The organism is Actinomadura luzonensis, assembly GCF_022664455.2.
GTDB classification, from domain to species: domain Bacteria; phylum Actinomycetota; class Actinomycetes; order Streptosporangiales; family Streptosporangiaceae; genus Nonomuraea; species Nonomuraea luzonensis.
Window position 1 is genome coordinate 2,931,900 of record NZ_JAKRKC020000002.1, and the last position, 54,932, is coordinate 2,986,831.

At 74.4% G+C, this 54,932-nt stretch carries 55 protein-coding genes (2 of these 55 cut by a window edge); 36 read left to right on the top strand and 19 right to left on the bottom strand.

The annotated features are described in order from the left end of the window. On the bottom strand, positions 1–1,707 hold the 5' portion of the coding sequence (locus MF672_RS43965) for an AMP-dependent synthetase/ligase (protein WP_242381392.1). 42 nt of this gene lie to the left of the window's left edge; 1,707 of the gene's 1,749 nt are visible here — the first part of the coding sequence; its start codon is at positions 1,705–1,707; the stop codon falls past the left edge of the window. Positions 1,708–1,846: 139 nt separating this feature from the next. Here MF672_RS43965 and MF672_RS43970 point away from each other — a divergent pair, with 139 nt between their 5' ends. Genes MF672_RS43970 through MF672_RS44000 form a run of 7 tightly spaced genes read left to right on the top strand, consistent with a single transcriptional unit; the run spans position 1,847 to position 7,706 of the window. Continuing rightward, complete coding sequence (locus tag MF672_RS43970; protein WP_242381391.1) at positions 1,847–2,614, top strand: metallophosphoesterase family protein; 768 nt, start codon at positions 1,847–1,849, stop codon at positions 2,612–2,614. Positions 2,615–2,635: 21 nt separating this feature from the next. Then, positions 2,636–3,073, top strand: coding sequence for an SRPBCC family protein (locus MF672_RS43975; protein WP_242381390.1), 438 nt, complete (start codon positions 2,636–2,638; stop codon positions 3,071–3,073). Between the two features lies 1 nt (position 3,074). Then, the gene (locus tag MF672_RS43980; protein ID WP_242381389.1) at positions 3,075–4,235 is read left to right on the top strand and encodes an ArsA family ATPase; all 1,161 of its coding nucleotides are present in this window, start codon (positions 3,075–3,077) and stop codon (positions 4,233–4,235) included. A 57-nt stretch (positions 4,236–4,292) separates the two neighbouring features. Further along, positions 4,293–4,793, top strand: coding sequence for a DUF5304 family protein (locus MF672_RS43985; protein ID WP_242381388.1), 501 nt, complete (start codon positions 4,293–4,295; stop codon positions 4,791–4,793). 14 nt (positions 4,794–4,807) lie between these two features. Then, the gene (locus tag MF672_RS43990; RefSeq protein WP_242381387.1) at positions 4,808–5,740 is read left to right on the top strand and encodes an ROK family glucokinase; all 933 of its coding nucleotides are present in this window, start codon (positions 4,808–4,810) and stop codon (positions 5,738–5,740) included. A gap of 7 nt (positions 5,741–5,747) precedes the next feature. Next, positions 5,748–6,569 carry an endonuclease/exonuclease/phosphatase family protein gene (locus MF672_RS43995; protein WP_242381386.1) on the top strand — a complete coding sequence of 274 codons (822 nt, stop codon included), beginning with the start codon at positions 5,748–5,750 and terminating at the stop codon, positions 6,567–6,569. 9 nt (positions 6,570–6,578) lie between these two features. Then, positions 6,579–7,706, top strand: a complete 1,128-nt coding sequence (locus MF672_RS44000; protein WP_242381385.1) for a hypothetical protein — start codon at positions 6,579–6,581, stop codon at positions 7,704–7,706. Between the two features lie 48 nt (positions 7,707–7,754). Here the strand turns inward: MF672_RS44000 and MF672_RS44005 are convergent, their stop codons facing one another. Both MF672_RS44005 and MF672_RS44010 read right to left on the bottom strand, forming a co-directional pair. Next, complete coding sequence (locus MF672_RS44005; protein WP_242381384.1) at positions 7,755–8,225, bottom strand: hypothetical protein; 471 nt, start codon at positions 8,223–8,225, stop codon at positions 7,755–7,757. 46 nt (positions 8,226–8,271) lie between these two features. After that, positions 8,272–9,030 (bottom strand): alpha/beta hydrolase, encoded by a 759-nt coding sequence (locus tag MF672_RS44010; RefSeq protein WP_242381383.1) that lies wholly within the window; start codon positions 9,028–9,030, stop codon positions 8,272–8,274. Positions 9,031–9,191: 161 nt separating this feature from the next. Between MF672_RS44010 and MF672_RS44015 the strand changes: the two genes are divergently transcribed. Continuing rightward, complete coding sequence (locus MF672_RS44015) at positions 9,192–9,899, top strand: lysophospholipid acyltransferase family protein (protein ID WP_242381382.1); 708 nt, start codon at positions 9,192–9,194, stop codon at positions 9,897–9,899. Between the two features lie 76 nt (positions 9,900–9,975). On the opposite strand, the gene MF672_RS44020 is transcribed toward MF672_RS44015, so the two are convergent. Further along, positions 9,976–10,437, bottom strand: a complete 462-nt coding sequence (locus MF672_RS44020; protein ID WP_242381381.1) for a MarR family winged helix-turn-helix transcriptional regulator — start codon at positions 10,435–10,437, stop codon at positions 9,976–9,978. A gap of 78 nt (positions 10,438–10,515) precedes the next feature. On the opposite strand from MF672_RS44020, the gene MF672_RS44025 reads away from it, so the two are divergent. Then, positions 10,516–10,941 (top strand): DoxX family protein, encoded by a 426-nt coding sequence (locus tag MF672_RS44025; RefSeq protein WP_242381380.1) that lies wholly within the window; start codon positions 10,516–10,518, stop codon positions 10,939–10,941. Positions 10,942–11,097: 156 nt separating this feature from the next. Here the strand turns inward: MF672_RS44025 and MF672_RS44030 are convergent, their stop codons facing one another. Then, positions 11,098–12,024, bottom strand: a complete 927-nt coding sequence (locus tag MF672_RS44030; protein WP_242381258.1) for a LysR family transcriptional regulator — start codon at positions 12,022–12,024, stop codon at positions 11,098–11,100. Positions 12,025–12,139: 115 nt separating this feature from the next. Here MF672_RS44030 and MF672_RS44035 point away from each other — a divergent pair, with 115 nt between their 5' ends. Further along, positions 12,140–13,495: an MFS transporter gene (locus MF672_RS44035; RefSeq protein WP_242381259.1), complete on the top strand. Its 1,356-nt coding sequence runs from the start codon at positions 12,140–12,142 to the stop codon at positions 13,493–13,495. On the opposite strand, the gene mmuM is transcribed toward MF672_RS44035, so the two are convergent. Both mmuM and MF672_RS44045 read right to left on the bottom strand, forming a co-directional pair. Further along, positions 13,467–14,333 carry a homocysteine S-methyltransferase gene (gene mmuM / locus MF672_RS44040; RefSeq protein WP_242381260.1) on the bottom strand — a complete coding sequence of 289 codons (867 nt, stop codon included), beginning with the start codon at positions 14,331–14,333 and terminating at the stop codon, positions 13,467–13,469. The two genes, MF672_RS44035 and mmuM, sit on opposite strands and share 29 nt — an antisense overlap. Positions 14,334–15,001: 668 nt before the next feature. Beyond that, positions 15,002–15,655 carry a Crp/Fnr family transcriptional regulator gene (locus tag MF672_RS44045; protein ID WP_242381261.1) on the bottom strand — a complete coding sequence of 218 codons (654 nt, stop codon included), beginning with the start codon at positions 15,653–15,655 and terminating at the stop codon, positions 15,002–15,004. 74 nt (positions 15,656–15,729) lie between these two features. On the opposite strand from MF672_RS44045, the gene MF672_RS44050 reads away from it, so the two are divergent. Next, a complete protein-coding gene (locus MF672_RS44050; RefSeq protein ID WP_242381262.1) occupies positions 15,730–15,996 on the top strand; it encodes a YciI family protein in 267 nt (88 codons plus the stop codon). Positions 15,997–16,274: 278 nt separating this feature from the next. On the opposite strand, the gene MF672_RS44055 is transcribed toward MF672_RS44050, so the two are convergent. Together MF672_RS44055 and MF672_RS44060 are read right to left on the bottom strand one after the other, a co-directional pair. Further along, the gene (locus MF672_RS44055) at positions 16,275–18,752 is read right to left on the bottom strand and encodes a VIT domain-containing protein (protein ID WP_242381263.1); all 2,478 of its coding nucleotides are present in this window, start codon (positions 18,750–18,752) and stop codon (positions 16,275–16,277) included. Continuing rightward, on the bottom strand, positions 18,749–19,957 hold the full coding sequence (locus MF672_RS44060) for a helix-turn-helix domain-containing protein (RefSeq protein WP_242381264.1): 1,209 nt from the start codon (positions 19,955–19,957) through the stop codon (positions 18,749–18,751). Before MF672_RS44060 ends, MF672_RS44055 begins: the two co-directional genes overlap by 4 nt. A 127-nt stretch (positions 19,958–20,084) precedes the next feature. Here MF672_RS44060 and MF672_RS44065 point away from each other — a divergent pair, with 127 nt between their 5' ends. The 4 genes from MF672_RS44065 (at position 20,085) to MF672_RS44080 (ending at position 23,316) form a co-directional block, all read left to right on the top strand. After that, positions 20,085–20,552 carry a Dps family protein gene (locus tag MF672_RS44065; protein WP_242381265.1) on the top strand — a complete coding sequence of 156 codons (468 nt, stop codon included), beginning with the start codon at positions 20,085–20,087 and terminating at the stop codon, positions 20,550–20,552. A gap of 165 nt (positions 20,553–20,717) precedes the next feature. Further along, a complete protein-coding gene (locus MF672_RS44070) occupies positions 20,718–21,551 on the top strand; it encodes a TIGR04282 family arsenosugar biosynthesis glycosyltransferase (protein ID WP_242381266.1) in 834 nt (277 codons plus the stop codon). Beyond that, positions 21,548–22,159: a class I SAM-dependent methyltransferase gene (locus MF672_RS44075; RefSeq protein ID WP_242381267.1), complete on the top strand. Its 612-nt coding sequence runs from the start codon at positions 21,548–21,550 to the stop codon at positions 22,157–22,159. Before MF672_RS44070 ends, MF672_RS44075 begins: the two co-directional genes overlap by 4 nt. Before the next feature lie 134 nt (positions 22,160–22,293). Continuing rightward, entirely contained in the window at positions 22,294–23,316 is a 1,023-nt protein-coding gene (locus MF672_RS44080; RefSeq protein WP_242381268.1) for an alkaline phosphatase PhoX, read from the top strand. A 15-nt stretch (positions 23,317–23,331) separates the two neighbouring features. Here MF672_RS44080 and MF672_RS44085 read toward each other — a convergent pair whose 3' ends face one another. Next, complete coding sequence (locus MF672_RS44085; protein WP_242381269.1) at positions 23,332–23,925, bottom strand: TetR/AcrR family transcriptional regulator; 594 nt, start codon at positions 23,923–23,925, stop codon at positions 23,332–23,334. 97 nt (positions 23,926–24,022) lie between these two features. On the opposite strand from MF672_RS44085, the gene MF672_RS44090 reads away from it, so the two are divergent. Further along, entirely contained in the window at positions 24,023–26,188 is a 2,166-nt protein-coding gene (locus MF672_RS44090) for an MMPL family transporter (RefSeq protein ID WP_242381270.1), read from the top strand. Here the strand turns inward: MF672_RS44090 and MF672_RS44095 are convergent. Further along, positions 26,157–27,071, bottom strand: a complete 915-nt coding sequence (locus tag MF672_RS44095; RefSeq protein ID WP_242381271.1) for a bifunctional helix-turn-helix transcriptional regulator/GNAT family N-acetyltransferase — start codon at positions 27,069–27,071, stop codon at positions 26,157–26,159. The genes MF672_RS44090 and MF672_RS44095 overlap by 32 nt on opposite strands. Positions 27,072–27,093: 22 nt before the next feature. Here MF672_RS44095 and MF672_RS44100 point away from each other — a divergent pair, with 22 nt between their 5' ends. Then, positions 27,094–28,014: a lactonase family protein gene (locus MF672_RS44100; RefSeq protein WP_242381272.1), complete on the top strand. Its 921-nt coding sequence runs from the start codon at positions 27,094–27,096 to the stop codon at positions 28,012–28,014. Here MF672_RS44100 and glpK read toward each other — a convergent pair. Continuing rightward, on the bottom strand, positions 28,007–29,494 hold the full coding sequence (gene glpK / locus MF672_RS44105; protein WP_302893380.1) for a glycerol kinase GlpK: 1,488 nt from the start codon (positions 29,492–29,494) through the stop codon (positions 28,007–28,009). The genes MF672_RS44100 and glpK overlap by 8 nt on opposite strands. Positions 29,495–29,626: 132 nt before the next feature. Between glpK and MF672_RS44110 the strand changes: the two genes are divergently transcribed. Beyond that, the gene (locus tag MF672_RS44110) at positions 29,627–30,652 is read left to right on the top strand and encodes a 6-phosphofructokinase (RefSeq protein ID WP_242381274.1); all 1,026 of its coding nucleotides are present in this window, start codon (positions 29,627–29,629) and stop codon (positions 30,650–30,652) included. Between the two features lie 161 nt (positions 30,653–30,813). Here the strand turns inward: MF672_RS44110 and MF672_RS44115 are convergent, their stop codons facing one another. Further along, the gene (locus MF672_RS44115) at positions 30,814–31,596 is read right to left on the bottom strand and encodes an MHYT domain-containing protein (protein WP_242381275.1); all 783 of its coding nucleotides are present in this window, start codon (positions 31,594–31,596) and stop codon (positions 30,814–30,816) included. A 94-nt stretch (positions 31,597–31,690) separates the two neighbouring features. Beyond that, complete coding sequence (locus tag MF672_RS44120) at positions 31,691–32,566, bottom strand: MHYT domain-containing protein (RefSeq protein ID WP_242381276.1); 876 nt, start codon at positions 32,564–32,566, stop codon at positions 31,691–31,693. Between the two features lie 125 nt (positions 32,567–32,691). Here MF672_RS44120 and macS point away from each other — a divergent pair, with 125 nt between their 5' ends. The 3 genes from macS (at position 32,692) to thiI (ending at position 35,796) form a co-directional block, all read left to right on the top strand. After that, the gene (macS, locus tag MF672_RS44125) at positions 32,692–33,816 is read left to right on the top strand and encodes a MacS family sensor histidine kinase (RefSeq protein WP_242381277.1); all 1,125 of its coding nucleotides are present in this window, start codon (positions 32,692–32,694) and stop codon (positions 33,814–33,816) included. A 53-nt stretch (positions 33,817–33,869) separates the two neighbouring features. After that, positions 33,870–34,535, top strand: coding sequence for a response regulator (locus MF672_RS44130; RefSeq protein WP_242381282.1), 666 nt, complete (start codon positions 33,870–33,872; stop codon positions 34,533–34,535). 64 nt (positions 34,536–34,599) lie between these two features. Beyond that, complete coding sequence (gene thiI / locus MF672_RS44135) at positions 34,600–35,796, top strand: tRNA uracil 4-sulfurtransferase ThiI (protein ID WP_242381278.1); 1,197 nt, start codon at positions 34,600–34,602, stop codon at positions 35,794–35,796. Positions 35,797–35,818: 22 nt separating this feature from the next. Here the strand turns inward: thiI and MF672_RS44140 are convergent, their stop codons facing one another. Then, positions 35,819–36,106 carry a YiaA/YiaB family inner membrane protein gene (locus MF672_RS44140; RefSeq protein WP_242381279.1) on the bottom strand — a complete coding sequence of 96 codons (288 nt, stop codon included), beginning with the start codon at positions 36,104–36,106 and terminating at the stop codon, positions 35,819–35,821. A gap of 97 nt (positions 36,107–36,203) precedes the next feature. Further along, entirely contained in the window at positions 36,204–37,235 is a 1,032-nt protein-coding gene (gene aroF / locus MF672_RS44145) for a 3-deoxy-7-phosphoheptulonate synthase (RefSeq protein WP_242381280.1), read from the bottom strand. 238 nt (positions 37,236–37,473) lie between these two features. Between aroF and MF672_RS44150 the strand changes: the two genes are divergently transcribed. The 5 genes from MF672_RS44150 (at position 37,474) to MF672_RS44170 (ending at position 42,171) form a co-directional block, all read left to right on the top strand. Next, positions 37,474–38,070, top strand: a complete 597-nt coding sequence (locus MF672_RS44150; protein ID WP_242381281.1) for a molybdopterin-dependent oxidoreductase — start codon at positions 37,474–37,476, stop codon at positions 38,068–38,070. 54 nt (positions 38,071–38,124) lie between these two features. Further along, positions 38,125–39,381, top strand: a complete 1,257-nt coding sequence (locus MF672_RS44155) for a sensor histidine kinase (RefSeq protein WP_247815744.1) — start codon at positions 38,125–38,127, stop codon at positions 39,379–39,381. Between the two features lie 65 nt (positions 39,382–39,446). Beyond that, positions 39,447–40,187 carry a LytR/AlgR family response regulator transcription factor gene (locus MF672_RS44160; RefSeq protein ID WP_242384147.1) on the top strand — a complete coding sequence of 247 codons (741 nt, stop codon included), beginning with the start codon at positions 39,447–39,449 and terminating at the stop codon, positions 40,185–40,187. 205 nt (positions 40,188–40,392) lie between these two features. After that, positions 40,393–40,593, top strand: coding sequence for a hypothetical protein (locus tag MF672_RS44165; RefSeq protein WP_247815745.1), 201 nt, complete (start codon positions 40,393–40,395; stop codon positions 40,591–40,593). A 93-nt stretch (positions 40,594–40,686) separates the two neighbouring features. After that, complete coding sequence (locus MF672_RS44170; protein ID WP_242381470.1) at positions 40,687–42,171, top strand: sodium:solute symporter family transporter; 1,485 nt, start codon at positions 40,687–40,689, stop codon at positions 42,169–42,171. Positions 42,172–42,561: 390 nt separating this feature from the next. Here MF672_RS44170 and MF672_RS44175 read toward each other — a convergent pair whose 3' ends face one another. Continuing rightward, complete coding sequence (locus MF672_RS44175; protein ID WP_242381471.1) at positions 42,562–43,404, bottom strand: deoxyribonuclease IV; 843 nt, start codon at positions 43,402–43,404, stop codon at positions 42,562–42,564. Between the two features lie 166 nt (positions 43,405–43,570). Between MF672_RS44175 and uraD the strand changes: the two genes are divergently transcribed. Genes uraD through MF672_RS44210 form a run of 7 tightly spaced genes read left to right on the top strand, consistent with a single transcriptional unit; the run spans position 43,571 to position 48,206 of the window. Continuing rightward, positions 43,571–44,080, top strand: a complete 510-nt coding sequence (gene uraD / locus MF672_RS44180; protein ID WP_242381472.1) for a 2-oxo-4-hydroxy-4-carboxy-5-ureidoimidazoline decarboxylase — start codon at positions 43,571–43,573, stop codon at positions 44,078–44,080. Further along, positions 44,077–44,382, top strand: coding sequence for a hydroxyisourate hydrolase (gene uraH / locus MF672_RS44185; RefSeq protein WP_242381473.1), 306 nt, complete (start codon positions 44,077–44,079; stop codon positions 44,380–44,382). Before uraD ends, uraH begins: the two co-directional genes overlap by 4 nt. Then, a complete protein-coding gene (gene pucL / locus MF672_RS44190) occupies positions 44,382–45,242 on the top strand; it encodes a factor-independent urate hydroxylase (RefSeq protein WP_242381474.1) in 861 nt (286 codons plus the stop codon). Before uraH ends, pucL begins: the two co-directional genes overlap by 1 nt. Positions 45,243–45,257: 15 nt before the next feature. Beyond that, on the top strand, positions 45,258–46,121 hold the full coding sequence (locus tag MF672_RS44195; protein WP_242381495.1) for an FAD binding domain-containing protein: 864 nt from the start codon (positions 45,258–45,260) through the stop codon (positions 46,119–46,121). Continuing rightward, positions 46,121–46,594 carry a (2Fe-2S)-binding protein gene (locus tag MF672_RS44200; protein WP_242381475.1) on the top strand — a complete coding sequence of 158 codons (474 nt, stop codon included), beginning with the start codon at positions 46,121–46,123 and terminating at the stop codon, positions 46,592–46,594. The genes MF672_RS44195 and MF672_RS44200 overlap by 1 nt, the downstream gene beginning before the upstream one ends. Next, complete coding sequence (locus MF672_RS44205) at positions 46,591–47,943, top strand: 8-oxoguanine deaminase (RefSeq protein WP_242381476.1); 1,353 nt, start codon at positions 46,591–46,593, stop codon at positions 47,941–47,943. The genes MF672_RS44200 and MF672_RS44205 overlap by 4 nt, the downstream gene beginning before the upstream one ends. Before the next feature lie 50 nt (positions 47,944–47,993). Continuing rightward, positions 47,994–48,206, top strand: a complete 213-nt coding sequence (locus MF672_RS44210; protein ID WP_242381477.1) for an EF-hand domain-containing protein — start codon at positions 47,994–47,996, stop codon at positions 48,204–48,206. 26 nt (positions 48,207–48,232) lie between these two features. Here the strand turns inward: MF672_RS44210 and MF672_RS44215 are convergent, their stop codons facing one another. After that, on the bottom strand, positions 48,233–49,384 hold the full coding sequence (locus MF672_RS44215; protein WP_242381478.1) for a winged helix DNA-binding domain-containing protein: 1,152 nt from the start codon (positions 49,382–49,384) through the stop codon (positions 48,233–48,235). 229 nt (positions 49,385–49,613) lie between these two features. On the opposite strand from MF672_RS44215, the gene MF672_RS44220 reads away from it, so the two are divergent. From MF672_RS44220 to alc, 3 genes are all read left to right on the top strand, one after another. Continuing rightward, complete coding sequence (locus MF672_RS44220) at positions 49,614–50,750, top strand: glycerate kinase (RefSeq protein ID WP_242381479.1); 1,137 nt, start codon at positions 49,614–49,616, stop codon at positions 50,748–50,750. Between the two features lie 99 nt (positions 50,751–50,849). Beyond that, entirely contained in the window at positions 50,850–52,160 is a 1,311-nt protein-coding gene (gene allB, locus MF672_RS44225) for an allantoinase AllB (RefSeq protein WP_242381480.1), read from the top strand. Then, on the top strand, positions 52,161–53,126 hold the full coding sequence (gene alc, locus MF672_RS44230; protein WP_242381481.1) for an allantoicase: 966 nt from the start codon (positions 52,161–52,163) through the stop codon (positions 53,124–53,126). It abuts the gene before it with no gap. Between the two features lie 30 nt (positions 53,127–53,156). On the opposite strand, the gene pknB is transcribed toward alc, so the two are convergent. After that, positions 53,157–54,932 carry the 3' portion of a Stk1 family PASTA domain-containing Ser/Thr kinase gene (gene pknB / locus MF672_RS44235; protein WP_242381482.1) on the bottom strand. 297 nt of this gene lie beyond the right edge of the window, so the window shows 1,776 of its 2,073 coding nt (coding positions 298–2,073); its start codon lies beyond the right edge, outside the window — the gene reads right to left on this strand; it ends in the stop codon at positions 53,157–53,159.

Here is a 54,932-nt window from a genome sequence, read left to right on the forward strand (position 1 = left end):
CCGCAGCACCAGATTGCGCTTCACCTTCAGGGTCGGCGTCAGATGCCCGCTGTCCTCGGTGATGTCCCGTTCCAGGATGACGAACTTCTTGATCTGCTCCGCCTTCGACACCGACCGGTTCGCCTTGTCCACCGCGCCCTGGATCTCCGCCAGCACCTCGGGGTCGGTGCGCAGCTCGGCGGCCGTGCGCCCCTCGGGCGCCGCCTCCGGGTCGAGCGTGACGAGGGCGGCCACGAAGGGCCGGCCGTCGCCGATGACCATGGCCTGGGAGATCAGCGGGTGGGCGCGCAGCAGGTCCTCCAGCGGCCCGGGCGCGACGTTCTTGCCGGCCGCCGTCACCAGGATCTCCTTCTTGCGCCCGGTGATGCTCAGGTAGCCGTCGGCGTCGAGCTCGCCGAGGTCGCCGGTGTGGTAGAAGCCGTCGGAGTCGATCGCGTCGGCGGTGGCGGCCTCGTTCTTCCAGTAGCCGGCGAAGACGTTGCGGCCCTTGGCCAGCACCTCGCCGTCCTCGCCGATGCGCAGCGTGACGCCGGGCAGCGGCTTGCCCACCGTGCCGATCTTGTTGGCGCCCGGCAGGTTGACCGAGCACGGCGCGGAGGTCTCGGTCAGGCCGTAGCCCTCGAACACCTCGATGCCGACGCCCTTGAAGAAGTGGCCGAGCCGTTCGCCCAGCGCCGAGCCGCCGGACACGGCGGCTGTCAGGCGCCCGCCGGTCGCGGCCCGCAGCTTGGCGTAGACGAGCCGGTCGAAGACGGCCTTCTGCAGCCGCAGCCCCAGCGGCGCGCCTCCGGAGCTCTCGGCGCGGCTCCAGGCCACGGCGACGTCCACGGCGCGGGCGAAGATCTTGCCCTTGCCGCCGGCGATCGCCTTCTGCTCGGCCCCGTTGTAGACCTTCTCGAACACGCGCGGCACGCCCAGCAGGAACGTCGGCCGGAAGTCCTGCAGGTCGGGGGCGACGTTCTTCATGTTGGGCGTGTGCGCCATGACCGCGCCCGCCTCGACGAGCACGACCTGGATCATCCGCGCGAAGATGTGCGCCAGCGGCAGGAACAGCAGCGCCGCCGGGTCCTTGCGGGAGAACAGCGGCTCCAGCGGCCCGCGCAGCACGTTGAGCGCGGTGAACAGCAGGTTGTCGTGGGTGATCCGGCAGCCCTTGGGCCGGCCGGTGGTGCCGGAGGTGTAGACGACGGTGGCGAGGTCGGCGGCGCAGACCCGGGCGCGCCGCTCGTGCACCTCCGACTCCGGGACGTCGCCGCCCTCCGGCGGGGCGTCGATCCGCCACACGTCCTTCAGCTCGGGCGCGGCCTCGCGCACGGTCTCCTCGTGCGCGTCGAGCTCCACGAACGCGGCCTTGGCCTCGCTGTCGGACAGGATCCAGCGCACCTGGTCGGCCGAGGAGGTCTCGTAGACCGGCACGGTGACCGCGCCGATCGACCAGATGGCGTAGTCGACCAGCGTCCACTCGTAGCGGGTGCGCGACATCAGCGCCACCCGGTCGCCGTGCTCCACCCCCGCCGCGATCAGCCCCCGCGCCACGGCCACGACCTGGTCGCGGAACTCCGACGCGGTGACCGCCGGCCACCCCGCGCCGGTCTTGCGGCGCATGACGACGGCGCCGGGCTCCTGCTCGGCCCGCCGGAAGACGGTGTCGGCCAGGCCGGCCGAGGCAGGCACGTCGACCAGGACCGGGACGCTGTACTCGCGCACGGATCAACTCCTCTTCGAAGGACGGCCTGGACGTTACCGCGTTAAGTTACGCGCCGGTAGCCTCGCAGGTCGCGTCGTCATGGAGGCGTTATGAAGGCCGTTCATCACGCTAGCAGCCGCCGCTCGTAGGATTTCCCCCATGCGGGTCCATGTGGTGAGCGACGTCCACGGCCGGGCCGACGCCCTGGCCGTCGCCGGGCAGGGCGCGGACGCGCTGATCTGCCTCGGCGACCTGATCCTGTTCATCGACTACGACGACCACGCGCAGGGCATCTTCGCCGACCTGTTCGGACGGGACAAGGCCGCCGAGTTCATCGGCCTGCGCACGCAGAAGCGCTTCGACGAGGCCAGGGCCTTGTCGGCGGCGCTGTGGGCGACGCTCGACGGCGACCCGCGCGAGCACATCGAGCGCAACGTCCGCGCCCAGTACGAGGCGCTGTTCGCCGCCATGCCGACCCCCGCCTACCTCACCTACGGCAACGTCGACCTGCCGCGCCTGTGGTCCGACTACCTGCGCCCCGGCCACCAGGTGCTCGACGGGGAGAGCGTGGAGATCGGCGGGCTGCGGTTCGGGTTCGTCGGCGGCGGGCTGCGGACGCCCTACCGCACGCCGTACGAGATCAGCGACGAGGAGTACGCGGCCAAGGTCGAGGCGGTCGGCGAGGTGGACGTGCTGTGCTGCCACATCCCGCCCGCCCTGCCCGAGCTGCTCTACGACGTGGTGGCGCGGCGCTTCGAGCGCGGCAGCGAGGCCACGCTGGAGGCGATCCGCCGGATCCAGCCCCGCTACGCCCTGTTCGGCCACGTGCACAACCCCCTGCACGCCCGCGCCCGGGTGGGACGCACCGAATGTGTGAACGTGGGCCATTTCCGGGGGAAGGGCGTTCCCTTCGTCCTCGAATGGTGACCCGCCCGGTACGGTGTTCCCATGGCTGATCGCACCACTTCGAGCATCACCATCGACGCCGGCCGCGCCGAGGTCATGGCGGTCATCGCCGACTTCCCCGCCTACCCCGAGTGGGCGGGTTCGATCAAGAGCGCCGAGGTCCTCGCCGCCGGTGACGACGGCCGGGCGCGCGACGTCCGCTTCGTCCTGGACGCCGGGATGATCAGCGACACCTACACCCTCGGCTACACCTGGGCGGGCGACGACGGCGTGAGCTGGGAGGTCGTCGAGCCCGGCAAGATGGTCTCGCAGCTCCGCGGGAGTTACCGGCTGGCCGCGGCGGGCAGTGGCACCGCTGTGACGTACGAGCTGGCCGTCGACCTCAGCGTGCCGATGATCGGGATGATCAAGCGCAAGGCGGAGAAGGTGATCGTGGACACCGCGCTCAAGGGCCTCAAGAAGCGCGTCGAAGGCCGCTGAGGTGGATCCCCGGGTCCTGCTCTTCACCGGCAAGGGCGGCGTGGGCAAGACCACCGCCGCCGCGGCCACCGCGACGCTGGCCGCGAGCCGGGGCCTGAAGACGCTCGTTGTCTCCACCGACACCGCCCACTCGCTGGCCGACGCGCTCGCCGCCGAGCCCGGCGAGGTGGCGCCCGGCCTGCACCTGCACCAGGTCGACACCCAGAAGACGCTGGAGCGCCACTGGGGCGAGCTGCAGGACTACGCGCGGGGCGTGCTGACCGAGCTGGGCCTGGACGAGATCACCTCCGAGGAGATCACCGTCCTGCCCGGCGCCGAGGAGGTCATCGCGCTGCTGGAGCTGCGCGAGCACGCCCGCTCCGGCCGCTGGGACGTCATCGTCGTCGACTGCGCGCCCACCGCCGAGACGCTGCGCCTGCTCGCGCTGCCCGAGGCGCTCGACTGGCACGTCAGCCGGCTCATGCCGGTCGGCCGGCGGCTGGTGCGGCTGGTCGCGCCGTTCGTGCGCGGCGTGGCCCGGGTCAGCGCGCCCGGCGACGACGTCATGAGCGCCGGCGAGCGTTTCCACCGCGGCCTCATGCAGGTGCGGGAGCTGCTCACCGGCGAGCACGCCTCCGTCCGGCTCGTGCTCACCCCCGAGTCGGTGGTGCTGGCCGAGGCCCGGCGCACCCTCACCTCGCTCAACCTGTACGGCTACCGCGTCGACGCCGTCATCGCCAACCGCGTCTTCCCCGCGGAGGGCGCCGACGAGTGGCGCGCCCAGTGGGTGGCGGCGCAGGCCAGGCTGCTGGCCGAGGCGGAGCAGTCGTTCGCGCCGCTGCCCATCCATGTCGTCCCCTACCTGCCCGCCGAGCCCGTCGGCAGGGGCGCGCTGACCGACGTGGGGGCGCGGCTCTACGGCGAGGCCGACCCGTTCGCGCCGCCCGCGGCCCCGCCGCCGCTGCGGATGAGCGCCGACGAGCTGACCCTCGACCTGCCCGGCGCCGACCGCGGCGAGGTCGACCTGGCCCGCAAGGGCGACGAGCTCATCATCACGGCGGGCCCCTACCGCCGCATCCTGGCCCTGCCCGTCGCGCTGGCCCGCAGGAAGATCAGCGGGGCGGCGCTCCGCGACGGCGTGCTGCGGGTAGCGTTCAGCCCGGGGAGCGAATCCGGTTCCTGAGGAGTTGAGGAGGATGAGCGACCCCGCAGGCAGGGCCGCCGCCACAGGGAGGGCCAGATGACCGAGAGCAACGCCAGACAAGACAGCACCAGACAGGGCAGCACCAGACAGGGCAGCACCGGGCAGGGCAGCACCGGGCCGGGCGGCGACCGTGACCCGATCGGCACCGTCGCCGACGAGGCGCGCAAGCTGTTCGAGTCCATCCAGGGACGCGCCACGCGCCAGGTCGGCCGGACCGTGCTCAACTCGTTCACCGGCGGCGCGCGCAGGGAGCGCGACGTCTGGGAGGAGGCGGTGACCGAGCCGCACGACGAGTACGTCTGCCGCGCCTGCCCGTGGTGCCGCGCGATCGCGGCCCAGCGCGAGTCCGGGGCCGACGTGACCGGTCACCTGATGGCCGCGGGCGGCGAGCTGTTCGCCGCCTTCCGCGGCGCGCTCGACGCCCTGGGCCGCCCCGCCCCCCGTGGCCCCCGCGACGACCGGACACGCCAGAGCGAGCAGGCACGGCAGGACGACCGGGCCCGCCGCGACGACGTGGAACACATAGATCTGGGATAGGGAGAACGAGGGGCATGCTCACGATCGGTGTCGACATCGGCGGGACCAAGGTGGCCGCGGGTGTGGTCGACGACCAAGGGAAGATCGTCGAACACACGTTGCGGCCGACCGCCGCCGACCGTCCGGACGTGGTGGCCGAGACGGTGGCCGACGTGGTCCGCGAGCTGTCCGCCGGCAGGGACGTCGAGGCGGTGGGGGTGGGCGCGGCCGGGTTCGTGGACGAGACCCGCTCGGTCGTGCGCTTCGCCCCCAACCTCGCCTGGCGCGAGGAGCCGCTGCAGAAGAAGATCAGCGGGCTGGTCGGCCTGCCGGTCGTGATCGAGAACGACGCCAACGCCATGGCCTGGGGCGAGACCAGGTTCGGGGCGGGGCGCGGCCAGTCCCACGTGGTCTGCCTGACGCTCGGCACCGGCATCGGCGGCGGCCTGGTCTTCGACGGCGCGCTCTACCGCGGCCGCTGGGGCATGGGCGCCGAGCTCGGCCACATGCAGGTGCAGCCGGGCGGGCGGCCGTGCGGCTGCGGCAACATCGGCTGCTGGGAGCAGTACGCCAGCGGCCAGGCCCTGGTCAAGGAGGCCAGAGAGCTGGCCGAGGCCGCGCCGGAGCGGGCGCAGATCCTGCTCGGGCTGGCCGGCGGCAAGATCGAGGGCGAGGAGGTCACCGAGGCCGCGCGCCGGGGCGACCAGGTGTCGCTGGAGGCGTTCGGCGCCCTCGCCGACTGGCTCGGCCAGGGCATGGCCGACCTGGCCGCGGTGCTCGACCCGGGCTGCTTCATCGTCGGCGGCGGCGTGTCCAGGGCCGCCGACCTGTTCATCGACCGCGCCCGCGAGAGCTTCGCGCGGCGGCTCACCGGGCACGGGCACCGGCCGCTCGCCGAGATCCGGCTGGCCGAGCTCGGCGCCTCGGCCGGCGTGGTGGGCGCCGCCGACCTGGCCAGGCAGCGCTAGCCGGCGCGTGAGCGCCGGCAACGGCCCCGGAGCCGGCGTCCGGGGCGGCGTCAGGATCGGCACGTACAACCTGCACGGGCTGCGCGACAGCCTGCCCGCGCTCACCCGGGTGATCGCGGGCCTGCGGGCCGACGTGCTGTGCGTGCAGGAGGCGCCGCGGTTCGGCCGGTGGCGGGCCAGGCGGCGGGCGCTCGCGGAGGCGGCCGGGATGCGGCTGGCGACGCCCGGCCGGCTCGGCGGCGTGGCCGTGCTCACCGGCCCGCGGGTGCGGGTGCTGGAGGCGCGCAGCCACGCCCTGCGGGTCTTCCTCGGGCTGGAGCTGCGCGGGCTGGCCGTCGCCGTCGTGGAGGCCGGCGGGGCCCGGCTGGCGGTCGGCTCGCTCCACCTCGACCTCAGCGACCCGGCGCGGATGCACCACGCGGCCGAGGCGGTGGCGCTGATGGAGCGGGCGGCGGCCCCGTACGGGGCGGCGATCGTGCTCGGCGGCGACCTGAACGAGCAGCCGCACCAGCCGGCCTGGCGCTACCTCGCCGGCCGGCTGTCCGACTGCGGGGCGGCCGCGGGCGGGGGCGGCGCGCCGACGTTCCCGGCCGCGCGGCCGGCGGCGCGCATCGACGGCGTGTTCGCCGCGCCCGGGGCGAGCGTCCTCTCCTGCGGCGACGGAACCGGGGCCGGGACCGGGCCCGGGACCGGGGCCGACCCGGCCGATCTGGCCGCCGCGAGCGACCATCTGCCGGTGGTGGCCGAGCTGAGGTTCCAGCTCGGCGCGCGCGGCGCCGGGGATCCCGATTCGGACACCGGCGGGCGGACAGGGCGGCCCAGCCCGTAGCATTTGCTCATGACCCGTCGCTCCCGGCGGCGTGCGCTCTTCCTGATCTTGGCGACGTCCGTGGCCTTGCCGCAGGTCACGCCCGCCGCGCATGCCGATCCTCGCAGCCCCGCCGGAATCGAGGCGTGGCAGCGCTCGACCAGCGTGCGCCTGCAGGCCGACGGCTCCCTGTCCGACGTGCTCGCCGTCTCCACGGGCGACGTGTGGGCGGTCGGCCAGCAGGAGATCTGGGACGTGTGGAAGAACCGCGGCACCGTCCGCCACTGGGACGGCTCCCGCTGGAGCGAGGTGGCGCTGCGCGACGGCACCGGGGCGGGCAACCTCCGCAGCCTGGCCGCGGCCGGCCCGTCCGACGTGTGGGCGGTGGGCGACGGCCACGACGGGCTGCCGTACCTGGCGCACGGCGACGTGTCCGGCTTCGACCGGGTCCGGCCGCAGGGCATGCGGGCCGGCGACTGGCTCGGCGGCGTCGACGCCAAGGGCGGCAAGGTCGTGGCGGTCGGCAGCCGCGAGAAGCAGGGCCTCGTCCTCACCGGGCAGGGCTCCACCTGGTCGGTGCAGCAGCTCAAGGACAAGGGCGTGCTGTACGCCGTCGCGGGCGGCTTCGCCGTCGGCGACACCGGCACGGGCCCGCTCATCGCGCACAACTCGGGCGGCACCTGGAAGTCCATGCCGCTGCCCTCGATCCCCGGCGGCTACCTGCGCGACGTGCAGACCGACAACGCCAAGCGGGCGGTCGCGGTCGGCGGCGTCTACCGCGGCCCCGGCGACGTCTCGCCGCTCGTGCTGGTCTGGAACGGCAAGCGCTGGAAGCAGCAGAGCCTGCCCGTCACCGGCGCCCGCCTCTACGGCGTGACCGGCGACGGCAAGGGCCGCTACTGGATGACCGGCTACGACCCCGAGCGGGCGGCCGAGCCGTTCGTGGCGCGCTGCGAGAAGGGCGCCTGCGAGGTCATCCGCGGCGGCACCGAGAAGGGCCGCAGCAGCGTACGCCTGCAGGCCGTCGCCTACCTCGCCGGCAAGGGCGCGGTGTGGGCGGTCGGGCACGCGGTCGACACCGCCGACCGCTACACCGACGTGGTGGAGTCGTTCGCGCCGCGGCCCGCCGCGGCCTCCACCGCCGCGACCAAGTCCTGACCGCCGCCGTCGTTGCACCGTGGCCGGCCTTGGCCGGCGTGCGGTGGGTCAGAGCACCGCGCCGTCGTCCCAGCCGTCGTTGGACGGCGGGCCGTCGCCCATGCGCACCACCAGCGCCACGAAGCCGCCGATGAACGCCGCCACCGCCGTGAACAGCGCCCACCCCTCCATGTGCCAGCTCGCCATGGCGGCGATCAGGAGGTAGGCGGGACCGCCGAACAGCGCCACCCACGCCAGCTTGGTCGCCAGGTCGAGCTTGGGCAGCGGAGGGGGCGGCGGCGGGACGTAGTGCCCCTCCTCGCCGGCCTGCTCGTCGTCCGAGCCCTCGTCGTGCTTGTCGCCGGCGTCGTCGAGGTCCTCCTCCAGCTCCTCGGAGGGCTTGACCACCCGGCGGGCGGGCTCGGCGGGGACGTTCTCGCTGTCCGGCCATGGCTGGTCGGCCGAGTCGTGCTCGGCGGTGTCGTTGAAGGACGCGACGATCTGCCGCCAGACCTCGTCCTCGTCACTCTGGGGCGTCACCTAGATGGGCCTCTCCACAGTGATCGCGACTTCCCCCTGGGTGCGATCAGTCCCTCTGCAAGGGTACCGAGGCATGTGTCCGGATGAAGTCGAGGCTGCCGGCAAAGATCGTGTCGGCGTCGTTGTCGAGCGTCGCAACATGGTAGCTATCGGTCAGCTCCTCGATCGTGGCCTGCGGGACTTTCCGGCGAATGATCTCTACGCTCGTGGGCTTCACCACGTGGTCGTCCACGCTGTGGTAGACGAGCAGCGGCTGCGTCACCTTCGCCAGGTCGGCCTGCACCAGCGCCCACAGGCCGGGCAGCGAGGCCGCCGCCTTGACCGGGGTGCGGGAGTAGGCCAGCTCGGTCACGCCGGCCTTCTTGACGTCGTTCGCGACGCCGGGCACGGAGGGCACGAACCACTTCAGCAGCGGCGCGAGCCGCATCAGCGGGACGTCGTTGGCGATGGACGGGTTGACCGCGACGACGCCCCTGATGGCCGGGCCGTGCACCTCGGCGAGCCGCAGCGCCAGGCAGCCGCCGAGCGACAGCCCCGCCACGAACACCTCCGCGCAGCGTCCCTGGAGGTCCTCGAACGCCTTCTCCACCTCGGCGTACCAGTCCTCCCAGCGGGTGCGGTTCATCTCCTGCCACCGCGTGCCGTGCCCCGGCTGGCGGGGCAGGGAGACGCTCAGCCCGTGCCCGGCCAGGAACTCCGCCCACGGCCGCAGCGACTGCGGCGTGCCGGTGAACCCGTGGCAGAGCAGCACGCCGATCTGGCCTCCGTCGTGGTGGTAGGGCTCCGCGCCTGGCATGAGCGGCATAACAGCTCCTCCATGCAGTTTCATTCCAGCAATTCATCCTGGAACGGCCCGATCGTCGCACGTTCGGGGGTGTTTGTGCGAGAGCTGGTGTAGTTGCATGGCGCTCAGGATGGGAAGATGACTCTGCCCGCGGACAAACGTGCTGGAGAAGAGGTGCCGGAGTGTTCTACTGGGTGGTCAAGGCCATCTTGGGGCCGTTCCTCCACCTCGTGTTCAGGCCGTGGGCGGAGGGCGTCGACAACGTGCCCAGGGAGGGGCCGGCGATCCTGGCCGGCAACCACCTGTCCTTCGCCGACCACTTCTTCGGCCCGCTGCACCTCAAGCGCAAGGTGATCTCGCTCGGCAAGTCCGACTACTTCACCGGGCGCGGCATCAAGGGCTTCTTCACCCGGATGTTCTTCAGCGGCGTCGGCACCGTGCCGATCGACCGCTCGGGCGGCAAGGCCAGCGAGGCCGCGCTCCGCACCGGCCTGCGCATCCTGCGCGAAGGCCACATCCTGGGCATCTACCCCGAGGGCACGCGTTCGCCCGACGGCCGCCTCTACAAGGGCAAGACCGGCGTGGCCCGGCTGGCGCTGGAGTCGCGGGCCCCGGTCATCCCCTGGGCCATGGTCAACACCTACGAGATGATGCCGCCGGGGCGGCCGGTGCCCAAGCTCGGCATCCGGCCGGGCGTGCGGTTCGGCAAGCCGCTCGACTTCTCCCGCTACTACGGCATGGAGGACGACCGGCTCGTGCTGCGCGCCGTCACCGACGAGATCATGTACGCGCTGATGGAGCTGTCGGAGCAGGAGTACGTCGACAAGTACGCCGCCAGCGCCCGGGTCGAGATGGAGCGCGCCGCCCGCGCCGCCGCCGGGAAGAAGTGAACTGACAGTAGCGGCTCGGTCGCGTAGAGTGGTCTACGATGCTCCGAGCCCATGCGCCGCCCCCGCCGCGCAGGCGTCAGGCGGAGGCCCGTAACGCCTGCTCGGTCCTCTGCATGGCCGTGCTCACGGTGTGCAGCTCCTCGCGGCTGAGCCGGTCGATCAGGTACGCCCGCACCACCTCCAGGTGGCCCGGCGCCACCCGTTCCAGGCAGCTCAGCCCCGCCTCGGTGAGCACCGCCAGCACGCCGCGCTCGTCCGACGGGCAGGTCGCCCGCTCCACCAGGCCCGCCTTCTCCAGCTGGGTGATCTGGTACGTCAGCGCGCTCTTCGACACCACGCAGCTCCGGGCCAGCTCGGTCATACGCAGCTGCCTGCCGGGAGAGCCGGCCAGCCGCACCAGGATCTCGTACTGCGGGTGCGTCAGCCCGGCCGCCGCCTTGAGCTGCTCCTCGATGCGCCGTTCGAGCAGGTGCGCGGTCGAGAGGAAGGCGCTCCAGGCCGCCATCTCCGTCGCGTCGAGCCATCGGGTGTCGGTCACGGCCCCAGTGTACTTGTTGTTCAATTTTGAACTTCCACGCTACGCTCTTGTTCAGATTCGAACGATCGAGGAGGCCGCATGATCGACCAAGCCCGTCCCGTCGTCCTGCTGTTGTCCAGGGTCGCCGTCGGGGTGATCTTCCTGGTGCACGGCTACCAGAAGTTCGTCACGATGGGGCTCGCGGGCACGGCCGAGTTCTTCGAGTCCGCCGGCATCCCGCTGGCCGGGCTCGCCGCGCCCGCCGTGGCCGCGCTGGAGGTCGCGGGCGGCCTGGCGCTCGTCCTGGGGGCGGGGCTGCCGGTCGCCGGCACGCTGCTGGCCCTCGACATGCTCGGCGCGATCGTCTTCGTGCACGGCGGCAACGGCCTGACCGGCGACGGCGGCTACGAGTTCGTCCTGGCGCTGGCCGCGGCGAGCCTGGCGGTCGGCTTCACCGGCGGCGGGGCCCTGGCGCTCGACGGCGCCCTCGCCCGCCGCCGCGCCGCCCAGCCCGCCACCGCCTGACCGCCGGACCGCCGCCTGACCACCGCCTGACCGCCGGACCGCCGCCTGACCACCGCCTGACCGCCTGGCCGCCGCCTGACCACCGCCTGACCGCCTGGCCGCCGCCTGACCGTCGCCTGGTCTCCGCTCGGCCCTCGCCTCACCCCCGCCCGGCCGTCACGCCGGCGGGTGGTCCGGGTCGAGGGTCGTGAGGGCCTCGCGCACCTGCTCCCTGAGCCAGGCGTGCGCGGGGTCGGCGTCGTAGCGCGGGTGCCACGCCTGCGACAACGTCATCGACGGCAGCTCCAGCGGTATCGGGAACGTCACCAGCCCGAGCGCCCGCACCAGCGGCGCGGTCAGCCGCTCGGGCGTCATCCCCACCAGGTCCGACTCGCGCACCGCCAGCAGCGCCGCCCCGAACGTCGGCACCGACCCGGCGATCCGCCGCTCCAGCCCGCGGGCGGCCAGGGCCTCGTCCACCGGCCCCCGCATCCGGCCCCGGCGGCTGGCGATCACGTGCTCGCCGGCCGCCAGCCGCTCCAGCGTCACGGGGCCGCCCGACAGCAGCGGGTGCCCCGGCCGTACGACGCCGATCGCCCGGTCCCGCATCAGCGGCTCCACCCGCGTCTCCGGCGCCGGGTCCTCGACCACCGTCACCTCCAGGTCCGCGCTGCCCTCGCGCAGCGCGTGCTGGTCGCCGTGCCCCTCCGGCAGGAAGTGGAGCGTCACCCCCGGCGCGGACCTGGCCGCCTCGCTCAGCAGCGGCAACGCGACCGCGGTGATCACCGCGTCCGAGGCGAGGATCACGAACCGGCGCACCAGCGTCGCCGGGTCCAGCCGCCCCGGCGGCGTGAACACCCGCCGGGCCGCCTCCACCAGCCCCCGCACCTCCTCCCGCACGGCCAGCGCCCGCGGCGTGGGCACCATCTGCCGCCCCGAGCGCACCAGCACCGGGTCGCCCATCGCCTTCCTGATCCGGCCGAGCGTGCGGCTCATCGCGGGCTCCGACAGGTGCAGCCGGTGCGCCGCGGCCGACACGCTGCCCTCCTCCAGCAGCACGTCCAGCGCGACCAGCAGGTCGAGGCTCGGTTGCGTCTGACGCATGTATCACCTGACAAAGATGCATTTGAGGTCAAGTCACCTCCGACTCTACGGTGAGATCCGCGGGAGGCCTCCGCCGCGCTCATCCACCCACACCGACCCGCTCGGGGGTTCTCACATGTCCGCCACCGTCGTGGAACAGACCGGCCATCCCGCCAGAACCCGGATCATGGTCCTCATGGCGGCCACCGTGGTCCTGGCCGTCGCCCTGGTCGCCGCCGTCAACCTGGCCATCCCCACGCTCGCCGCGAGCGAGCTGCGCCCCTCGCCGGCGCAGATCCTGTGGATCGTCGACGCCTACGTCATCGTCTTCGCCTGCCTGCTCATCCCCGCCGGCGCGGCCGGCGACCGCTTCGGCCGCAAGGGGGTGCTGCTGGCCGGGCTGGGCGTGTTCGCGGCCGGGTGCCTGGCCGCGGCGCTCGCCCCGGACGTCACCACGCTCGTCGCCGCCCGCGCGCTCAGCGGCGCCGGGGCGGCGATGGTCATGCCCGCCTCGCTCGCCCTGACCGTCGGCGCCTACCCCGCCGCCGCCCGCGGGCACGCCGTCGCCGCCTGGACCGCCGCCACCGGCGCGGCCGGGGTGATCGGCAACGTGGGCGGCGGGCTGGTCATGCAGTACCTGCCGTGGCGGGCGCTGTTCGGGGTGCCGGTCGCGCTGGCCGTGGTGCTGGCGCTGCTGGTCGCCGTCACCGTGCCGCGCGCGCCGCGGCACGACGCCGTCCTCGACCTGCCCGGCGCGGGGCTGCTGACGGCCGCGTCCGTGGCGCTGCTCGTCGGCATCATCGAAGGGCCGGAGGCCGGATGGGGGAGCGGGCTGGTGCTCGGCGCGCTCGCGGTGGCGGCCGCGCTGTTCGCCGTGTTCGCCGCGTACCAGCTCCGGGCGGCCCGGCCACTGCTGGACCCGCGGCTGTTCCGGGTGGCGCGGCTGCGCGCGGGGACGCTCGGCGTCGCGGTCACCTTCTTCGGGCTGTTCGCGCTGTTCTTCATGAACGCCCGCTTCCTGCAGGAGGTCAAGGGCTTCTCGCCGCTGCTGACCGGGGTGGCCATCGTGCCGCTGACCGTCCCCATGGTCATCCTGTCGCGGCTGTCGGCCCGCCTGTCGCCGCGGACCGCGGTGCCGGCCGGGCTCGCCGGGAACGTGGCCGGGCTGCTGCTGCTGTCGTTCGCCGGCGCCGGAATGCCGTACCCCGTGTACATGATCGGGCTGCTCGTCATGGGAGCCGCCATGGGGCTGTGCCTGCCGGTGCTGTCGCACGAGATCATGGCCGCGCTGCCGCGCGAACGGGCCGGGCTCGGCTCCGGGCTCAACAGCGCCACCCGCGAGCTCGGCAGCGCGGTCGGCGTGGCGGTCATGGGCACCGTCAGCGCCACGCACGGCATGGCCGCCGGTTACCGGGTGATCGCCGGAGTCGTCCTGGCCGGCGGGCTGCTCGTCATCCGGTGGCTCACGTCAGGTGAGCGCGGATCTGCCTGATGTGCTCGGGAGTCGTCCGGCAGCAGCCGCCCACCATGGACGCGCCTGCCCGCCGCCACTCCGCGGCCGCCTGCCCGAACTCCACCGGGTCCGCCAGACCCAGCCAGCGGCGATGGCCGGCGTCCCAGCTCTCGCCCGAGTTCGGGTAGACCACGACCGGCAGGCCGCCGGACAGCCGGGCGATCAGCGACGGGATGTGGCGCGGCGCGGTGCAGTTCGCCCCCACCGCCACCACCCGCGGGTCGTCGGCGAACAACGCCGCCGCCTCGCGGACCGGGGTGCCGTCGTTCAGCCGCTCGCCGTCGCGGCACGAGAAACTCACCCACGCCTTCACCCCGGAGGTGCCCGCCAGCAGCCTGGCCAGCGCCCGCGCCTCCGGATAGGAGGGGATCGTCTCGCAGGCCAGCAGGTCGGCGCCGGAGGAGGCCAGCACCTCCCAGCGGGGGCGGTGCCAGGCGTACAGAGCGTCCTCGTCGAGGTCGTAGTCGCCGGTGTACTCGGCGCCGTTGGCCAGATAGGCGCCGTACGGGCCGACGGAGGCCGCCACCAGGCCGCGTCCCGCCGCGTCGCGGGCCTGCGTGGCCAGCTCCACCGACAGCCTGATCAGCGCCTCGGCGGCCCAGCGGTCCAGACCGCGGCGGCCGAACCCCTCGAACGTGGCCTGATAGCTGGCCGTCGTGGCCACGTCGGCGCCCGCCGCGAAGTAGTCGGCGTGCGCCTGGCGGATCAGCTCGGGGCGCTCCACCAGCAGGCGTGCCGACCAGAGCTCGTCGCTGAGGTCGGCGCCGAGGCGTTCGAGGTGGGTGGACAGGCCGCCGTCCAGGACAAGTGTGGTCACTCGTCCAGGGTAAGAGCGCCACGGCACTCCCCGGCGCGAATCAATCAGCCCCGGCCCCCGACTTCGCAGCTCCCGACGTCCCGACGACGTCACCCGCAGCCTCACGAGCCTCGGCTTCCCAGCCACCCGGCTTCTCGGTCACCCGGCTTCCCAGCCACCCGACTGTCCAGCCATCCACTCCGTGCCCATCAACTCCGGCCCTCGGCTTTGCGGCCCTCGGCTTTGCGGCCCTCGGCTTTGCGGCCCTCGGCCTCCTGGGCTCCGGCTTCAGGCACTCGGACTTCGCGGGCCTTGGTTTCGCGGGCCCGCAGCTTCGCAGGCTCGGCTTCCGGGCCCTCATGCCTACAGCCCTCAGCCTCGCGGGCCTCAATCGGGCGGCCTCAGGCTCACCGGCCTCAGTTGTACGAGCCCCAGCCCCCGTGGCTCACAACTTCGCGGGCCTCAATCGGGCGGGCCTCAATCGGGCGGGCCTCAATCGGGCGGGCCTCAATCGGGCGGGCCTCAATCGGGCGGGCCTCAATCGGGCGGGCCTCAGGCTTACCGGCCTCAGCTGTACGAGCCCCAGCCCCCGTGGCTCACAACCTCGCGGGCTTTCCCTTCGTCCCTGTCGTCGCCGGATCCGCGTCGAGACCCGGAGGTCCAAGAGGCGCTGGGCGTGCCGGCGCGGATCAGCGGGCGGCGAGGCGGGTCAGGGCGGCGGGGTCGAGGACGATCACCTCGCCGGGGGCGATCTCGATCACGCCGCGGCGTTCGAACGAGCGCAGGGCCCGGTTCACGCTCACCCGCGTCGCGCCGATCTCCGCGCCCAGGCCCGCCTGTCCCGCGTGCAGCGGCACCCGGCCGTCCGCGCACCGCCGGGCCAGCCAGCTCGCCACCCGGGCCGGGACGTCCCTGATCGCCGCGTCCGTGAGCCGTTCGTCGAGGTCGCGCACGGTGGCGGCGAGCGTCCGCAGCAGCCGGGCCGCGACCGACGGCTCCTCGCCGACCAGCTTCAGCACCGCCGCGCGCGGCAGGTAGGCGACCTCGACCGCGGTCACGGCCGTCCTGGTCGCCCGGTGGGGGCCGTCCACGAGCAGCGCCGTCTTGTCGAACGCCACCGGCGCCGCCTCCACGGCCAGCACCACCTCCCTGCCGTCCGCGCTCACCCTGCCGGCCTTGACCCGGCCGTCCAGCAGCACGATCAGCTCGCCGGCCGGATCACCCTCGGTGCACAGCACCTGCCCGGACGGGTAGCGCCGGCGCCGCGCCAGAGCCGCCAGGCCGCGCAGCCGCTCCTCGCTCAGCTCCGCGAACATCGGCAGGTCGGCCAGCGAGCACGTCATGTATCCCGGTATACAGCGCCGGGGTGCCGCGCGAGGCTGCCGGGTGCCGGCCGCCGCGTCTAGCGTGCCGGGGCATGACGAGATACGTGGTGCACCTGACCTTCGACGACGACCCGCGGCGGCTGGCCGTCCGGCCCGCGCACCGGGAGCACCTGCGGCGCCTCCACGAGGAGGGACGGCTGGTCACCGCCGGGCCCTGGGCTGACGACAGCGGGGCCATGCACGTGTACGAGGTGGCGGACGAGGAGGAGGTGCGGGAGATCCTGCGGCGGGATCCGTACACGGAGGTGGCGGACTGTTACGAGGTCACGTTGGTGAAGGAGTGGGTGCCGCTCCTGTGATCGCCGGCGCCCTGGGGCGATGGCCCGGCTGTCGGCTCGCATGCGCCTACGCAGCTGCCAGCGCGCCTACGCGCCTGTCAACTCGCAGGCGCCTACGCGTTTGTCGGCTCGCATGCGCCTAAGCATCTGCCGGCTCGTCCGCTCGCTTGCTCATCCGCTGCAGCGCAAGCGGCGTCCGCCAGCAGCAGGAGCACGCGGCTCCTGGGGCCCGCGAGTGCGAGGTGCGCGCTCGCGGGCTCTCGGACGACTTCGGGCCGGGCCTGTCCGGGGCCCCTGAGTCAGGTGCGTTTCCAGAAGGGGCCGCGACGACGGGCGTCGGCAGGGCCGTCGCCCCCGCCGCTTGGGTCGCCGGCCGGGCCGACGTGTGGATCGCCGGCGGGCTGGGGCGGGTTGCCGAGAGGGCCCGAGGGGTCGGGGATGGGTGGGAGGCCGAGGAGGGCGGTGAGGATGGTTACGGCGTGGTCGTGGAGGGCGCGGGCGTCGCCGCCCGGGCGTTCGGCGGCCTCCAGGTCGCGGGCCAGCGCCTCCAGCCGCTGCTCACCGCCCAGGTACTCGGCCAGTGCCGCCAGCCGGGTGCCCAGGTCGGCGAGGTACGTCAGGTCGGGCGCGGGCAGCGACCGGAGCCTTTCCAGCTCGGCCACGAGCTGCGGGCGTACCGACTCCAGGTCCTGGGTCCTGCGGGGTGCGGGGCGGGACTTCCGGGGACCGCGCAGGCCGCCCCGGACAGGAGGGGCCGCGCCGGGGGCGCCGTGGGCAGGGGCGTTCGGGTGGCTGAGGGGCGGGGCGGCGGGGCCGGTCGTCAGGAAGCCGGGGACGTCCAGCTCGTCGTCGAAGCTCTCCGGCTTGGCCATCCGCGCCCTGGCCTGCGGCATCATGGGGGCGGCGGCCGGCATGGCCATCATGGCGGCCCTCGCGGCGAACGTGCCGCCGATCGGCGGTGCCGGCATCTCCCAGCCGCTCGGCGGCTCGACCGGCTGGATGACGTGGTGCTCGGGCTCGCCGCCCGCGACCTGCCGGGTGTCGACCGCCACGTACGCCGTGAAGCGGCACAACACGCCGTTGTCCAGCGAGACGCGCACGATGCGGGACTCCAGGTCGTGCTCGCCCATCGCGTACCGGTCCTCCAGCTCCCGCAGGTGGGCGCGGGCCCAGACGGCGCGCAGGGCCGGATTGTCCACGGCGACGCCTTCGACGTGCTCCTCCCACGGCCCGCTCGCGGCCAGGCCGCGGACGGTCACCGCCGACCCCTCGCGGAAGCGCCCGTACACGCGCAGTGGCACGCCGGGGAAGACGGAGCCGAGGTGGGTGACGGTGCCGGGCTCGACGTCGAGGCCCTTGAGCGACAGGTCCGTGACCAGGGGAGCGCCGATCCGGCGGTGGATGTGCTCCATGGCGGCGTCCAGGCGGTCCTCGGACTCGACCAGCTCGCACCGGCCCGCGCCGAGCCCGGCCAGGCGGCCGAGGAACCCGGCGTTGACGGCCCTGTCGATGCCGACCGTGTGCACCCGCATGGCCGACAGCGCGCCGCCCGCCTGCTCCAGGATCTGGTCCTCGTTGCCGACCTGGCCGTCGGTGACCAGCACCACGACCCGCTCGCGCCCCGGCTCGCCGCCGCCCAGCAGCGCGACGGCCTGGCGCAGCGGGTCGAGCAGCTCGGTGCCGCCCCGCGCGTCGACGCGGGCCAGGTGCTCGACGGCGCGGTAGCGGTTGCGGTCGGACGCCTCCACCAGGCCCTCGAAGGCCCGCTCCACCACCGAGTCGAACGTCAGCACCGCGAAGCGGTCCTGCGGCGTCAGGGTGTCGACGATACGGGCGGCGGCGCGGCGGGCCGCCACCATCTTCCAGCCGCCCATGCTGCCCGACCGGTCGAGCAGCAGCACCAGGTCGCGCGGCGTGCGGGCGGCCTGCAGGGGCGGCGGCACCACGGTCAGCGCGAACGTCCGGCCGCGCCCGTCCTCGCCGCCGTCGAGCAGCAGCGACGTGGACGCCTCGAACGACAGGCGCAGGACGAAGTCGCGGTCCAGCCGCTCGCCGGGGCGCAGGCGTACCGTCCGGCCCTCCTCCTCCACCACGTGCAGGCTGGAGGCCAGCTCGCGCAGCTCCAGCCCGGCGGCGTCGACGGTCGCGGCCAGCGACAGGCGCACCGGGTGGGGGAATCCGGGCAGCAGCACCGGCGGCGTGATCCGGGAGGCGTCCGGCACGGCGTCGGTGTCGGGCGCGACGCCCGCGCCCGCGGACGGGCCGTCGATCGGGTTGCCGGGGATGTAACGTGGCGCGACGACCAGAGGGAAGCGGAACGTGGCGGCGCCGTCCTCGTACGGCAGCGGCTGGCTCATCGTCAGCCGCACCGAGACGTGCTCGCCGGGCAGGACGTTGCCCACCCTGATGGTGAAGACGTCGGGACGGTCCTCCTCGGCGATGGCGGCCCGGCGGCCCTCGCGCAGCGCCCGGTCGTAGTCGGCCCTGGCCTGGGCGCGTTCCTTGAGCACGCCTTCGATCACCCGGTCGTCGGCCTCCATGCGGAACCCGGTCACCGCGGCGCGGTCGGGCAGCGGGAAGACGTAGGTGGCCTCCAGCGTGACGTCGAACGGGTTGCGGAAGCCCTGGGTGACCTCGACCCCGGCGATCAGGCCGGAGATGTCCGCCTTGACGTCCACGCTCTCCAGCGGCAGGTTGCCGCGCTCGGTCAGCAACGCGCCGAACCCGGCGTCCGGCACCGGCAGGCACCGGGCGGGCTCCAGCGAAGTGATCTTCATGTCAGCTCCCTCTCTTCGAGCACCGCGAGCAGCGGGCCCGCTGCCGCCAGCACCGCCTGGACGTCTTCCTGCGACGGGACGCGGCCGCCGTCCCATACGATGCGCACGCCGCTGCCGAGGCTGATTCCCGTCACCAGGTCCGGGCCGGGGGCGGCGGTGGCATCGCCTCCGGGGGGTCGGTGGAGGTTGGGGGTGCCATCGGCGTCGGCGTCGGTTCCGGTTCCGGTTCCGGTTTCGGTGGCTCTCACGGCTGCGGCCAGCCGGGACTCCGCCGGAGAGGCGGGTGCGGCCTTGCGCGGCGGCCGCAGAGCCGGCTGCGGCACGACCGCCGGTGCCGCTTCGGCCGGGGATGCTGTCCGCGTGCTCTGGGGGCTGGGCCGCGGAACGCTTTCGGACGCGGGTGCCGTGTCGGCGGAGTACGGCGTGGTGGGGCGTTCTGCCCAGAAGCGTGCGCGCTCGGGACTGCGGTCGCCGGACGTCTCCGTGGCGTCGCCGAGGGCGGTCGGCTCGGTGTCGGCGGTCGCTTCCTCCGGATGGGCGAGGTCGCGAGGTGGCTCACCTTGTGGCGGTGTGGCCGGTGGGCGAGGGCTGGGCCGGTGCGGAGGCACCGGTGAAGTGCCGGGCGATCTTGAGGTGCCCGGTGACGCGGGTGTGCGCTGCGGCGTCGGGGCGTGCGGTGCCTCGGCGTGCGGTGCCTCGGCGTGCGGTGTTTGCGCGTGGGGTGCTTTGGGGGCGTGCGGTGCCGGGGCTGTTGGTGGTGCCGGGTGGCCTGCCGGCGACGGCGCACGTGGGGGCGGGGCGGCGGGCCTCGGCGGGGTTACGGGGGCGCTGGGTGAAGTGGGGCGAGGCGGGGCGGCGTGCGGGGGCGGGGCCGGACGGGTGGTGGGGGAGGGGGCGGGGATGGCGGCGGTCTCCTCCAGCGTGCGGTCCGTCGCGCCCGCCAGGGCCACCTGGATGTCGGCGATCGAGTGGCCCTCGGCCTGCAGGCGCTTGACGGCGACGAGCTGCAGCAGGTGGCGGCGGCCGTAGCGGGCGATGCGGCCGCGCCGGGTCAGCGGCGGGTCGAGCAGGCCGATGGTCGTGTACCAGCGGATCAGGCGCTCCCCGGGCACGTCGCGGACCCGCCCGCTGAGCGGCGCGGCGCCGCCGCGCAGCGCGCGGGCCGCGTGCTCGGCCAGCTCACCGATGGTCCAGGTCTCGCTCATGCCCTCATCATGACACTGTCATTGTTACAGTGTCAATGTTAGGCCGCGGAGAGCCTGGGCAGAGGGACAAACGTTGCCAACTAACGGCAAGAAGGAAGAAAACACCCGGACGGGGAGGAATATCGACATGGCCACGATCAAAGGCCCGCTTTCCGAAGAGGCCAGGAACACCGTCGCCGAGTGCCTGCAGGGCGCCCTGGTCGACCTGATCGACCTGTCGCTGGTCGCCAAGCAGGCCCACTGGAACCTGGTCGGCACCCACTTCCGCTCGGTCCACCTCCAGCTCGACCAGGTCGTCGCGCTGGCCAGGACGCACATGGACACCCTCGCCGAGCGCGCCGTCGCCCTCGGGGCCAACCCGGACGGCCGCGCCGCCACCGTCGCGAAGTCCAGCAAGCTGGCCCAGCTGGAGAGCGGCTGGCTGGAGGACGGCAAGGTCGTCGCCACCATCACCGACGTGCTGGCGGGGATCAGCAAGCGGATGTACGAGCGCATCCAGGAGACCGACGAGGCCGACCCGGTGAGCCAGGACCTGCTGATCGCCGTGGCGCAGGACATCGACAAGCAGCACTGGATGTTCCAGGCCATGGCCTGACACGGGCCGCGGCGGCCGTCCCGACAGCGGGACGTGCCCTGAGCGGAGGAGCCCGGGGTCCGCGGGGGAGCGGCCCCGGGCTCCGGCCTGTCCGCTCCCGAGCGCGGACCGCCGTAAGCGGCACGTAAGAGGTGACCGGCTCCTGACGATCTAGCGTGCCGGGGTATGGAGGAACGCCCGCAGATCGTCGTGCTCGCCAAGCGTCCACGGCCCGGCCATGTCAAGACCAGGCTGACGCCGCCGTACTCGCCGGAGGAGGCCGCCGCGCTGGCCGCCGCGGCGTTGCGCGACACCCTGGACGCCGTCGCCGCCACCCCCGCCGCCGCCCGCCTGCTGGCCCTCGACGAGCCGGGCCGGGAGGCCCCCGGGGGCGGGCAGGTGAGCGTGCCGGACGGGCTCGAGGTGCCGGACGGGTTCGAGGCGAGCGTGCCGGACGGGTTCGAGGCGAGCGTGCCGGACGGGTTCGAGGTGAGCGTGCCGGACGGCTTCGAGGTGATCGGGCAGCGGGGCGGCGGGCTGGACGAGCGGCTGGCCTGGGCCTTCGCCGACGCCCACGCCCGCCGCCCGCTGCCCGTCCTGCTGATCGGCATGGACACGCCGCAGGTCACCCCCGCCCTGCTGAGCGACGCGGCGGCGGCGCTCGCCGGGCACGACGCGGTGTTCGGGCCGGCGTCCGACGGCGGGTTCTGGCTGCTCGGGCTGCGGCGTCCCGACGCGCGGCGGCTGCTCGGGGTACCCATGTCGACCAGCGGGACGGGAGCCGCCCAGCTCGGGCGGCTGCGCGGCCTGTCGGTGGCTTTCGTGCCGGAGCTCACCGACGTGGACGACGCGGCGAGCGCCCGCGAGGTCGCGGCCCGCGCCCCGCATACCCGCTTCGCCGCCGCCCTGGCCCGCGCCGACCAGGCGGCCTCCCTGGCCCGCGCCGACCGGGGGGTCGCCGTGGGTTGCGTGGACCGGGGGGTCGCCCTGGCCGGCGGAGGGGCCGGGGCGGGGCGGTGATCGGGCGTCTGTACGCCGAGGCGCTGTCCGGCGCCGAGGTCCACGTCGAGCACGAGGACGGCCGCCTCCGCCCCCTCGACGCCACCCGCTGGCTGGAGCTGACGGACGGGGACGAGGCCATGCTCTCCCGCTGCCACGGCCCCACCCTCGACGTCGGCTCGGGCCCCGGCCGCCTCACCGTCGAGCTGACCCGGCGCGGGGTGGCCGCGCTCGGCATCGACCTCACCCCGCACGCGGTGCGCCTCACTCGCCGCGCGGGCGGCCTGGCCCTGTGCCGCGACGTCTTCGGCCCCGTGCCGGGCGCCGGCCACTGGGCGACCGTCCTGCTGGCCGACGGCAACATCGGCATCGGCGGCGACCCCCTCGCCCTGCTCCGCCGCGTACGCGAGCTGGTGCGCCCCGGCGGCGAGGTGATCGCCGAGGCGGACCCGCCGGGCGCGCCGAGCGGCGGCGAGGTGGTCCGGCTGCGGCAGGGCCCGGTCGCCGGCGGCTGGTTCCGCTGGGCCCGGGTCTCGGTCCGCGACCTGCCGGCGCTGGCCCGCGCGGCCGGTTTCACCGTCGTCCAGCGTCACCACCAGGCCGGACGCTGGTTCGCCTTCCTCCGCTAGCGGCCGCGCCGGGCCGCCGGCACGCGGGGGCCGCGTGGCGGGCCCACGGGGTTTGCGCAGAGTTTGAACTCGCGAATCCCTGCCATTCACGTCGGTGCGGTCGACTAGCGTGGCACCTAGAGGGAGGCCCCACGATGTCCCACAAGACTCTCCTCCGCACGGGCCCGCTCATGCCGGGCGGCACCAGCCCGTACGGGCCGATCGGCCGGCCGGACGCCGAGGGCCTGGCGCTGCCCGCCGGGTTCACCGCCCGGGTGGTGGCCCGCAGCGGCCACAAGGTCGCCGGGCTGACCTGGCACGCCGCGCCCGACGGCGGCGCCTGCTTCGCCGACGGCGACGGCTGGATCTACGTGTCCAACTCCGAGCTGCCGCTGCTCGGCGGCGCGTCGGCGCTGCGGTTCCGGCCCGACGGGCTGGTCGCCGACGCCTACCGCATCCTGTCGGGCACCGATCTCAACTGCGCGGGCGGCGCCACGCCGTGGCACACCTGGCTGTCGTGCGAGCTGGGCCACCGCGGCCGGGTGTTCGAGTGCGACCCGTACGGCGCGCGGGCCGCGCGGCCCCGCCTGGCCATGGGCCGCTTCCGGCACGAGGCGGCCGCGTGCGACCCGGAGCGCCGCGTGGTCTACATGACCGAGGACGAGCCGGACGGCTGCCTCTACCGCTTCAGCCCCTCCGACTGGGGCGACCTGACCGAGGGCACGCTGGAGGTGCTGTGCGGGTCCGGCCGCTGGCGGGTGGTGCCGTCGCCGGCGGGGCTGCTGCAGGAGACCCGCCACCAGGTGGCCGACGCGCGCCGCTTCGCCGGCGGCGACGCCTGCCACTACGCGGGCGGGGTCTGCTACTTCACCACCAAGGGCGACACCGTCCTGTGGGCGTACGACGGGGCGACCGCGACGCTCGACCGGCTGTGCGCGGGCGTGCGCACGATCACCGCCGCCCCCTCCGGCGACCTGTACGTCTCCCGGCTGACCACCCAGATCGACGTGATCGCGCCCGACCGGGCGGTCACGCCGTTCCTGCGGCTGGAGGGGCATCCGGGCACGGAGCTGACCGGGCCGGCGTTCTCGCCGCGCGGCGACCGGCTCTACTTCTCGGCCAGGCGGGGCCGCGCCGAGGGCCGCACGTTCGAGGTGAGCGGCCCCTTCCGCGGCTGACCCGGCGGGCGGGCGTCAGCTCAGGTAGCGCACGAGCGCGTGCTTGAGCTCGGCCACCAGCTCCGCGCTGCGCTCCGGCCCCGCCGTCGTGATCATCGGCATCACGGCCTTCACCATGGCCAGCGCCATGGTCCCCATGAGCAGCGCGCGCTCCTCGGCGAGCCCGGGGGAGCGGCGGCGCAGCATGGCCGCCAGGTGCCGGGCGATGTCCTCGTGCAGCCGCTGCGAGGCCGCCGCGAACCGGTCGCCGGTCGCGGTGCCGTACAGCAGCGACCAGTACGCGGGAGAGTCGCTCTTGAACCGCACGCTCTCGTCCACGAGCTGCCCGACCAGCGCCTCCAGCGGCACCTCCGGCGTGACCGCGGCCAGGCGCGCGGCCCAGAACTCCTGCCGGTCGTCGGTGTAGCGGGACACCAGCCCGTCCAGGATCTCCTGCTTGTTGCGGAAGAACTGGTAGAGCGAGCCCGGTGACATCCCCGCGCGGGCGGCCACCTGGTTCGTCGTGAGGTCGGGGTAGCCGACCTCGGCGATCACCAGCTCGGCGGCGTCGAGGATCTCCGCCATGCGTCGCAGGCCGCGCGCCTGCCGCCGGACGGTGCGTTCAGGCATGGGCCACCTCGTTGACAAATGCGAGCATCTACTTGTATTTCTTCTCGGGAAGCCAAACACGAGTAGTTTACCGAGTTTTCGTCCCGGGGGAGATCGCATGAGCACCCGAACCGGCCCGCCGCTCCGCAGGCTGGGCTTCTTCCTGGCCCGCCGCCACCGGGCGGTCCTCGCGCTGGCCCTGCTCGGGTTCGTCGTGGCGGGCGTGCTGGCCGCCGGCGCGGTGCCGCGGCTGTCGCTGGCCAGGTTCGAGGCGCCGGGGTCGGAGTCCGACCGGGCGCAGGCCGAGCTGGCCCGCCGGTTCGGCACCGGCAGCCCCGACCTGGTCCTCCTGGTCACCGCGCGGCGCGGCACCGTGGACGACCCGGCCGTCGAGGCCGCCGGCCGCGAGCTGACCGCCCGCGTCGCGGGCGACCCGGGCGTCGCCGAGGCCGCCTCGTACTGGACCCGCGGCCGGCCCGCCACCCTGCGCAGCGGCGACGGGCGGCACGCGCTCGTCGTGGTCCGCGTCCCCGGCGACGCCGGCCACGTCCGCGGCGTGGTGCTGCCCCGGCTCGTCCCGCGGGCCACCGCGGGCACCGATCTCCTCGAGGTGCGGGCCGGGGGAGGGGAGGAGGTCTTCCGCGAGACCGTGCCGCTGGCCAGGCAGGACTTCGTCCGGGCCGAGCTGGTCATCTTCCCGCTGGCCTTCGTCCTGCTCTGGCTCTACCAGCGGCGCGTGGCGGCGGCCCTGGTGCCCATCCTCGCCGGGGTGCTCGCCATGGTGATCGGGCTGGCGCTGCTGTCCGGCGTCCTCGCCGTCGCCGAGATCTCCACCTTCGCCCTGAACCTCACCCTCGCCATGGGGCTCGGCCTCGGCATCGACTACTGCCTGTTCGTCGTCCAGCGCTTCCGCGAGGAGAGCGCGCGCGGCGCCGGCCGGGCGGCGGCCGTCGCGGGCGCGGTCGAGCACGCCGGGCGGACCGTGCTGTTCAGCGGGCTCACCGTGGCCGCGTCGCTGTCGGTGCTGTTCGTGCTGCCGTTCGCGTTCCTGCGCTCGTTCGCCTGGGCGGGCATCGCCGTGGTGATCGGCGGCCTGGTCGCGGCGCTGCTGGTGCTGCCCGCCGTGCTCGCCGCCGCCGGCGGCGCGCTGCTGCCGCGCCGGGCCCGGCCCGAGCGGGAGGGCGGGTTCTGGCACGCGCTGGCCGTGCGGGTGATGCGCCGCCCGCTGCTGACCGGCGGCCTGGCCGCGGCGCTGCTGCTGGTGCTGGCCTCGCCGTTCCTGGGGCTGCGCTTCGGCGTGGCCGACGACCGGATCCTGCCGCCCGAGGCGTCCTCCCGGCAGACGCAGGAGGTGATCAGGCGGTCGTTCCCCGCTGAGGAGAGCGACGCGGTGCAACTCGTCTCGCGCGGGCCCGTCCCCGCGGCCGCCGTCGCGCCGTACGCCGCGAGCCTGTCCAGGGTGCCCGGCGTCGCCCAGGTGGACTCGGCCGCCGGCTCCTTCGCCGGCGGGCGGCGGACCGGCGACGGCGATCCGGCGCGCTTCCGCGGGGAGGGCACCTGGCTGTCCGTGGTGCCCTCCGCCGCGGCCCTGGCCGACGACCCGGTGCGGCTGGTCGCGGCCGTGCGCGCGGTGCCGCCGCCGTTCCCCGTCCTGGCCGGCGGCTACCCGGCCGAGCTGGCGGACTACCGCGCCTCGATCGTGGACCGGCTGCCGCTGGTGCTGGCGCTCATGCTGGCGGTCACGTTCGCCGTGTTGTTCCTCATGACGCGCAGCCTCGTCCTCCCGGTCAAGGCGACCCTGCTGAACGTGCTCAGCCTCGGCGTCATGTCCGGCGCGCTCGTGTGGATCTTCCAGGACGGCAACCTGTCCGGTCTGCTGGGCTTCACCCCGACCGGCACGCTCGACCCGAGCATCCCGATCCTCATGCTCTGCGTCGCCTACGGCCTGTCCATGGACTACGAGGTGTTCCTCCTGTCGCGCATCAAGGAGGAGTACGACCGCACCGGCGACACCGCGCGGGCGGTGGCCGCCGGCCTGCGGCGGGGCGCGCCGCTGATCACCGCGGCCGGCGGCATCCTCGCGCTGAGCTTCGCCGCCTACGCCACCGCCGAGGTGACGTTCGTGCAGATGCTGGGGGTCGGCATCGCCGTGGCGGTGCTGGTGGACGCCACCGTGATCAGGGCGGTGCTGGTGCCGAGCCTCATGCGCCTGGCCGGCCCGCTCAACTGGTGGCCCTCGTCCCCGAGGCCCGTCACAGGTCCAGGCTCCACCACTGCTCGATGACCTCGGTGCCGTTCTCCATGCCCTTCTCCTCGCCCGCCAGCCGGAAGCCGGCCGTCTGGTAGATGCGCCGCGCGCTCGTCAGGCAGTCGCGCGTCCACAGCGTGATGCGCTTGCGGCCGTCGGCCCTGGCGTGCCGCAGGCACTCCTCCACGAGCCGCCGCCCGATGCCCATGCCCCGGGCGGACGGCTCGACCAGCAACATCCGCAGCTTGGCCTGGCCGTCGTCCTCGCGCACGTAGAAGACGCAGCCGGCGCGCTCGCCGCCGACCTCGGCGATCCAGCCGGCGTCCTTGGTGAGGTCGAGGCCCGCGACGATGCCGGCCACCGTCTGCTCGAAGGCGGTGCCCCAGCCGTACTCGGCGCTGTAGAGCTCGCCGTGCCGCTGCACGACCCAGCCGAGGTCGCCGGTGCGCGGCGGCCTGATCACGTACGCCTCCCGCCCGGGCTCGCGCGGCGACAGCAGCGACCTGATCGCCGCCATGCTGCCGACCAGCCGGCCCTGCTCGGCCTCCGGCAGGCCGGACAGCAGCCGCTCGATCTCGGCCTCCGAGCGCCGGTCGAGGTCGGCGAACGTGGCCGTGCCCTTGTCCGTGAGCCGGACCACCTGCTTGCGGGCGTCGGCGGCCGAGCGCTCGCGCCGGATCAGGCCGTCGGCGTCGAACCGGGTGAGGATCCTGCTGAGGTAGCCGGCGTCGAGGTCGAGCAGCGCGCGCAGCCGCCCGGTCTCCATCGGCTCGGCGTGCGCGAGCTCGAACAGCACCCTGACCTCGGTCAGCGAGTACGGCGATTCGAGCATGCCGGCCTGCAGGACGCCGATCACCTTGGTGTAGAAGCGGTTGAAGGCCCTGACCTCAGAAACCCTTGCTTCCGTCAACGAACTCATTGCCATAGTCAACCATGAGAGGATGCCTCCTGTGAAGCACCTGCGCATAGGCGGATACGGCCCGGGCATCGTCACCGTCGGCGGTGAGCTGACCCGGGTGGCGGCGCCGTCGTTCCTCGCCGCCCATCCCACGCTGCCGGTGCTGTACGCCGCGGGCGAGCTCGAACGCGGCTGGCTGACCGCCTTCTCCGTGCGCGACGACGGCCTCGCGCCCCTCGACGAACGCCCGAGCGAGGGCTCGCAGCCCTGCCACGTGGCGATCGACCCGTCCGGCGCCCTGCTGGCCGCCGCCAACTACGGCGACGGTACGGCCGTGCTCCACCGCCTCGACGACCGGGGCGCGTTCGCGGGCGAGCCGATCGTGCTGCGCCACGAGGGCTCGGGGCCTGACAAGGAGCGCCAGGAGGGGCCGCACGCCCACCAGGCCGTCTTCCACGACGGCCTGCTGCACGTCTCCGACCTCGGCACCGACGAGATCCGCCGCTACCGGCCCGACGGCACGCCGCTGGAGCCGTACCGGCTGAGCCCCGGCACCGGCCCGCGCCACTTCGCCTTCGCCGGCGGCCGGCTCTACGTCGCCGGCGAGCTCGACGGCACCGTCACCATGATCGAGCCTGGCGGCCGGCGCACCGTCGCGCCCGCCTCCCTCCAGGAGGGAGTGGCCAACGCGCCCTCCCACCTGCAGCTCGACGGCGACCTCGTCTACGTCGCCAACCGCGGGCCCAACACGATCGCGGTGCTGCGCGCCGCCGACCTGTCGCCGCTGGCCGAGGTGCCGAGCGGCGGCGACTGGCCGCGCCACTTCGCCATCGACGGCGACCGGCTCTACGTCGCCAACCAGCACTCCGGCGAGGTGACCGTCTTCGCGCTCGACGGCGGGGTGCCCGCGCCGGCGGGGGAGTCGTACGCGGTGGAGAGCCCGTCCTGCGTGCTGGTCAGCTGAGCCGGGCGGCGGCGGCCAGGCGCACGGCCGCCCGCCAGCGCTCGTAGCCGGCGTCGTCCCTCGCGCCGGGCTCGAAACGGCGGTCGAGCTGCCAGGTCTTGCGCAGCTCGGCCCGCGAGCCCCACACGCCCGAGCCGAGGCCGGCGAGGAACGCCGCCCCGAGCGCCGTCGTCTCCTGGATAACCGGCCGCTCCACAGGCGCGCCGAGCTGGTCGGCCTGCAGCTGCATGAGCAGGTCGTTGGCGGCGGCCCCGCCGTCGGCCTTGAGCAGCGGCATCGGCCCCGCCGTCACGTCCGCCATGTCCCGGGCCATCAGCTCCGCCACGTCCCGCACCTCGAACGCGATCGCCTCCAGCGTCGCGCGCACCAGGTGCGCCCGGGTGGTGCCGCGGGTGAGCCCGGCGATCAGCCCGCGCGCCTCCGGCTCCCAGTACGGCGCCCCCAGCCCGGTCAGCGCGGGCACGAACACCACGCCCCCGCTGTCCGGCACCGTGCGCGCCAGCGCCTCCGACTCCGGCGCGGTGCCGATGACGCCGAGCCCGTCGCGCAGCCACTGCACCGCCGCGCCGGTCACGAAGATCGACCCCTCCAGCGCGAACGTGCGCTCCCCGGACGGCTCCTGCCAGGCCACCGTGGTCAGCAGCCCCTCCCGTGAGCGCACGATCTCGCCGCCGGTGGTGGCGAGCACGAACGAGCCGGTCCCGTAGGTGCACTTGACGTCGCCCGCCGCGAAGCAGGTCTGCCCGAACAGCGCCGCCTGCTGGTCGCCCGCGACGCCGCTGATCGGCAGCTCCAGCCCGAGGAAGGCCGCCGGGTCGGTGCGCCCGAGCGGGCCGTGGCTGGGCACGATCTCCGGCAGCGCCCGCTCCGGCACGCCGAACAGCTCGCACAGCTCCGGCTCCCACGTCCCGGAGCGGAGGCCGTACAGGAGGGTGCGGGAGGCGTTGGACGCGTCGGTCACGTGCCGCGCGCCCGCCGTCAGCCTGGCGATGAGGTAGGCATCCACTGTCCCCACGGCCACACTTCCGGACCGCACGCCCGCCCACACGTCGGGCTCGTGCTCGGCCAGCCAGGTCAGCTTGGTCGCGGTGAAGTAGGGGTCGAGCCGGAGCCCGGTCAGCTCCGACACGCGCTCCTCGTGCCCGGCGGCGCGCAGCCGCTCGCACACCCCGGACGTGCGCCGGTCCTGCCAGACGATCGCCCGGCGGGGCGCGGCCAGTGTGCGCCGGTCCCACAGGACGGCGGTCTCGCGCTGGTCGGTGATGCCGAGGCAGGAGGGCGGATCGGCGGCCGCGCGCAGGGCCGTGGCGCACGCGGCGAGCGTCGCCTGCCAGATGTCCTCGGGGTTGTGCTCCACCCAGCCGGGCCGCGGGAAGTGCTGGGCGAACTCCTCGTACCCCTTGGCCGCGATCTGCCCGTTTTCGGTCACTACCAGCGCCGTTACACCAGTTGTCCCGGCATCGATGGCCAGCACGCTCACGAAATCTCACTCCCGCCGCGGGTTTAGTTTGCGGACCTGGCGTTTGGTCTAGACCACTGCCCGCGGTGGCGGGCACAATGCGAGTCTGAATACTGAGGTCAGGTTCGTGAACCCCAACGGGAGGAACCCGCCATGCGTATCGGAGTGCTCACAGGGGGCGGCGACTGCCCCGGGCTCAACGCCGTGATCAGGGCCGTGGTGCGTAAGGGGGTGAGCGTCTACGGCCACGAGTTCGTGGGCTTCCGCGACGGCTGGCGCGGCCCCCTCGAAGGCGACACCATGCCGCTCGACATCCAGGCCGTGCGCGGCATCCTCCCGCGCGGCGGCACCATCCTGGGCTCCTCCCGCACCAACCCGATGAAGATCGAGGGCGGGGTCGACCGGATCAAGGAGAACCTGGCCTCCGGCGGCGTGGACGCGCTCATCGCCATCGGCGGCGAGGACACCCTGGGCGTCGCCCGGCAGCTCTACGACCGCGAGGTCAACGTCGTGGGCGTGCCCAAGACCATCGACAACGACCTGTCCGGCACCGACTACACCTTCGGCTTCGACACCGCCGTCAACATCGCCACCGAGGCCATCGACCGCCTCCACACCACCGCCGAGTCCCACCACCGGGCGCTCATCTGCGAGGTCATGGGCCGCCACGCCGGCTGGATCGCGCTGCACGCGGGCATGGCGGGCGGGGCCAACGTCATCCTCATCCCCGAGAAGCCGTTCGACATCGACCGGGTCTGCGAGTACGTCGAGTCCCGCTTCCGCACCCGCTACTCGCCGATCATCGTGGTCGCCGAGGGCGCCCACCCCGTCGAGGGGCAGATGGAGCTGCAGGCGAGCGAGCTGGACGCGTTCGGGCACGTCCGGCTCGGCGGCATCGGCGAGCGGCTGGCCAAGGAGATCGAGAAGCGCACCGGCAAGGAGGCCCGCACCACGGTGCTCGGCCACATCCAGCGCGGCGGCACGCCGACGGCCTACGACCGGGTGCTCGCCACCCGGTTCGGGCTGCAGGCCATCGACGCGGCCCACGAGGGCGACTACGGCAAGATGGTCGCGCTGCGCGGCACCGACATCGTCCGGGTCGGCCTGGACGAGGCGACGGCGGAGCTGAAGACCGTGCCGGTCGGCCGCTACGCCGAGGCCGAGGTCTTCTTCGGCTAGCTGCAAGCCGTCTGCAAGCGCCGGCCGTACCTTTGAGCCAGCGGGGTTTCCGCTTCAACCCGCTCAAGGGTACGGCCTGCGCCGCGGAGAGTCGGCGGCCCACCACGTGTCGCAGGCCGTGCCCCCCACATATCGGGGGCACGACATCGAGGACGCGGACGTCACCTCCGGGGCGTGCCGAACAGATCCACCTCCGGCACGCCCTCCGCGCGTCCCCGCAGCCGGGCGCGGAACTCCGCCTCGCTGCGCAGCTCCTTCTCCGACGGCGACAGGATGACGGCCAGCAGCAGGCCCACGGTGATGAGGCTAAGGCCGACGATCAGCGGCAGCAGGAAGTCGATGGCCCGCGCGCCCGGCACCGGCACCATCTCCGTGTGCGAGCGCACCGACAGGGCGAACATCCCGGTGTAGTGCATCCCGGACACCGCCCCGCCCATCACCAGCGCCGCCGCCCCGATCCTGAGCGCGCCGCTGACCCGCAGCGTGAACCACAGCGCCGCCGTGGCCGCCGCGATCGCGACGAGCACCGACAGCGCCACCACGAGCGGGTCGTAGGAGACGTGCGCGGACATGTTCATGGCGTACATGCCGAGGTAGTGCATGCCCGCGACGCCGAGCCCGGTCAGGACGCCGCCCGCCAGCAGGTACGGCAGCCGCTCCCCGCGCCGCGAGACCAGGAACAGCCCGAGGCCCACGACGGCCACCGCGAGCAGCGCGGAGGCGGCGGTGAGCGGCACGTCGTAGCGGATGATCGTGCCGCTCACGGAGAAGCCCAGCATCGCGATGAAGTGCATGGTCCAGATGCCGGTGCCGCCGATCGCGAGCGCCGCGCCGAGCAGCCAGTACCGCGCCTCGCGCCCGCCCGTGAGCCGGGCCCGCGAGGTGAGCAGGAGGCCGAGCATGCTGCCGGCGCTGGACATGACGTAGGCCAAGACAGGCGTCAAGAGCCCGAAAGAGAAGTGATCGATCGGCGACATGCCCCACCCGTCCCTTACGCACCGATAAGGGAGTATGGACAGGGAGTCGCCGACCGCGCAACTACCTCTCGCGCATCCGCATGGACTGGGCGTGATGGGGCTGCTGAGGAACGCGGCGGGCCATCGGGACGGGCGGGCCCGGATAGGCGAGGTGGCGCTCCTGCTGCGCGGTGCGCCGGCGCAGCTCCAGCTTGGCGACCAGCTCGGCGTCCTCGTGCAGCTCCTCCTCCGACGGGGACAGGATCACCATGAGCAGCATGGTCAGCGTGATCAGGCTGATCACCGTCATGAGCGGGACGAGGAAGTCGAGGGCGTCGGCGCCGGAGACCGCGCCCGGCTCGGCGTCCACGCGGACGTGCATGGCCGCCATGCCGGTGTAGTGCATGCCGGCCACCGCGACGCCCATGACGAGCGCGGCCCCGGTGATCCAGACGGGCTTCTTGACCCGCAGGGTGAACCAGAGCGCGGCCGTCGCGGCGACCACGGCGATGGCCACGGAGGCGGCCACGGTGAGCCGGTCGTAGGAGACGTGCGCGGACATGTTCATGGCGTACATGCCGAGGTAGTGCATCGAGGCCACGCCGAGGCCGGTCAGCAGGCCGCCGCCGAGGAGGGCGGGCAGCCGGCCGCGGCCGTAGGACACCAGGAACAGGCCGGTGCCGACGACCACGATCGCCACCACGGCCGAGGCGGCGGTGAGCGGGACGTCGTACCTGATCTGCGTGCCCTCGACGTCGAAGCCCATCATCGCGATGAAGTGCATGACCCAGATGCCGGTGCCGCCGATGGAGACGGCCGCGCCGAGCAGCCAGCGCGCCCGCGCGCCGCCGCGCGAGGCGTGGGCCTGGGCGGTGAGGCGCAGCCCCAGCATCGACCCGAGGCAGGACATCACGTAGGCGAGCACCGGCGTGAGCAGGCCGTGGGTGAAATGATTCACAGCAGAGGTCATATGGCGAAAATCCTCAAGTTAGGGGTGCAGGGATTGTGCCATCAGGCATGTCCCTTTCGCATGGATATCTCGACTTTTTGTCAACCAGCGTGTCGGAAACATGAGAAGGGCTCATGGGTATCGAGGGTCCGTTCTGGCGGGCGATCGCCGTCTACCGCGTGGCCTCGCTGGTCTACGCCGCCGTCCTGCTCGCCCAGAACCGCGGCTACGAGCACCCGGCCGCCGGCTGGACGGTCATCGGCGTCATGACGCTGTGGACGGCCGGCACCGCCTGGGCCTACGCGGTGCCCGCGCTGCGCCGGTGGCCGCTGCTCGGGCTGGACCTGCTGATCACGCTGGGGTGCCTGCTGGCCTCGCCGTACGTGGAGGGCGCCCGGCAGAGCGAGCCCGGCACGCTGCCGGTGCCCGCCACCTGGATCGCCGGGCCCGTCCTGGCCTGGGCGGTGCACGGCGGGCGGCGGGCCGGCGCGGTCGCCGCCGCCGCCGTCGCGGGCGGCGACCTGTGGCTGCGGCTGCGCGCGCCCGGCGTCCCGCTGCAGGTCAACGGCGCGGTGCTGCTGTTCCTCGCCGGAGTGGTCGTCGGGCACGTGGCCCGGCTGGCGCGCCAGGCGGAGGAGCGCATGCAGCGGGCCGTCGAGATGGAGGCCGCCCAGCGCGAGCGGGAACGGCTGGCCCGCGACATCCACGACTCGGTCCTGCAGGTGCTCGCCCTCGTGCAGCGGCGCGGGCAGCGGCTCGGCGGGGAGGCGGCCGAGCTGGGGCGGCTCGCGGGGGAGCAGGAGGCGGCGCTGCGCCAGCTCGTCGCCGGCCCCGCCGCCGGCGGCCATCCCAGCGGGCTCACGGACCTGCGGTCGCCGCTGCTGCGGCTCGCCGGGCCCGGCGTCACCGTCTCGACGCCGGCGACCCCCGTCCTGCTGACCGCCGAGGCGGCCAGGGAGGTCACGGCGGCTGTCAAGGCGGCACTCGACAACGTGCGCGCGCACTGCGGTGAGGGGGCGCGGGCCTGGGTGCTGGCCGAGGAAGGGGAGGAGGAAGGGAAGTCCGTCGTGACGGTGAGCGTGCGCGACGACGGGCCCGGCATGCCGGCCGGGCGGCTCGCCGAGGCCCGGGCGGAGGGGCGGCTGGGGGTGGCCGAGTCCATCCGGGGACGGATCGCGCGGCTCGGCGGCCACGCCACCGTCACCGCCGTCCCGGGCCAGGGCACCGAGATCGAGCTGACCCTCCCCACCCGCCCCTGACCCCGGCAAGGAGCGGGCCGGCGGGCCGTTACAGTGGCGGGGTGGTGCGGGTGATGGTGGTGGACGACCATCCCATGTGGCGGGACGGGGTGGCCAGGGATCTGGCCGAGGCGGGGTACGAGGTCGTGGCCGCCGTCGGGGAGGGCGGGCAGGCGGTGCGGGCGGCCGCGGCCGTGCGTCCCGACGTGGTCGTGCTGGATCTGCGCCTGCCCGACATGTCCGGGGCGGAGGTGGCCGCGCGCCTTTCGGCCGGCACGGAGCACGCGCCCCGCGTGCTGGTCCTGTCGGCCAGCGCCGAGCAGGAGGACGTGCTGGCGGCGGTGAAGGCGGGCGCGTCCGGATATCTGGTGAAGTCGGCCGGCCGGGAGGAGTTCCTCGACGCGGTCCGCCGCACCGCCGACGGCGACGCCGTCTTCACCCCGGGCCTGGCCGGGCTGGTGCTCGGCGAGTACCGGCGGCTGGCCACGCGGGCGGCGGGAGCGGGGACGGCCGGGACGGACGGGGCGGGCGGGCCGGCCGGCCCGCGCCTGACCGAGCGCGAGACCGAGGTGCTGAGGCTGGTCGCCAAGGGCCTGACCTACCGCCAGATCGCCGAGCGCCTGGTGCTCTCCCACCGCACCGTCCAGAACCACGTCCAGAACACCCTCGGCAAGCTGCACCTCCACAACCGGGTGGAGCTGGTCCGCTATGCGATCGAGCGAGGACTCGACGCGGACTAAACTCGATGGGGCTCGGCGTTGCCACCAAGGCGTGCCGTATCCCCACTTCCCCGGAGGTTCCACCATGACGATGTCCGCCCTGGGCGAGCCGTGCGTTCTGCTCAAGCTGGGCGAGATCGTCCTCAAGGGCAAGAACCGCGAGCTGTTCGAGCGCCGCCTGATCGCCAACATCCGCCACGCTCTGGAGGACGTCGGGCTCAAGGTGGACGTGCGCAGGCGGCACGGCGTGATCGCGATCTTCCTGCCCCAGGGCGCGAGCGCCGAGCAGGCCGAGGCCGTGGCGCGGCGCGTCGCCGACGTGCCCGGGCTGGTCTGGATCCACCGGGCCTGGCGGGTCGCCAAGGACCCCGACGCCGTGCTGAAGGCCGGCCTGGAGCTGGCGGGCGAGAGCGAGGAGGCCAAGCGCGGCGCGCCCTTCGCGGTCCGCTCGCGCCGCCGCGACAAGCGCTTCCCGCTGCGCTCCAACGAGCTCGACCGGCTCGTCGGCGGCGCCATCAACGACGAGTACGGCCTCCCCGTCGACCTGAAGAACCCCGAGCTGACCGTCCACATCGAGGTCGACAGGGACGAGGTGTTCGTCTTCACCGGCGGCATCCCCGGTCAGGGCGGCCTGCCGGTCGGCAGCAGCGGCCGGGCGCTGGCGCTGATGTCGGGCGGCATCGACTCCCCGGTGGCCGCCTACCGGATGATGCGCCGCGGCCTGCACGTCGACTTCCTGCACTTCTCGGGCATCCCGTTCACCACGTCCGAGTCGATCTACAAGGCGTACGCGCTGGTCAGGAAGCTCGACCGGTTCCAGGGCCGGTCGCGGCTGTGGGTCGTGCCGTTCGGCAAGGCGCAGCAGTCGATCCGCACCTCCGGCCAGGACCGCCTGGCGGTCATCGCGCAGCGGCGGCTCATGCTCAAGACCGCCGAGGAGGTCGCGCACCGCATCAAGGCGGCCGCGCTGGTCACCGGCGACGCGCTCGGCCAGGTCTCCTCGCAGACGCTGACCAACATCACCGCCCAGGACAACGCGGTGGACCTGCCGATCCTGCGCCCGCTCGTCGGCTGGGACAAGACGGAGATCATGGCCGAGGCGCGCCGCATCGGCACGCTGGAGATCTCCGAGCTGCCCGACGAGGACTGCTGCTCGCTGCTGGCCCCCAAGCGCGCCGAGACCCGCGCCAAGATCGAGGACCTCAAGCAGATCGAGCGGCGGCTGGACGCGGAGGAGCTGTGCGTGCAGCTCGCCGACTCGATCCAGGAGTACACCCTCTGAGCCCCGGGGGCGCCGGGGCGAGCTAGGCGTCGACCTTGAACGGGTCGTGCTGGGTGAGCAGCTTGTCGAGCCTGGCCTGGTCGACGCGGCTGCTCACCTCCGACAGCTCCTGCCGGTCGCGCACCACCTTGCTGAGGGTGATCGTCGAGGTGACGACGTACAGCAGGCCGAGCGCGAGGAAGCCCTTGACCCACCCGCTGGCGGGCAGGTAGATCAGGGCGATCGCCACGGAGCTCAGCGAGACGGCGAACGACAGGATCGCCTGGACGTAGTACGCGGTGGTGTGCGTGGGCTGGATCGGCTTGGTCATGCGGCCATCGTCGCGCGCGCCGACGGCCGGCCGCATGAGGTGAAGTACTCAAGTTACCGCTGAGTACAACCGCCCGGCCGGCGGGAGGAGCCGGCCGTCAGCGCGCGAACGCCGCCGCGGCCGTCTTGCCCAGCAGCGGCGGGAAGTCGGTCATGATCTGCGCCAGCTCGCCCAGGTCGGCGTCCACCAGCGCCTGCGGCCCGTCGCAGAGCGCCTGCTCCGGCTGCGGGTGCACGTCGATGATCACCCCGTCCGCGCCGACGGCCACGGCCGCCCGGGTCAGCGGCAGCACCAGCTCACGCCGGCCGCCCGAGTGCGACGGGTCCACGATCACCGGCAGGTGCGACAGCCGCTGCGCCACCGGCACCGCCGAGACGTCGAGGGTGTTGCGGGTCGCCCGCTCGAACGTCCTGACGCCGCGCTCGCACAGCACGATGTCGAGGTTGCCGCGCTGGGCGACGTACTCGGCGGCCATCAGCCACTCCTCGATCGTCGCGCTCATGCCGCGCTTCAGCATCACCGGCCTGCCGATCGCGCCGACCGCCTGCAGCAGCGCGAAGTTCTGCATGTTGCGGGTGCCGACCTGCAGCATGTCCGCGTACGAGGCCACCAGCTCCACGTCGTGGGCGTCCACCACCTCGGTCACGATCGGCAGGCCCGTCTCCTCGCGCACGTCCGCCAGGATGCGCAGCCCCGCCTCGCCCAGCCCCTGGAAGGCGTACGGCGAGGTGCGCGGCTTGAACGCCCCGCCGCGCAGCAGCGTCGCCCCGGCCGCCTGCGCCATCCGCGCCGCCTCCAGCGTCTGCCGGTGCGTCTCCACCGCGCACGGCCCGGCGATCAGCGTCACGGTGCCGGGCCCGATCGGCACGCCGCCCACGTGGACGGTGGAGCGTTCGGGATGGTTCTCCCTGCTCACCAGCTTGTACGGCACCGAGATCCGCATGACCTCCCGCACCCCGCGCATCCCGCGCAGGCTCGCCGCGTCGAGCTGCGCCACGTCGCCGACCAGCCCGACGATCGTCCGCCGCACGCCCTTGCTGACGAACGCCTCCACCCCGGCCGCCTGCGCGACCGCGACGACCGCGTCGAGATCGCCGCTCGTGGCCTCCGGCCCCATCACGATCACCATCTTGAGATCTCCTCCCGGAAAACACGAAAGGCCCCGGGTCCTGCCGGACCCGGGGCCTTTCGTTCGCCTGTCTGCTAGCGCAGCGTCAGATGGCGAACGGACTCGGGTCCGTCGCCATACCAAAACAGGAACGCGGTGCGCATAGTGCGGCCATCGTATCGCATGAGACCCGGCCGCGAGCCGTGACGGGACCGGTGGCAGGATGTCCCAAGACGCGAGACAGGTGAGGGGAGTGATCGTGGAGGAGTCGCGCCTGCCTCCAGGCCAGTACGTCCCGCGCGGCCGACCCGTGATCCACTACGGCCGGGTGCCGCGGTTCAAGCCGGAGACCTGGGACTTCCGCGTGTTCGGCGCCACCGCCTCGGGCGAGGAGCACCGCTTCACCTGGAACGAGTTCGAGGCGCTGCCCCGCACCACGCGCATCGCCGACTTCCACTGCGTCACCAAGTTCTCCCTGATGGCCAACGAGTGGCGCGGCGTCGCCCCGGCGACCCTGATGGCGGCCGCCCCGCCCGACCCCGGCGTGCGGCACGTCATGATCTGGGCCGAGTACGGCTACAGCGCCAACCTGCGCATGTCCGACTTCGCGGCCCCCGACACGCTGTTCGCCACCGAGCTGGACGAGAAGCCGCTCAGCCCCGAGCGCGGCCACCCGGTCCGCATCGTGGTTCCCCACCTGTACGCGTGGAAGAGCGTCAAGTGGGTGCGCGCCGTCGAGTACCTCCTGGAGGACCGCCGCGGCTTCTGGGAGGAGCGCGGCTACCACAACGTCGCCGACCCCTGGCGCGAGCAGCGCTACTCCTACCAGGAAGAACCCGGCGAAGGGCCGCCCTGACTTCACCCTGCGTTCTCCCGCGAACACCGCCCGTCTTCAACTACGGTTGCCCGCATGCTGACCTGCGCGGCTCTGTGCTGCCTGGCGGGCCTGACCGGTCTCGCCGCCGGTCTCGTCGGCGGCGCCGCCGGCGGCCGCCCGCGTGCCCGCAGGACGCCCGCCGGCGCCCTGCCGGAGGGCCGGGGCGGGCTGTCCGAGGGCCGGGGCGGGCTGTCCGAGGGCCGGGGCGGGCTGTCCGAGGGCCGGGGCCGGCCGGCCGAGGGCCGGCGGGCGGACGAGGCCACGTATGCCGCGCTGCACCTGGCCGCGATGGCCGCCCCCGCCCTGCGCGCCGGGCTCGACCGCGACTCCGCCCGCAAGGCCGTCCGTCACCTGCGCGCCCTGCTCGGCACCCGGGCCGTCGCCATCACCTCGACCGAGGCCGCGCTGGCCTGGGACGGCCCCTGCACCGACGACGTGCTCACCTACGCCCGCGCCGCGCTGGCCGCCGGCCGGGCCCAGGTGTTCGCGGGCGAGCCGCACGGCGCCGTCGTCGTGCCGCTCACCGTGGACGGCACGGTCGTCGGCGCGCTCGCCGCCTTCGACGACGAGCTGAGCGCCGCGCTCGTGCGCACCGTCACCGAGGTCGCCGGCTGGGTGTCGGGCCAGCTCGAACTGGCCGAGCTCGACGCCTCCCGCCGCCGGGCCCTGGAGGCCGAGATGCGCGCGCTGCGCGCCCAGATCTCGCCCCACTTCGTCTACAACGCGCTCACCACGATCGCCTCGTTCGTGCGCACCGACCCCCGGCGCGCCCGCGAGCTGCTGCTCGACTTCGCCGACTTCTCCCGGTACGCGCTGCGCCGCGCCCACGACTTCACCACCCTCGCCGACGAGCTGACCTGCGTCGACCGCTACCTGCTGCTCGAACGCGCCCGCTTCGGCGACAAGCTGCGCTTCAGCATGCAGGTCGCGCCGGAGGTGCTGCCCGTGCCGGTGCCGTTCCTGTGCCTCCAGCCGCTCGTGGAGAACGCGATCAAGCACGGCATGCGCGGCCGGCGCGGCGGCGGCGAGGTGCGCGTCGTGGTGCGCGACGCCGGCCCGGAGGCGCACATCACGGTCGAGGACGACGGCGCCGGCATGGACCCCGAGTGCGCCCGCCGCATGCTCGACGAGGACCCGGCCCGCGAGGGCAGCGGCATCGGCCTGGCCAACGTCGACCTGCGGATGCGCCAGATCTACGGCGACTCCTACGGCCTGGTGGTGGAGACCGCGCTCGGCGCCGGCACCAAGGTGCGGCTGCGGGTGCCGAAGGCGCGCCTTAGCTCCTTGTAGTCATTTCCTTACGCTGTGCTTGCGTGACGGACGTGAGCTTTGCTTTCATACGGCCCGTGAGCGACATGCTGAGAGTGCTGGCGGTTGACGACGAGGTGCCCGCCCTGGAGGAGCTGGCCTACCTGCTGCGCCAGGACGACCGCATCGAGCACGTCTCGACCGCGGCCGACGGCGTCACCGCGCTGCAGGACATGGTCCAGATGATCGGCGGCGGCGAACGGCTCGACGGGGTGTTCCTCGACATCCGCATGCCCGGGCTCGACGGGCTCGACCTGGCCCGGCTCGTCGGCGGCTTCCCCAGCCCGCCCCGGCTCGTCTTCGTCACCGCCCACGAGGAGTGCGCGGTGCAGGCGTTCGAGCTGGAGGCGGTCGACTACCTGCTCAAGCCGGTGCGGGCCGAGCGGCTGTCGGAGGCCGTACGCCGCCTGGAGGCCGCCACCGCGCCGCCCGCCGACCCCGCCCAGGACGACGTGATCCCGGTCGAGCTGGGCGGGCGCACCCGGTTCGTGCCGCAGCAGGCCGTCCGCTACGCCGAGGCCAAGGGCGACTACGTGCGCCTGCACACCGTCGACGGCAGCTACCTCGTGCGCATGTCCCTGGCGGCGCTGGAGCGGCGCTGGTCGGAGGCCGGGTTCCTGCGCATCCACCGCAGCACGCTGGTGTCGGCGCGGCACGTCAGCGAGATGCGCTTCGACGGCGGGCGGGTCACGCTCACCGTCGGCGGCGAGGCGCTGCCGGTCAGCCGGCGGCACAGCCGGCAGGTGCGCGAGCAGCTCGTCCGCCAGCACAGCAGAGTGCTGCCGTGACCCCGCCGGAGCGTGCCGCCGCGGCCGGGGCGGGGGACGGGCCGGTCGCGGGCGGGCGGCGGGCCGTCGTCCACCGGCGGCGGGTCGTGATGCACCGGCGGCGGGTCGTGGTGCACCGGCGGCCGGCGGCGCTCCGGCGCGCCAGGGCCGCCACCCCGCCGGGCAGGCCGGGCCCGAGGCGGCGGGCGGCCTGGTGGAGGCGGGCGTGCGCGCGCTCGTGCGGCGGCAGTTACGGCAGGCGCTCCGCACCGTGGCCGCGACGGCCGCGCTGCTCGTCGGTGCCCCGGTGGCCGCGCTGTGGCTGCCCAGGCCGGGCGCGTGGCTGGCCCTGTCGTTCGGGCTGCAGGCCGTCTGGGTCGCCCTGGCCGTACGGCAGCTGCGGCAGGCGGAGCGGCTGGAACGATGACCGCGCGAGGCGTCCGGCGACGACGGCCGCCGTGCTGACCGGGGCCGTGCCGACCGGGATTGTGGTGGCGGGGGCGGCGCTCACCGCGGTGCCGTGCTGACCGGGGTCGCGTTCGTCGTGGTGTTGTGCGTGGCGGCCGCGGCCGCGCGGCCCCGCCGGAGCCGGCGCGCCGCCGACTTCCACGCCGCCGCCACCCCCGTGCCGCCCTGGTGGAACGGCGCCGCGATCACCTCGGAGATCACCTCGGCCGCCGCCTGCCTGGGCATCGCCGGCCTCATCGCCACCCGGGGCGGCCCCATGGTGTGGTACCCGGTGGGCGCGGCGGCCGGGTTCGTCGTCCTCCTGGCGCTCGTGGCCGCGCCGCTGCGCCGGTCGGGGACGTACACGCTGCCCGGCTTCGCCGAGTGGCGGCTCGGCTCGGCGGCGGTGCGCCGCGCCGCCACCGGGCTGGTCCTGGTCGTCGGGCTGGCGCTGATGGTGGCGCAGCTCCACGCGGCCGGGGTGGTGGTGCGGCTGCTGACCGGGCTGCCGTCCTGGCCGGGGTGGGCGGCGGTCGCGGTGGCGGCGCTGGCGGTGGCGTTCGCGGGCGGGGCGGGCAGCGTGACGAGCGTGCAGGCCTCGCAGTTCTGGCTGAAGCTGGCGGTCTTCGCCGGCGTGGGGGCGGTCTGCTGGTGGACGGCGGGCACCCGGCCGCTCGTCGGGTTCGAGGGCGGCTACCGGCCGGGCGTGCCGGGCCTGGCCGGCGCGGGCGACCCGTCCCTGCCGGGCGTGCTGGCCGTGCTGCCGGCCTGCGCGCTCGGCGTCGTGGGGCTGCCCAACGTGATCGTGCGCCTCTACACCAGCAGGGACGCGGGCGGCGCCCGGCGCTCGATCCTGGCCACGCAGGTGCTGCTGGCGGTGTTCTGCGTCGTCCCGGCGCTGTACGGCGTCCTGGGGCGCGCCCAGGCCGCCAGGGGCCGCGCGGACGAGGTGGTGCTCCTGCTGCCCGCCAGGATGCTGCCAGGGGCCGCGGGGCAGGCGCTCACGGCGTTGCTGGCGGCCGGGGCGTTCGCGGCCTTCCTGGCGACCACGGGAGGCGTCCTGGTGGCGGTCGGGGGAGCGGTGTCGTCGTGCGCGCGGCGGCCGGGGGTGACGACGTTCCGGCTCGCCGTGACGGCGGTGCTGCTGGCCGCGCTGGTGGTGACCGCCCTGACCGGGCCGCGCGCCTCGGTGGCGCTGGTGCTGCTCGGCTTCAGCCTGTCGGCGGCGACGCTCTGCCCGCTGCTGGTGCTGGGCATCTGGTGGCCGCGGCTGACGGACGCCGGGGTGCTGGCCGGGTTCGCGGTGGGAGGGGGCGTGACGGCGGCGCTCGTGTGCCGGGTGGGCGTGAACCTGGGTGTGAACCTGGGTGTGCTCACGTCCCATCCCGCGCCGCTCGCGGTGCCCGCCGGGTTCGCTGCGATGGTGATGATTTCCCTGGTCACGCCGCGTAGGGTGCCGCGCGGAGTGGGCCGGATGATGGCCCGGATGCATGTGCCCGAGCATCGCGCGAGCCCCCTGGGCTACCGCTCGTCGCCCCCGGACGACCGCTCGTCGTAATCCTACTCTCCGTATAACGCTGACTACACACCGTTCGACGCGCTGACCGTAAACAGGGTTTCGCTCGCAAGATCGCATCCGTAGTGTCGAGGCATCGGGAAGCCACTCCGGCGCATCGGGGGGGACGAGCCGGGGGGCTCACTGCAGGTCTGATGCGCCGGGGGCACCGGCGGCCATGCCGGCCGCCGCGGCGGCCGGGCCCTTGACCGGGGGGTGGGGCCCGCCACGCCGGTTCGTGCAGGGACGCCCGCCGCGGCCGGTTCGCCGGACCCGTGATCCGGCCTTCAGGGGCGGCCGGATCGCGGGCGCGGGCGTCCCTATCACGAGATTCGGCCGCCGCCACAGCCCGTCACACAGCCCGTCGCACAGCCCGACGTGGCGCGGCGGCCGTCAGAGGGTGTCGCGCAGCTTCTTCAGCAGGGCGATGTCCTCGGCGTGCTTCGGGGCCTTGCCCGGCGTCTCGATGCAGACGGGCACGCCCGCCGCCGCAGGATGCCGCATGATCTCGGCGAACGGCTCCGCGCCGATGTGGCCCGCGCCGATGTTCTCGTGCCGGTCCTTCTTCGAGCCGCAGACGTCCTTGGAGTCGTTGGCGTGGATCAGCTTGAGCCGGCCGGGCGCGACGCGGTGCAGCTCGTCGAACGTCTCGGCCACCCCGCCAGGAGCGGCGAGGTCGTGGCCGGCGGCGAAGGCGTGGCAGGTGTCGAGGCAGACGCAGGCGCGCGGGTGCCACTCCAGCGCCGCGAGGTAGGGCTCCAGGTCCTGGACGGTCGCGCACAACATCGCGCCCTGCCCCGCCATCGGCTCCAGCAGCAGGTCGGGGCCGCCGTCCGGGATCTCCTCCAGCAGCGGCAGCAGGTTGTCGTGGAGCTGGCGCAGGGCGTCCTCGCGCGACTGCGACACCGCCGAGCCGGTGTGCACCACGACGCCCTCGGCCCCGATCTCGACGCCGCGCCGCAGCGTGTGGCGGACCACCGCGATCGAGTTGGCCAGCGTCTCGGGGCTCGGCGAGCCGAAGTTGACGAGGTAGGGCGTGTGGATGAAGGTCTGCACCCCCGACTCGGCCAGCTTGGCGTCCTGGTCGGGCCTGCCGTCGTTGAGCGCCCAGCCGCGCGGGTTGGTGACGAAGACCTGGATCATCTCGGCGCCGATCTCGGCCATGGACTTGAGGCCGCCCGTCGCCAGGCCGCCCGTGACGAACACGTGTCCGCCGATCAGGGATGTTGGGCTCATGATGGCCCCCAGTGTAGGCGCACCTCACGCCCGTCCCGGCCAGGCCGGGGGCGGCGCGCGGGCGCGCCGGATTGGAGCATGACACCAAAAGCGGGCCGCGGCGGGGGCGGGAGTTGGGAGTTCTCGCGGATGGACCGGGCACGAAGGCCCTGTGTGTACTTCTGACATGCCCGCGACGTCCACCGCGCTCGCCGCCTTCAACGCCGCCTCGCCGGGCGAGGCCGAGAAGGAGCTGCTCGCCTGCTGCGCCTCCACGGCGTTCGCGGCGCGGGTGGCGGCCGGCCGCCCGTACGGCGACCTCCCCGAGCTGATGGCCGCGGCCGGGGCGGCGATCGCGGAGCTCGGCTGGCCCGGCGTGCTGGAGGCGCTGGCCGCGCACCCCCGCATCGGGGAGCGGCCCGGCGGCACGGGACGGGAGGCGGCGTGGTCGCGGCAGGAGCAGTCCGGCGTCGAGGACGGCCTGCGTGCCGCCCTGGCCGAGGGCAACCGCGCCTACGAGGCCCGCTTCGGCCACGTCTACCTGGTGTGCGCCAGCGGGCTCGGCGGCGCCGAGCTGCTGGCCCGGCTGCGCGAGCGGCTGGGCAACGACGAGCGGCGCGAACGGGCGGCGGTCCGCGAGGAACTGGCCAAGATCACCAGGCTGCGGCTGGTCAAGCTGCTGGGAGGAGAGGGATGAGCTTCTCGACGCACGTGCTCGACGCCGTCGCCGGCCGCCCGGCCGCGGGCGTGCGGGTGCGGCTGGAGGACGACGCCGGGATGGTCCTGGCCGAGGGACGCACCGACGGCGACGGCCGGATCAAGGGCTGGGACACCGCGGGCGCCGGGGTGCGCCGCGTCGTTTTCGACACCGGCGGCTACCTCCGCGACACCTTCTACCCCGAGGTCGTCATCGCCTTCACCGTCACCGACCCGGCCCGGCACCACCACGTGCCGCTGCTGCTCAGCCCGTACGCCTACTCCACCTACCGAGGAAGCTGATGACCGTCAAGCTCGGCCCCAACCGCTACGGCAAGGCGGACGTCCGGCTGGTCCGGGTCGTCCGTGACGGGCCCGTCCACCACCTCAAGGACCTCAATGTCGGCACCGCGCTGTCCGGCGCGATGGAGGCCGTGCACCTGACCGGCGACAACGCGGCCGTCCTGCCGACCGACAGCCAGAAGAACACCGTCCACGCCTTCGCCCGCAAGCACGGCGTCGGCGAGATCGAGGAGTTCGCGCTGCTGCTGGCCCGGCACTTCGTCACCTCCCAGCCGGCCGTGCACCACGCGCGGGTGGAGGTCGAGGAGTACGCCTGGCGCCGCGGCGGGCCGCACTCGTTCGTGCGCGACGGCGGCGAGGTGCGCACCTGCGTCGTCCACCACGACCGGGACGGCCGCAGCACGGTCGTGTCCGGGCTGAAGGACCTGGTGCTGCTCAACACCACCGGCTCGGAGTTCCGCGGCTTCGCGGCGGACGAGTACACCACGCTCAAGCCCACCAGGGACCGCGTCCTCGCCACCGAGGTGCGGGCCCGGTGGCGGCACGCGGGCGAGACCGCCGACCACGGGACGTCGTACGAGCGGGCGCGCGGCGCCCTGCTGGAGGCGTTCGCGGGCACCCACAGCCTCTCGCTCCAGCAGACCCTGTACGCCATGGGGGAGCGCGTCCTGACCTCCTGCCCCGAGATCTGCGAGGTCCGGCTCTCGCTGCCGAACAAGCACCACTTCCTCGTGGACCTGTCGCCGTTCGGGCTGGACAACGACAACGAGGTCTACCACGCCGCCGACCGCCCGTACGGGCTGATCGAGGGCGGCGTGCTGCGCGAGGACGCGCCCGACGCCGGATTCGCCTGGGAGTGAGCACGAGTGAGCACGATGGACTTCCTGCGGCCCACGACGTGGGCGGAGGCGCTGGCCGCCAAGGCGGACCGGCCGGAGGCGGTGCCCCTCCAGGGCGGTACCGACGTCATGGTGGAGATCAACTTCGCCGTGCGCAGGCCGCCGGCGCTGCTGGACCTGACGCGGGTGGCCGAGCTGCGCGCGTGGTCGGTCGCGGACGGCGTGTGCCGGATCGGGGCCGGGGTGCCGTACCGGGTGGTCGTCGAGGAGCTGGGCGCTCTCGCGCCGGGGCTGGCGCAGGCCGCCAGGACCGTCGGCTCGCCGCAGATCCGCAACCGCGGCACGGTCGGCGGCAACCTCGGCGCGGCCTCGCCCGCCGGTGACAGCCACCCGCCGCTGCTGGCCGCCGAGGCGGTGGTCGAGGCCGAGTCGCGCGACGGCGGCGTGCGGCTGATCCCGGCCGCCGGGTTCTACCGCGGCGTCAAGCGCAGCGCCCTGCGGCCGGACGAGCTGATCAGGGCCGTACGGGTGCCGGTCGCGGCAGGGCCGCAGTACTTCTCCAAGGTCGGCACCCGCAACGCCATGGTGATCGCGGTGTGCTCGTTCGCGATCGCGCTGGACCCCGCGCGGCAGCGGATCGGCACCGGCATCGGCTCGGCCGCCCCCACCCCGCGCCGCGCCGAGGCGGCCGAGGAGCTGCTGGCCCGCGAGCTCGACTGGGACGCGGCCGCGCCGGACGCGTCGCTGGTCAAGCGGTTCGGCCGGCTGTGCGCCGAGGCCGCCGCGCCCATCGACGACGTGCGCGGCACCGCCGCCTACCGGCTGCACGCCGTCGAGATCATGGCCCGCCGGACGCTGACCTGGGCCTGGAGCGACCACATCGGAAGGAGGGCGGCCTGATGCGCGTCACGTTCACCGTCAACGGCCGCGAGCACTGCGCCGACGGCGTGTGGGAGGGCGAGAGCCTGCTGTACGTGCTGCGGGAACGGCTCGGCCTGCCCGGCTCGAAGAACGCCTGCGAGCAGGGCGAGTGCGGCTCGTGCACGGTCTACCTGGACGGCGAGCCGGTCTGCTCCTGCCTGGTCGCCGCCGGGCAGGCCGAGGGCCGGCAGGTGCGCACCGTGGAGGGCCTGGCCGAGGGGGACAGGCTCGACCCGGTGCAGGAGGCGTTCGCCGAGTGCGGGGCCGTGCAGTGCGGCTTCTGCACGCCCGGCCTGCTCGTGCAGGCCCACGACCTGCTGGGACGCGTCCCCGAGCCGTCCGACGCGGAGATCCGCGAGGCGCTGGCCGGCAACCTGTGCCGCTGCACCGGCTACGAGAAGATCCTCGACGCGGTGCGCCTGGCCGCCGCGCGGAAGGCGGCGGCCCGATGAGCCTGGTCATCGAGAACGTGCACCTCGCGCCCGTCGCCGGCCCGGAGATCCCCTCGGGCTGGCTGCTCGTCGAGGGCGACCGCATCGCGGCGCTGGGCGAGGGGCCCGCCCCCGGGGCGCCCGGCGCGGAACGCCTCGACGGCTCCGGCTGCCTGGCCACCCCCGGGCTGGTCAACACCCACCACCACCTCTACCAGTGGGCCTCGCAGGGCCTCGCGCAGGACGCCACCCTGTTCGAGTGGCTGGTGGCGCTCTACCGGGTGTGGGCGGCGATGGACGCCGAGATCGTCAGGGGCGCGGCCGGGGCCGGGCTCGGCTGGCTGGCGCTGTCCGGCTGCACCACCTCCAGCGACCACCACTACCTGTTCCCGAAGGGCCGCGGCGACCTGTTCGCGGCCGGGGTCGAGGCGGCCAGGGAGGTGGGCCTCCGCTTCCACCCGGCGCGCGGCTCGATGGACCGCGGCGAGTCGCGCGGCGGCCTGCCCCCGGACGAGGTGGTCGAGGACCTGGAGGACATCCTGGCCGCCACCGCCGAGGCCGTGGACGCCTACCACGACCCGTCGCCGTCCTCGATGCTGCGGGTCGCGGTCGCGCCGTGCTCGCCGTTCTCGGTCAGCGGCGAGCTGATGAGCGAGTCGGCCGCCCTGGCCCGCGACAAGGGCGTACGGCTGCACACGCACCTCGCCGAGACCGCCGACGAGGAGGAGCACTGCCTGGCGCAGCTCGGCCTGCGGCCGGTCGACTACCTGGAGAAGCTGGGCTGGCTCGGCCCCGACGTGTGGCTCGCGCACGCGGTGCACCTGAGCGACGCCGACATCGCCAGGCTCGCGCTCACCGGCACCGGCGCCGCGCACTGCCCTTCCTCCAACGGGCGGCTCGGCGCCGGCATCGCCCGCGTGTCGGAGATGCTGCGGCGCGGCGTGAACGTCGGCCTCGGCGTGGACGGCGCCGCCTCCTCCGAGCTGACGCCGCTGGCCGGCGAGATGCGGCAGGCGCTGCTGTTCCAGCGCGCCCGCTACGGGCCGGCGGCGCTGACCGCCCGCCAGGCGCTGGAGCTGGCCACCCTGGGCGGGGCGCGCAACCTCGGCAGGGGCGACGAGCTGGGCACGCTGGAGGCGGGCAAGCTCGCCGACATCGCCCTGTGGCGGGTGGACGGCCCGTACGCGGCGGCCGTCGCCGACCCGGTCTGCGCGCTGGTGTTCGGGCCCGCGCTGCCGCTGGCCAGGCTGCTGGTCGGCGGGCGGACCGTGGTGGCGGACGGCGAGCTGCGCACCACCCCGCAGGACGCGCTCGGCCGGGCCGGGGCCGAGGCGCGGCGCCGCCTCCTCCGCCTCGCCGGGGAGGTCTGACCGTTAAGGTGTGGATGTCCGGAAACAGCGCATCCCCGAAAGGCGGCCCCGTGACGGCGGAACTCCCCCAGGACCGGCTGGAGCAGCTCAAGAGCACCTTCGCCGCGATCGACACCGACGGCGACGGCTACATCAGCGAGAGCGAGCTGCGCACGCACTTCCCGGACCTGCCGGCCGAGGCCCTCGGCGCGCTGAGCCAGAGCGCCGACGCCGACCAGGACGGCCGCTACTCCCTGGAGGAGTTCATCAGGACCGTCTCCTGACGGGCGCACGGGCCTTCAGGCGCGGCTCACGGGGCGGACAGCTCGCGCTCCAGCGGGGTGCGGAACCGCGGGGTGACGCGGACCCCGCCGAGCCAGGCGGCCAGCCCGGCCGCCTCGGCCTCGATCGCCGCCCGCCCCTCCGCGCCGACGTCCTCCAGCAGCCGCCACACCGGCTCGCCGTCCGGCCGCTGCGCCCAGCCGCCCACCACCCGGCCGTCCCACCAGACGGTCGGGCCCACGTTGCCGTTGCGGTCGAACAGCGCCGCCCGGTGCCCGGCCGGCAGGTACCAGTCGCGGGCCTGCCAGCCCATCGGCGTCGGGTCGAGCGCGGGCAGCAGCGCCGCCCACGACTCTGGCTCGGGCGTCTCCGCCAGGTCGCCGGGCAGCACCAGGCCGGGGCCCTCGTCCAGCTCCACCTCCACCGCGCCGGCGGCGGCCAGCGCCTTGCGCGCGTCGGTCCGCGTCCAGCCGGTCCACCACGTGAAGTCGGCCTCCGTGCCCGGGCCGAACGCCGCCAGCCACCGCCGCGCCAGCTCCGCCTGAGCCTCCGCCGGCGTCAGGACGGGCAGCTCGGCCGCCAGGCCCCACAGGTGCCGGCCGCTGACCCAGGTGCCGGCCGCCCGGCGGCCCCTGACCAGCCGCCCGTCCATGGCCATCAGCGGCAGCAGCCGCGAGCCCAGGCTCACCATCGCCTCGTACGGCTTGCCCGCCGCCACCTTCACCTGCTCGCGCAGCTCCGGCACCAGCGCGCCCAGCTCGGCGGCGTCCGCCTCGCCCGCCTCGGCCAGCGCGCGCAGCACCGCCTCCTCGGCCGCCGCGACCCGCGTCTCGTCCCAGCCGCCCTCGGCGAACGTCTTCAGCAGCGAGCGCCGCTCCCGGCGCGCCACGGGGGCCATCGTGGACCAGTGCACCACCGGCACCAGCCCGGCCGGGACCACGAACACCGTCCGCCGCATGCCCGTCATCCGCACCAGCGTGCGGTCGTCGTACAGGGCCCGCTCCACCGGCCCGGGGCCGGGCGCGGCCAGCCGCGCGCCCGCCGACAGGAACACCGTCGGCGGGTCGGTGCCGTGCAGCGCCACCACGGACGCCGCCGCCTCCTCCGGCGTGGCCGCCTTGACCGTCAGCCGGTGCCGCACGCCGAGCCGCGCCCGCCGCTGCCGTGCCGTGATCCGCATATCGGGCCCTCCTTCGCGAAGGAGAGCGTAGTTGGAGGATCACACACCTCGCGACCGGCCGGACGGGCGCCCGTTGGTGGGGGCGTGCATAGGCCGCGCCGGGCTCGGCCGCTTCACTGGGTGATGTGATGATGAGTCACGCCTTCCTGCCCGCTCGCACCGGGCAGGAAGACGTGTCCGGCCATTGTTCATCATCGTGTGGGAGTTCGTAGTGGTTCAGCATGTTCTGGTGGCCCCTGACAAGTTCAAGGGATCGCTGACGGCGGCCGAGGTCGCGGCGCGGGTCACGGCCGGGCTCGGCGTGCCCACGGTGGAGCTGCCGGTGGCCGACGGCGGCGACGGCACCGTGGACGCCGCCGTGGCCTGCGGGTTCGAACGGGTCACGACCGAGGTGACCGGGCCGACCGGCGAGCCCGTGACCGCCTCCTACGCCTGGCACCCGGAGGACGCCACCGCCGTGGTCGAGCTGGCCGAGGCGTCCGGGCTGCGCCGGCTCCCGGCCGGGCCCGAGCCGCTGACCGCCACCAGCCGCGGCACCGGCGAGCTGATCGCGCACGCGGTGCGGCGCGGCGCCAGGCGCGTGGTGCTGGGGCTGGGCGGCAGCGCCTGCACCGACGGGGGAGCGGGCATGGCGCAGGCGCTCGGCGCCCGGCTGCTGGACGCGGACGGCGCCGAGCTGCCGCCGGGCGGGGCCGCGCTGCGGCAGCTCGACCGCATCGACGTCACCGGCTTCCTCGACGTCGCCGGCGTCGCGTTCGTGGTCGCGAGCGACGTGGACAACCCGCTGCTCGGCCCGCACGGCGCCGCCGCCGTCTACGGCCCGCAGAAGGGCGCCACCCCCGAGGACGTGAAGATCCTGGAGGCGGGGCTGACCCGGCTGGCCGCCGTCGCCACCCGCACCCACGGCCTGATGGGCGCGGTCGAGCACGACGACATCGTCCGGGCCATGGGGGTCGCCGGGGCGCCGGGGGCGGGCGCGGCCGGCGGCGTCGGCTTCGCGGCGCTGGCGTTCCTGCACGCCGAGATCCGCCCCGGCATCGACCACCTGCTCGGGCTGCTCGGCTTCGGCGCGGCGGCGGCGGGCGCGCGGCTCGTCATCACCGGCGAGGGCTCCCTGGACGAGCAGTCGCTGCGCGGCAAGGCCCCCGTCGGGGTCGCGCAGGCCGCGGCCAGGGCCGGGGTGCCGGTCGTGGCCGTGTGCGGGCGGCGCGCGCTCTCCGACGCCGAGCTGAAGGCCGCCGGGATCGAGGCCGCCTACGCCCTCACCGACCTGGAGCCCGACCCGGCGCGGTGCATGGCCGAGGCCGGGCCGCTGCTGGAACGCCTGGCCGCCCGCGTCGCCGCCGACCGCCACCTCACCGCCTGACCCGCACCGCCTGACGCTCAACCGCCCGACGCTCAACCGCCCGACGCTCAACCGCCCGACGCTCAACCATCCGATGCCCGACCCGGTCGAAGGGACCTCATGACGCAGCTCGACCTCGTGGTCCGCTCCCGCCGGACCGTCACGCCCGAAGGGGAGCGGCCCGCCGCGGTGGCCGTGCGCGGCGAGCGCGTCGAGGCCCTGCACGCCTACGACGCGCCCCTCGACGCCGCCGAGGACGTCGACCTCCGCGACCTGGCGCTGCTGCCCGGCCTGGTGGACACGCACGTCCACGTCAACGAGCCCGGCCGCACGCACTGGGAGGGGTTCGCCTCGGCGACCAGGGCCGCCGCGGCGGGCGGCGTCACCACCATCGTCGACATGCCGCTCAACTCGCTGCCGCCCACGGTCAGCGTGGCCGCGCTGGAGGCCAAGCTGGCCGCGGCGCGCGGGCAGTGCCACGTGGACGTCGGGTTCTGGGGCGGGGCGGTGCCGGGCAACGTCAAGGACCTGGCGCCGCTGCGCGAGCGCGGCGTGCTCGGCTTCAAGTGCTTCATGTCGCCGTCCGGGGTCGAGGAGTTCCCGCCGCTGGAGGGCGGCGAGCTGCGGCGGGCGCTGGAGGAGGTGGCCGGGTTCGGCGGGCTCATGGTGGTGCACGCCGAGGACCCGGCGCTGCTGGCCGAGCCGGCCGGGCCGGGCTACCCGGAGTTCCTGGCCTCGCGGCCCGGGGAGGCCGAGCGCAGCGCCGTGCGGCGGCTGGTCGAGCTGTCCAGGGAGACCGGCGCGCGGGTGCACGTCCTGCACGTCTCCAGCGCCGCCTGCCTGGACGTGCTGGCGGCCGCGCGGGCGGACGGGGTGCCGGTCACCGCCGAGACCTGCCCCCATTACCTGACGCTGGCGGCCGAGCAGGTGCCCGAGGGGGCGACGGCGTTCAAGTGCTGCCCGCCGATCCGCTCCGCCGCCAACCGCGACCTGCTGTGGGAGGGGCTGGCCGGCGGGGTGCTGAGCTGCGTGGTGTCGGACCACTCACCCTCCACCGCCGACCTCAAGGTGCCCGACTTCGCCGCCGCCTGGGGCGGCATCGCCTCGTTGCAGCTCGGGCTGGCCGCGGTCTGGACGGAGGCCGCCCGCCGGGGCCACCGGCTGGCCGACGTGGCGCGGTGGATGGCCGCCGCCCCCGCCGCGCTCGCGGGCCTGCCCGGCAAGGGCGCGATCGCGCCGGGCAACGACGCCGACCTCGTCGCCTTCGACCCGGCCGCCGACAACCCCGTGGACGCCGCCCGTCTGCACCACAAGAACCCCGTCACGCCGTACCACGGGCGCGTGCTCAAGGGCGCGGTGCTCACCACGTGGCTGCGCGGCCGGCCCGTGGACGGCGTGCCGCACGGCCGATTCCTGTTGGGAGAGCAGTAGATGACCCGCTTCACCGAGCTGCCCGACCTCGCGCTGCGTACCCACGGCGGGGCGGTGGTGGCCGCCAGCGACGAGTCGTTCGCCGAGAAGGAGAGCCTGATCCGGCCCGGCCGGCCCGGCTTCCGCGCCGGCACGTTCGGGCCCAAGGGGCAGGTCTACGACGGCTGGGAGACCCGGCGGCGGCGCGCGCCCGGCCACGACTGGGCGCTGGTGCGGCTCGGGGTGCCGGGCGTGATCCGCGGGGTGGTCGTCGACACCGCCTGGTTCACCGGCAACTACCCGCCGCACGCCCGGGTCGAGGCGGCCTGCGTCGAGGGCCACCCGTCCCCGGAGGAGCTGCTGGCCGCCGACTGGGCGGAGATCGTGCCGAGGTCGGAGCTGAAGGGCGACGCCGAGCACCTCTTCCCCGTCGCCGGCGGTGAGCGCCGCACGCACGTGCGGCTCAGCATCTTCCCGGACGGCGGCGTCGCCCGGCTGCGCGTGCACGGCGAGCCCCGCCCCGACCTGACCCCGTACGACGGGCTCGGCCTCGACCTGGCCGCGCTCGCCAGCGGCGGGCTGGTCACCGCCTGCTCCGACGGCTTCTACTCCGCCCCGCACAACGTCATCGCCCCCGGCCTGGCCCGCCACCAGGCGGAGGGCTGGGAGACGGCGCGGCGGCGCGACGGCGGCAACGACTGGCTGGTCATCCGCCTGGCCGGGCGCGGCGTGCTCCGCCTGGCCGAGATCGACACCACGAATCTGATCTTCAACGCCCCGGCCGCGGTCACCCTCACCGGCTTCGACGGCGAGCCCGGCGCCGCCGCCCCGGTGGAGCTGCTGCCGCGCACCCGCCTGCAGCCCGACACGCCGCACCGCTTCCGCCTCGGCGCCGCCGCCGGCGTGCCGGTCACGCACGTCCGGGTGGACATCCACCCGGACGGCGGCCTGGCCAGGGTCCGCCTCCACGGCCACCTGACGCCCTGAGCGGCGCCCCCGGGCGTCACTCCCGGGGCGTCACTGCCAGAGGTGGACGGTGCTGCCCGGCGGGCGCTCGCTGCTCGGCAGCGGACGCTGGAACTGCACCACGCCGCGGTTGCCCAGCCGGTGGACCTCCACCCTGAAGCCCAGCGCGGCCAGCTCGCGCCTGGCGTCCTCGACGTTCTTGCCGATCACCTGCGGCACCAGGGCGAACTGCTGGTCGTCGCGGGCCTGGTTGTCGCCCCGGCCGAACCAGTCCCAGAAGTCGGTCTGGCAGCGCGCGACCGTGACCGTGACCTGCGCGCCCCGGTCGACCTCGGACTTCGCCTTCGGCACCTGCGCGATGACGGTGCACGGCTCGGCGTCGTCGTCGATCTCCTGCACCTGCACCGAGAAGCCCTGCTGGCCGAGGTAGCCGGCGGCCTCGTCCTTCGGCATGCCGCCGACGTCCGGCATCACCAGGCCGGCGCTGACGAAGATCGAGATGCGCGCGCCCTCCTTGACCTTCTCGCCCACCTGCGGGGAGGTGCGGATCACCTTGTCGCGCTCGACCTCGGTGTTGGGCAGCCGCTTGACCGAGCCGACGGTCAGGCCCTCCTTGGCGATCGCGGCGCGGGCGTCGTTGCCGTTCATGCCGGTGACGTTGGGCACCACCACGCGCTTGGGGCCGAGCGAGGGCGTCAACGTGATCGTGGCGCCCTGCTCGACCTCGGTGCCGGCGAGCGGGTCGGTGGACAGGACCAGGCCCTCGGCGGTCTTCTCGTCGTACTGGCCCTGGCCGGTCCTGATCTTGAAGCCGCCCTTGGCGGCGTCCTGCTGGGCCAGCGCCATGCTCTTGCCCACCAGGTCGGGGACGTGCACGTAGTCGGGCTGGGCGAAGAACCAGCCGGTCAGCCCGATGGCGACCACCATGAAGGCGGCCAGCGCCACCAGGAACCAGTTGGGCCGGAACCCGCGCCGCCGCCGGCCGGGGACCTCGGCGCGCGGCTGGACGAGCGTGTGCGCGGGCGCGACCTGCGGCACCGAGGGGGCGGCGTGCACGGCGGTGCGGTCGTTCGGCTGGGACGGCGGCTGCGGGCGCAGGCCGGGCGCGGACCCGGCCATCGACCCGGCCATCGACCCGGCCATCGGCACGGGCGCCGGGCCGGGCAGGGAAGCGGCCGCCGGGGCCGCCATCGACCCGGTGACGGGCGCGGACATCGCGCCGGAGCCGCGCATCGGCCCGTACGGCCGCGCGTGCGACAGCGGCGGGATCGTGGTGCGCGGCAGCATGCGGTGCGCGTCCACGGCCGCCACCAGCAGCGCCGTCGCGTCCTTCGGGCGGTCCTGGGGCTCGCGCGCCGTGGCCTGCGCCACGAGCGTGTCGATCAGCGGCGGCACGTCGGGCGTCAGCGACGACGGCGCCGGCACGGTGTCGTGGACGTGCCGGTAGGCGACCGACATGGGCGTCTCGCCGTCGTAGGGCTGCTGCCCGGTCACCAGCTCGAACAGCATGATGCCGGCCGCGTAGACGTCGCTGCGCACGTCGGCCGCGCCCGTGAGCACCTGCTCGGGCGCCATGTAGCCGATCGTGCCGATCATCACGCCGGTGCGCGTCTGGTTCGTCGCCTCGATGGCCTTGGCCAGGCCGAAGTCCACGACCTTGACCCGGCCGTCGTCGGTCATCAGCACGTTCTCGGGCTTGACGTCGCGGTGCACCATGCCGGCCTGGTGGGCGGCGCCGAGCGCGGCCAGCACCGGGATGAGGATCTCCAGCGCCTCGCGGGCGGGCAGCCGGCCGCGCTCGCGCAGCACGTCGCGGAGCGTGCGGCC

What these genes read in the sequence shown, in the direction of transcription:
- MF672_RS44130 (WP_242381282.1), top strand. Translation starts at nt 33,870, where the DNA reads ATGGTGGTGGACGACCATCCCATGTGGCGGGACGGGGTGGCCAGGGAT.
- MF672_RS44205 (WP_242381476.1), top strand. Translation starts at nt 46,591, where the DNA reads ATGAGCCTGGTCATCGAGAACGTGCACCTCGCGCCCGTCGCCGGCCCG.
- MF672_RS44000 (WP_242381385.1), top strand. Translation starts at nt 6,579, where the DNA reads ATGACCCGTCGCTCCCGGCGGCGTGCGCTCTTCCTGATCTTGGCGACG.
- uraH (WP_242381473.1), top strand. Translation starts at nt 44,077, where the DNA reads ATGAGCTTCTCGACGCACGTGCTCGACGCCGTCGCCGGCCGCCCGGCC.
- MF672_RS44110 (WP_242381274.1), top strand. Translation starts at nt 29,627, where the DNA reads ATGCGTATCGGAGTGCTCACAGGGGGCGGCGACTGCCCCGGGCTCAAC.
- MF672_RS44070 (WP_242381266.1), top strand. Translation starts at nt 20,718, where the DNA reads ATGGAGGAACGCCCGCAGATCGTCGTGCTCGCCAAGCGTCCACGGCCC.
- MF672_RS44195 (WP_242381495.1), top strand. Translation starts at nt 45,258, where the DNA reads ATGGACTTCCTGCGGCCCACGACGTGGGCGGAGGCGCTGGCCGCCAAG.
- MF672_RS44095 (WP_242381271.1), bottom strand. Translation starts at nt 27,071, where the DNA reads ATGAGTTCGTTGACGGAAGCAAGGGTTTCTGAGGTCAGGGCCTTCAAC.
- MF672_RS44215 (WP_242381478.1), bottom strand. Translation starts at nt 49,384, where the DNA reads ATGCGGATCACGGCACGGCAGCGGCGGGCGCGGCTCGGCGTGCGGCAC.
- MF672_RS43970 (WP_242381391.1), top strand. Translation starts at nt 1,847, where the DNA reads ATGCGGGTCCATGTGGTGAGCGACGTCCACGGCCGGGCCGACGCCCTG.
- MF672_RS44155 (WP_247815744.1), top strand. Translation starts at nt 38,125, where the DNA reads ATGCTGACCTGCGCGGCTCTGTGCTGCCTGGCGGGCCTGACCGGTCTC.
- MF672_RS44175 (WP_242381471.1), bottom strand. Translation starts at nt 43,404, where the DNA reads ATGAGCCCAACATCCCTGATCGGCGGACACGTGTTCGTCACGGGCGGC.
- MF672_RS43975 (WP_242381390.1), top strand. Translation starts at nt 2,636, where the DNA reads ATGGCTGATCGCACCACTTCGAGCATCACCATCGACGCCGGCCGCGCC.
- MF672_RS44065 (WP_242381265.1), top strand. Translation starts at nt 20,085, where the DNA reads ATGGCCACGATCAAAGGCCCGCTTTCCGAAGAGGCCAGGAACACCGTC.
- MF672_RS43990 (WP_242381387.1), top strand. Translation starts at nt 4,808, where the DNA reads ATGCTCACGATCGGTGTCGACATCGGCGGGACCAAGGTGGCCGCGGGT.
- MF672_RS43985 (WP_242381388.1), top strand. Translation starts at nt 4,293, where the DNA reads ATGACCGAGAGCAACGCCAGACAAGACAGCACCAGACAGGGCAGCACC.
- MF672_RS44010 (WP_242381383.1), bottom strand. Translation starts at nt 9,030, where the DNA reads ATGCCGCTCATGCCAGGCGCGGAGCCCTACCACCACGACGGAGGCCAG.
- MF672_RS44035 (WP_242381259.1), top strand. Translation starts at nt 12,140, where the DNA reads ATGTCCGCCACCGTCGTGGAACAGACCGGCCATCCCGCCAGAACCCGG.
- thiI (WP_242381278.1), top strand. Translation starts at nt 34,600, where the DNA reads ATGACGATGTCCGCCCTGGGCGAGCCGTGCGTTCTGCTCAAGCTGGGC.
- MF672_RS44140 (WP_242381279.1), bottom strand. Translation starts at nt 36,106, where the DNA reads ATGACCAAGCCGATCCAGCCCACGCACACCACCGCGTACTACGTCCAG.
- MF672_RS44100 (WP_242381272.1), top strand. Translation starts at nt 27,094, where the DNA reads ATGCCTCCTGTGAAGCACCTGCGCATAGGCGGATACGGCCCGGGCATC.
- MF672_RS44025 (WP_242381380.1), top strand. Translation starts at nt 10,516, where the DNA reads ATGATCGACCAAGCCCGTCCCGTCGTCCTGCTGTTGTCCAGGGTCGCC.
- MF672_RS44090 (WP_242381270.1), top strand. Translation starts at nt 24,023, where the DNA reads ATGAGCACCCGAACCGGCCCGCCGCTCCGCAGGCTGGGCTTCTTCCTG.
- MF672_RS44045 (WP_242381261.1), bottom strand. Translation starts at nt 15,655, where the DNA reads ATGACGTGCTCGCTGGCCGACCTGCCGATGTTCGCGGAGCTGAGCGAG.
- MF672_RS44060 (WP_242381264.1), bottom strand. Translation starts at nt 19,957, where the DNA reads ATGAGCGAGACCTGGACCATCGGTGAGCTGGCCGAGCACGCGGCCCGC.
- MF672_RS44160 (WP_242384147.1), top strand. Translation starts at nt 39,447, where the DNA reads ATGCTGAGAGTGCTGGCGGTTGACGACGAGGTGCCCGCCCTGGAGGAG.
- aroF (WP_242381280.1), bottom strand. Translation starts at nt 37,235, where the DNA reads ATGGTGATCGTGATGGGGCCGGAGGCCACGAGCGGCGATCTCGACGCG.
- alc (WP_242381481.1), top strand. Translation starts at nt 52,161, where the DNA reads ATGACCCGCTTCACCGAGCTGCCCGACCTCGCGCTGCGTACCCACGGC.
- uraD (WP_242381472.1), top strand. Translation starts at nt 43,571, where the DNA reads ATGCCCGCGACGTCCACCGCGCTCGCCGCCTTCAACGCCGCCTCGCCG.
- MF672_RS44030 (WP_242381258.1), bottom strand. Translation starts at nt 12,024, where the DNA reads ATGCGTCAGACGCAACCGAGCCTCGACCTGCTGGTCGCGCTGGACGTG.
- MF672_RS44055 (WP_242381263.1), bottom strand. Translation starts at nt 18,752, where the DNA reads ATGAAGATCACTTCGCTGGAGCCCGCCCGGTGCCTGCCGGTGCCGGAC.
- MF672_RS44080 (WP_242381268.1), top strand. Translation starts at nt 22,294, where the DNA reads ATGTCCCACAAGACTCTCCTCCGCACGGGCCCGCTCATGCCGGGCGGC.
- MF672_RS44050 (WP_242381262.1), top strand. Translation starts at nt 15,730, where the DNA reads ATGACGAGATACGTGGTGCACCTGACCTTCGACGACGACCCGCGGCGG.
- MF672_RS44085 (WP_242381269.1), bottom strand. Translation starts at nt 23,925, where the DNA reads ATGCCTGAACGCACCGTCCGGCGGCAGGCGCGCGGCCTGCGACGCATG.
- macS (WP_242381277.1), top strand. Translation starts at nt 32,692, where the DNA reads ATGGGTATCGAGGGTCCGTTCTGGCGGGCGATCGCCGTCTACCGCGTG.
- MF672_RS44200 (WP_242381475.1), top strand. Translation starts at nt 46,121, where the DNA reads ATGCGCGTCACGTTCACCGTCAACGGCCGCGAGCACTGCGCCGACGGC.
- pucL (WP_242381474.1), top strand. Translation starts at nt 44,382, where the DNA reads ATGACCGTCAAGCTCGGCCCCAACCGCTACGGCAAGGCGGACGTCCGG.
- allB (WP_242381480.1), top strand. Translation starts at nt 50,850, where the DNA reads ATGACGCAGCTCGACCTCGTGGTCCGCTCCCGCCGGACCGTCACGCCC.